Below are 57,671 nucleotides of genomic sequence, written 5' to 3'. Positions count from 1 at the left end.
AAGACTTTAATCCATTAAGCAGTCTGGCTAATCTAGCGGATGTTATGTTTGTTTTTAGCGTAGGTTTAATAGTTGCGTTAATTAATGTTTATAACGTCAGTCCTAGTAGTAGTAGTAGTAGTGCCGGTAAACCAAAACAAGCGATTGTTGATGTAAAACAAGGAAAAGAAATGGAAAGCTTACCGCAAGTTGACTCAAAAACAGGCAGCGGCTTTGAAGAAATGGGGACTGTGTTTAAAGACCCTAAAACAGGTAAATTAATTATGGTGCAACCGGTAGAAGAAGGTAAATAAGAACACGGGGGAGAGGGGAAAAAGAGCATGCTAAGAAAGAACATATTAAGTAGGTCTCGAAAGCCTTTTGCAATCTTGATGTTGTTTTTGATGGTCTTAAGTCTATTACCATCTATTGTTAGAGCTGATGACAATAGTGTAGATAGGATAGAGTTAAACCAGAACACGCTCAAAATGGCAGTAGGTTCAACTAAAACCTTGCAGGCAACAGTATATGATCAATTTGACGGAGTAATGAACGACCAAGAAATCACCTGGAGCAGTGAAGAAGATAAGAATGTGGCAACAGTAAAAGACGGGCTGGTAACGGCAGTTGGTGTGGGAACTGCGGATATAACAGCAACTAGTAATGGTAAAGCTGCAAGCTGTGAAGTAACAGTCGAGGAGATAAGAGTAGACAAGATAGAGTTAGACAACTCCTCAGTCAAGATTACAATCGGTTCACAGAAAACGTTGCAGGCAACGGTATATGACCAATTCAGCGGAGTAATGAACGACCAAGAAATTACCTGGACTAGTGATAATGAGGCTGTGGCAACAGTAGATGACGGACTGATAACGGCAGTAGCAGAAGGGGAAGCAACAGTTACTGCAGCCTGTGGAGAGTTGCTGGCAGAGTGTAAGATCAAAGTAATTAATGGTTATCCTGTTAACCTGGTTGTAATCACCGGTACCACAGGTTTCACAGCTCCGATGGTGGAAGCCTATCATAACCTTATTGAGAAAAGAAATCCACCCTACGAATTTGGGCTGAAAATTTTCGCTCCATCAGATTTAGAATCTCCTGAAAAAGTTGCCAAAGTTCAAGAGGCGATACTAAACTCGGATGCTATTTTATTAGAAATGATTGGTGCGAATAGAGATGCCATACTTCGCGATATTTTCAGTAATTGTTATTCTGCAAAATGGGAAAATGAGGGGAAGCAACCACAAATATATGTGCAGAGATCTGGAGAAAAAACAAAAGAAGGTCAATGGAGTACAACAGGATTTATTGTAGAGATCGTAAAAGAATTACAAGTACAAGTTAATAAGGACGATAATGACTGGAATCGCCTAAATGCCTATATTATAAACAGTGGTGTTAGTAACTGGGAACGTTTATTGTTATATTTAGCTTATAAAGATACTACTTCTGAAGATTTAGAGCCTATCAGTTTTGGAGGGGCTTTTGTTTACCATCCGGATGCAGAGGGACTTGGAATCTTTTTTCAACCCGAGGATTATTATAAATGGTACATGGAAAGACCGGAATATAATGCTAATGCTCCCTGGGTAGGTATTATCGGCTATGATTCATTTTATAAAAATGCAGATCAAGACTTATATACTTCTACAGTAAAAGCTCTGGAGAAAAGAGGATTAAATACTATTCTGCTTTATTCTCCAAGTGATAAAAGAATAGATTCGGTCCGAACTTTCTTCTATAGAGATCTTAATGCTGATGGAACCAAGGAACCGGCTATAGATACAATGATTTGTGGTGGTATCGGTTTTCAATTCTATAGTAAAAGCCAGGAACAAACTATAGCTTTATTTAAAGAAATGAACATACCAATTCTAACCCCAATCTATTCGTCGGATTTAGAAAAGTGGAAAATCGACCCGGCAGGAGCTTACAGTGAATCTTATTGGCAGATAGCACAGCCTGAACTGGAAGGTCGGATTGAGCCTGTGATGATGGGCGGTACCATTACCTTAGATACGGATCAAGAAACCGGAGCGGTAATAACCAAGAAAATTGCTCTTCCGGATCGGATGGAGCGTTTAGCCGGTAGGACAGAAGCTTGGGCAAAACTGCATAGAAGTAATAATCAGGCTAAAAAAGTTGCGATTATTTATTACAACCTTGATGGTGGTAAGGATGGAATAGGAGCTTCTTATTTAAATGTACCAAAGAGCTTAACGGAAATATTAAAAAATCTGAAAGCTAACAATTATTCGCTGGATCAGGATGGGGCACTAAGCACTGAAGGTAAAATAACAGAAGAGCAAGTATTTAGAGCTATGTTTGATAAAGGTCGCAATATTGGCGGTTGGGCACCTGGCGAATTAGAAAAATTTGTTTCGCAAGACGGAATTATCAAGTTAAGTGCAGAACAGTATTTAAGCTGGTATAATCAGCTTCCGGCCAATTTGCGTGAAGCTGTAGAAAAAGAATGGGGTCCTGCTCCGGGAAGTGTTATGGTAGATAATGGTGAGATAGTATTGCCGGGTATTATTAGCGACAATGTCTTTTTTGGACCGCAGCCTATGCGTGGCTGGGGCGAAGATGTTGCGAAAATAACTCATTCACCAACGCTGCCACCGACTCATCAGTACCTGGCATTTTACTTTTGGCTGCAGTATGATTTTAAGGCCGATGCGGTAGTCCATCTAGGTACTCATGGTACGGCTGAATGGCTGCCGGGTAAAGCAGTTGGTCTATCCGGCGAAGATTGGCCCGATATTGTACAGGGGAACATGCCGAATATTTATCCTTATATAGTAAATAACCCGGGAGAAGGAACACAGGCTAAAAGAAGGGGATACGCAGTACTGATTGATCATTTAACAGCTGCCTTGGCAAATGTAGAACTATACGGTAATCTACGCGAACTTCATGATTTGGCAAATGAGTATGAAGCTGCAGTAGCTGCAAATCTAGGAGAGGACCAAATTACTAATATCAAAACTAAGGTTAACAGGCTTTTAGTTGATGAGGGTATGGCTGAAAAAATCGGGATAAAGTTAGATGAACCATTTGAACAGCAGTTGGAAAAATGTAAAGATTATTTAGATGATCTGGAGGCTGAAGTTACACCCTTAGGTCTTCACACTTTCGGGTTGGCACCCGAAGGAGAAGCTTTTGAAGACATGATAAAAGCAATTGTGAATTATGATCTGGAAACACGCAGTGCTATCGAAGACGAAATACGGGCTAATCTCCAGAAGACCACAGAAGAAATGGATATGCTTCTTTTGGCCCTGAATGCCGGGTATATTCCACCGGGTCTTGGTAATGATCCGGTACGTAATCCGGATGTTATGCCAACAGGGAAGAATATTAAGTCCTTTGATCCCAGGATTGTTCCGGATAAAGCAGCTTGGCAAATAGGAAAAAAATGTGCCGATGATTTACTGGCAACGTATTATGCTGAACACGGATCTTATCCGGAATCTATAGGTGCCATATTATGGGCTATTGAAACCATGCGGACAGAGGGTCAAAGTATAGCTATGGTTATGAGATTAATGGGAATTGAACCTGTTTGGGATGCAGCAGGCAGGGTAAAATCCTATAAAATTACTCCTGTTGCAGAACTAGGTCGGCCAAGAATTGACGTTGTCATTACTACCTCAGGTCTTTTCCGGGATACTTTCAATATCGTTAGCGAGTTGCTGGATAAAGCTGTTCGGGAGTTGGCAGGTTTAAATGAAGATATATCACAAAACTATATTAAGAAACATTATGAAGAGATAAAGGCAGAACTTCTGAGTCAAGGCTACAGTGAGAAAGATGCAGAATTCCTGGCAGCTTCCAGAGTATTCGGCGAAAAGCCCGGTACTTACGGAACGGGTTTAGCAGAAAGGATCGAGGCTACGGAAAGCTGGGATGTTAGCGGTGATCTGGTAGATACCTATTTAACCCGTATGGGCTATATTTATGGTATGGCCAAAGATGGAACACCAGTCTATGGACAGCCGGCTAAGGATACTTTTACCAGGGTTTTAAAAGACGTTCAAGCAACGGTTCTGGTCAGAGATTCAGTTTATGGAGCACTGGATAATGATGATGTGGCTTCATATTTGGGAGGGCTGACCTTAGCAGCAAAGTGGGTTTCTGGCAAAGATGTTTGGGCTTATATTGCCAATACTCGCTTAGGCGCAGACAGAACCCAAATTCAAACTTTAGAGCAGTTCGTTTCTCAAGAAATAGATGGCCGTCTCTTGAATCCTAAATTTGTTGAAGCAATGTTGAAAGAAGGCTATGCAGGTTCTCAAACACTGGCAAAGTGGTTTGGCAATACTTTTTTAGTTGATGCTACATTGGGTGCAATTAGTGACAAAACATGGTCAGCGCTTGCCAATACCTATTTTTTCGATCAAACAGTTGTATCAAAACTTGATCCGTATGCTTTACAGTCGATGATTGGTTACTCTCTGGAAGTTGCCCGAAAAGGTTTGTGGCAGGCCTCTGAGGAAGAACTGACAAAGTTAAGCAATGTTTATATGCAGACTATGGTTGATTACGGGGTATGTTGCTGTCACCATACTTGTAAAAATATTGTAATGAATGAGTGGTTGGCGCAATTTTCTACCTTGGATGACAGTATACGTAAACAGTTTCAAGAAACACTAGCAGAAGCAACACAAAAAAATGTTAATATCCAAATGCAAAATGTTCATGAAAGTCATTCGTCCGATAAAGTTCAGGCAGAAACTCTACCTATGGATAAAGCGGTAAGTGTCCAACCTGAACCGATAAATCTTGAACAGCCACAGGAGATGGCTAAGCAGGAAGAAACAGTCTCGAAAGAAAATACACAAAATGAGGCGACAGCTCAAGCACAAGCCCAAGGAGCTGGGGCAGAAGATCCAATACCACAGGCAGCGCCAACAGTTGTTGCAGCAGCAGGCAATTTACCTGTTGCTCCCCAAGAGCAGGCTGATGCCGAGGAACAAAATAGTGCTGGTGAACAAGGAGGAAAAACCCAAGAGTATAAAGCTTATGAGCTTAGCGAAGAAGGAAAACAGAATAAAGCCAGCGGTGTCAGTATGCTGGCTATAGTTGGAGTTGGTGGGGTAATGGCGGCGGTTGCTTTTGGGATTATGAAAGGTAAAATGCTGTCACGTTAAGTAAAATTATTTTGCTTTTTGGACAGATTAATAATTAGAAAAAGGGCTAATTGAGAAAGGGGCTGACTCAAATAGAAAATTAAATTTCTATTTTGATATGCTCCCTTTTCTTTACTAAGGATCAAGGACCTCAAATCCAATCGACCCCATACTTTCCAAATTAGAGTTAGGATTTAATGAATTTATCTGGATATAAGATTATTGTAACTAGGTATTGCGGAGTTTCGACAGTCAGGGTATGCATGAAGGGCTCTCCTAGAGGTTATCTAAGGGTAACTTTTCTAAAATAATACGGTGATTGAGAAGGGTCATGTCTTTGATTCTGGCTTGAATGCAGATCTGTTTACCGAAAATATCCATAAGTCTAAGGCCATTTTCATAGGGTTCGATAGTATCGACGGACTCCATGATCATTACTTCGTTTTTTCCATCTTTGAGATAGACATTAGATTCACACATTACTGATCGCCCCTTCTTTGTCTTTATATATTTGAAGAGCTCAGAGCAAGTCTGATAGATTGGGATAAGCTCATTATTATTTTTTAAGACCCAAAGATATCGTTGACGGTCAGATCACGATATCTTTGGGTAAGAGATATCAAGGCGTTTTGGAGTGTCGAATTCACATAGCAAGTTTTGGAGAGTCATTCGATTTTGGTTAGTATGCCATCAATCACCTCCTTGTAGAATAAAAAAAGACCTTGGAAGAAATAACCAGACTTAAAGTCTAGTCAAGACCTCCATGGTCTTTTTTTATAATCATTTGTGTCTATGTGCATTGTATTCTACATAAATACTATTATTCCTTCTTGCAGTTACTAATTTATTTGCAATTTCATTAAAACATTGAGAGTGGTCTCATCTCTTGGCGCTGAGCCAATATAGGAAACTTACTTCAGGTGGAGTTTCTACTCCACCTGAAGTATTAGTTGAACTTATCCAGGGGCCTAGCGCCACTAATCTCCGCTTAAGAAGCGGAGATTAGTGGCGATTAGCCATCGGATAAAACTATTGACTAACAAGGATGAAATATGGTATAAATGTCCTTAAGGAAAGTCATGAAGGCTTTTGTGGGGATTTTTACCTAAGTATTTTATTTTTGGGATGGACTCAAAAAAGTTGCTATAGCAGCGCTTTTTTGGGTTTTATTTTATCTAGGGGGTAATATTTTGAGTATACTAGACTCCATAATTTAATCTGTAGTGCGCATGAGGATGGCAACAGCGGGTGTTGCAGTTATGGATTTAAAAGTTTATATAATTTCATAAAGGTGTGTGGCCATGGAGGTCTTGACTTGACAGTTGTCTGGTCAGACTTTACATGGCTTTTTTTAGTGGGCCTCGTATGTTGGATTTCCTAGGCAGAGTTCAACATACTCTCATACTCATACTCTTCTCACTTATTGTCACCAATGTCGTCATTGGGTGCCATTGGTGACGCTTTTTCAAATCATCAACATCACAAATTGAGCCTACATAGGCATGATTTTCGACAGAGGGGTGATATCTAGAGAGTTAAAGATAAAGCATTAGTCCACAAATTGTCAGTCAATGTTCATTCAAGAGCACAAATAGCTAGGGAGGAGATGAAAAGTTGAGCGTGCAAGCGAACGACGTTAAAGAGAAAATCCGAGAGAGGTGGAACGACACAGCTGAGGAGTTTGACCAATGCCCGGGGCATGGAATCCACTCCGAACGAGAAAAAAAAGCCTGGCAGGCCATTTTGATCAAGACTGTGGGGAGAAAACAACTTAAGATATTGGATGTAGGCTCTGGGACAGGGTTTATTGCTCTATTGCTGGCCGAATATGGGCACAGTGTGACCGGAGTAGATGTTGCTGAGGAGATGCTCGCGCATGCTAGAGAGAAAGCGGACCGTCAAAAGCTAAATGTAACATTCCAATATGGCGATGCTGACGAACTTCCCTTTGAGGATAACGTCTTTGATGCGGTGATAAACCGTCATGTGTTTTGGACAATGCCGGACCCTGAAAAAGCTGCTGCCGAATGGGTAAGGGTACTAAAGCCCGGCGGAAAGTTGGTGATCATTGATGGCGACTGGAACCATTTCAGTCCATGGAAAATGATCTGGAAAGCAGCGGCAACTATTACCGTGCGCTTAACCGAAGGTGCATATTCCTCAAGTAAATCCCACGGTCTGCGTGATTTTGAGAAGAAGCTTCCCCTGCGCAGTCAAAAACGCCCAGAGGCAGACTTAAGGATTCTAAGAGCACTAGGAATGAAAGAAGCAGAAACGGTGAGTTTTAAAGACCCTCGTGCTCATGGCCTGCTGGATAATCTGAAATATGGCTACTATCAGAGATTTGTTGTCACAACTGTTAAATGAACGAGGAGGAAAGAGAAAGTATGAAAAGAAGAAGTCTATCCATTATACTTTATATTCTATTGGCGTCATTGACACTGAGTACATCCGGCTGTGGGGTTAAGGCGGTTAGTTCTGGAAATCAGACATTGGTAGTTGGCGAAATGTGGAAGATTAACAACCTTGATCCGGCTACTAATGGCACATTAACCATGGAAAAAGCGTTGATTACCGAATCACTGGTGGGAACAAAACCAAATTTTGAGTTGCAACCTAGTCTTGCTACAGAATGGAAAAGAATTGACCCTAATACATGGAAGTTTACTTTGCGTAAAGATGTTAAGTTTCATGATGGCACTCCTCTGAATGCGGAAGCAGTAAAGTGGTCGCTCATGAGAGCGATCACCATAAATCCACAGATTCTAAGTTTCACCAAGATTAAAACAGTTGAAGCAGAGAATGATACGACTGTTTTAATTAAAACGACAACCCCTAACAGTGACTTACCCGCTTCACTGCATTATTCAAACACTTCTATTATTGGTTTAAGCTCGGTTGATAAAGATGGGAAGCTGATAAAACCCATTGGTACAGGATCGTTCAAGTTGGATCACTTTGACCCATCCACCGGGGACATGAAGATGTCTAAGAATACACAATATTGGGGGACTGTTTCTAAGCTGGATAAGCTTGAAATTCGTGCGTTACCCGATCCTAATACGCGGGCGCTTGCTTTGGAGAAGGGTGAAATCGATTTTACCTGTGATCCGCCCTATAATGAACTGGAGAGGCTGGGAAAGGTGAATGGGCTCAAGGTGGAGCTCAATAAAACAGCCAGGACGTATATTATTGAAATGAATTTAAAGGAAGCGCCTTTTAACGATGTCAAAGTAAGGCAAGCAATGAGTTATGCGATCGATAGGGAAAGTATTGTGAAAAATGTACTTTTTGGATGCGGTGCTGCTGCCAAGGGGCCCTATATGCCTGGAATGGCTTGGACAAATGAGAATCTAAAAGGGTATCCTTATGATCCGGAAAAAGCCAAACAGCTTCTTACTGAAGCAGGTTGGAAAGATTCGGATGGAGACGGGGTTGTCGATAAAAACGGAAAGCCGATGAAAATTACACTTATGACTTATCCTCAAAGGCCGGGACTTCCTCCGATGGCCGAAGCGGTGCAGGCCCAGTTTAAAAAAGTTGGTATTGATCTGAAAACTGAGATTATGGAATATACAGCGATGTCTGAAATTGCCTCCAAGGGAAGATGGGATATGAAAATGAGTGCCTTTGCAACAGCGATGATTCCTTCTCCTTCTTATCATCTGAATATTTTATATCATTCAAAAAATAATAAAGTTATCGGTTATAACAATGCAGAGATTGATAAACTGATTGATCAATGTATGGCAGTGGATGATCAAAAAGTAAAGTATGATCTATCCAAGCAGGTACAGCAAATTCTGGAAGATGAAGAGCCGGTACTACCGATTGCCTATTATGGTGTCGCTGTGGCAATGAAGAGCAAAGTTAATAGTTTTGTCTTTAATCCCACAGCTCACGATTATATGCTGACCAATGAAGTTAATATCAAGGAGTAGAATAGAATGTGGAGATTCATTCTCAAACGTTTGGCGGCAACAATCCTGGTGGTTGTTGCTGCCTCCATTCTTACCTTTGGCATCTTACATTTGACCCCTGGCTCTACACCTGTAACTATCTTGAAGTATGCTTTTATTGGTCTGGAAGAAATTCCAACTGAGGCGGAAATAACTGAGATCACAGCACGGTATAAGCTGAGTGATCCCATGTTTAAACAGTATTATCGCTGGATAAAGCAAGCAGTTCAAGGGAATTTGGGAGATTCCTACGTTTACAGAGTTCCGGTAGCGGAGCTTATCAAGCAGAGGTTCCCGGCGACAGTGTTGCTGGCAGCATTGAGCGTTGTACTCTCTCTCTTGATTGCTATTCCTCTCGGAATTCTGTGCGCAGTTAAGAGAAACTCTTTTCTTGACCACCTAGGCCGAATCAGTGCTCTTTTTGCCGTGTCTATGCCCAGTTTCTGGCTGGCCTATTTGCTGATTATTATTTTTTCCCTCGGTTTTGACCTGTTCCCGGTGGCTGGATTTAGGGGTGTATCCTCTCTGGTATTGCCCTGTGTGACACTTGCGGCAGGTATGGGGGCTGTGACCATGCGGATTATGCGCTCGAGCATGCTAGAAGTGATGAGTCAGGATTATATCCTGACGGCTAGGGCCAAAGGCTTGTATGAAACGGGCGTAGTTTCGAAGCATGCCTTAAAAAATGCCTTTCTGCCGGTGGTCACTGTGGTGGGGCTTCAATTTGGCCACATGCTAGGAGGATCGGTAATTGTGGAAACAGTCTTTGCCTGGCCGGGGATAGGAAAGCTGTTGATAGATTCAATCTTTGCCAAGGATATCCCTATGGTTCAAGGATGTATCCTGCTGATAGCCACGACCTACGCTCTAGTAAATTTAGTAGTAGATCTATCCTATGCGTTGATGGACCCGAGGATACGCTATGGGAGGGAGAGTTAAATGAACACTACAACCACTATTGCGGTAAAAAAACGTTATAACAGGGTTGTTATAAGATTTATGAAGCAAGACAAACTGTTGGTTTTTAGTGCTGCAGTTGTCCTCATCATCATTTTGGTTGGGTTAATGGCACCGCTGATCATGCCTCATGATCCTACCGCTGTAAGCTTGAATGAGAAGGTGAAACCACTTTCCTTCCAGTACCCTTTTGGTACAGATCCCTTGGGAAGGTGTGTGTTGAGCAGAGTCATTCAAGGAACAAGAACCTCCTTGGTTGCTGCGGCGCTCATTGTTGCCATCAGTGGAACAGGAGGAGTGCTACTCGGACTTATATCCGGCTATAAAGGCGGCAATGTTGATAGCTTAATTATGCGCCTTGTGGATGTTATGCTAGCCTTTCCCAGTATTATTCTGGCCATGGCCCTGATCGTATCTATGGGTCCGGGATTGGGGAGCGTCATAATTGCGCTGACATTTGTACACTGGACGGGATATGCAAGACTAGTTAGGGCGGAGGTATTAACCTTAAAACAGTCAGAGTTTGTCGAAGCTGCCAGGGCGATGGGCAACAGTTCGATTAGAATACTCTTTAAATACATTCTACCAAACGTCATAGCCCCTGTGATGGTCATGGCCTCGTTGGATATTGCCCAGATCGTGTTGTCTATGGCAGGCTTAAGTTTTCTCGGTCTGGGTGCCCAACCGCCGGATGCAGAATGGGGAGCAATGATTAACCAAGGTAGAGAGTTTATCAGGACTGCGCCGCATGTTACTCTGTTTCCGGGTCTAGCACTCATGGTTACCATTTTAGCCTTCAGTTTACTAGGGGACAGCTTGAGGGATTATTTTGATCCTCGGCTGCGGGAAAGGTACATTGAATAGGTTAAAGCAGAGAAGGGAGGGTTTCCATGGTAACTATGCAGGCGTCATCCCCGTTACTTTCCATTCGCGCCCTTAGTACCTATTTTCAAGTGAAAGAGACGGTAGTTAAAGCGGTTGACGATGTCTCCCTTGATATCTATCCTCATGAGGTTCTGGCGTTGGTAGGAGAAACTGGCTGTGGAAAATCTGTCCTGGCTCTTTCCATTCTTCGCCTGTTACCCAAGAATTCACAGATCGAAGGAAGTATCCGCTACAAAGGGTTAGAAATCCTGGAAGCAAGTGAAGAGGAACTGCGAAAACTACGAGGGAAGGAAATCGGCATGATTCCCCAAAGTCAGGCGACCTCTCTTAATCCGCTGCTCAAAGTTGGTTGGCAAGTCATGGAGGTCATACAGCTTCACAAAAAGGTTGGAAAATTGGAAGCCCAAGAGAAGGTAGTAAACCTGTTTACCCGTTTGCTGCTTCCTGATCCGGCCAAAAGGATGAACTACTATCCTCATCAACTGAGTGGCGGGATGCGGCAGAGGGTGTTGGTGTCTATGGGGGTAGCTTGCAAGCCAAAGCTTATCCTGGTGGACGAGCCTACCAAAGGCCTTGATGCGGTGCTAAGGAAGGAAGTTGTGACTATGCTGGGAGAACAAGCCGCTGAGAATAGCTCCTCAATGCTGTTGATCACCCATGATTTTTCGGTTGCCGCTGTACTGGCAGATCGGATAGCCGTTATGTATGCCGGAGAAATCGTGGAAATGGGTTCAGCTTGCGGTATATTGGGAAAGCCCAGACACCCTTACACTCAATCCCTCCTCGATTCTTTGCCGGGGAGAGGCTTTAAGCCTATTCCTGGTTTCAGTCCCAGCCTTTCCTTGCTGCCCCCAGGCTGCAGGTTTCAACCCAGATGCCGAGTGGCCTGTCCCAACTGTGCTGCGCTTCATCCGGAAATAGCAGAAACCGGAGCAAACCATTATGTGAGGTGTTTTTATGCTGATCGAAGTTAAAAATCTTGTCAAAGAGTATAGCGTCGGAATCTTTAATAAAAGCGGAGTCAAGGCAGTCGATAAGGTCAACTTCTGTCTGCGCCAGGGAGAAACGCTGGGGCTGGTGGGAGAAAGCGGGTGTGGAAAATCCACGGTAGCTAGGCTTCTGCTGATGCTTATCCAGCCGACCTCCGGAAGTGTGCGCTTTGAAGGCCAGGAATTAACGGGCAGGTCACAAGCAGCGCTCTTGAAATTCAGGAGAGAGATGCAGATTGTATTCCAGCAGCCTCAGCAGTCTTTACATCCCCGCCTGAAAATAGCGGAATCTTTGGCAGAACCGCTGCAGCTCTATAGACTGGTAAAAAGCAAGGCGGAGGAAAGGGAAAGGGTAAGAGGATTACTGGACGAGGTGGGTCTTGCCGAGGAACACCTGGAGCGTTACCCGCACGAACTCAGCGGAGGACAGGCTCAGCGTGTGGCCATAGCCAGAGCGCTGGCCCTTAAACCGAAATTTATTGTCGCGGATGAACCCACTTCTATGCTGGATGTTTCCGTGCAAGCCCAGATCTTGAGTTTGATAAAAAAACTCCAGCAGAAGCATACCATAGGCCTGCTTTTTATCTCCCATGATTTAGAGGTAGTCCAAGCAGTAAGTGACCGAGTTGCAGTGATGCATCAGGGTAAATTGGTAGAAACAGGGAGTAAGCAGCAGATTTTCCTAGAGCCGCGGCATTGGTATACAAAATACCTGACCGGTACCATCTTAGAAATGCCAAGCTCTTTAATAAGGGAGGATGCTCGTCTTGTTAATCAGTAAAGTCATTGCAAAATTCAGTTGAGGCGGTTGTGACAGGATTGCTGGCCTTAGGGAACTAGAAACGTTCTCGACCCCAACACCACCCGTTGGTCGGGACTTGACTGGGTATTGCCTTTGTGGTACATTTAATCTGCCAATTTAATAGCTGAGCAAGCGATTTTTCATAGCCGAGAAATCATAACAGGGAAGCCGGTGTAAATCCGGCGCGGTCCCGCCACTGTAACGGGGAGTTTGTGCCACAGCCACTGAGGAGACTTGGGAAGGAGGCACTAAACGAGGAACCTGAGCCAGGAGACCTGATTGCTCATAGGCTTTACTCACGATGGATGGGTGGAGGGACTTGTTAATTCAGCCCTTCTATTTTGAAGGGCTTTTATATATTGTAAGTGTTCAGAAAAGGTTTCCCGAGGGAAAATGACCTGCAGGGTCAAAGTCTTGTTCAAGCGGGATCCGCTTTCCAAAATGCGAATGCGACTTGAAAGCGGAAGAGAACGCGCCGTCCGAGACAACCGATACATTGCTGTCGTTATGATTAGTGATGTGGGGTTGTTTTTTTATTTTTTTAATTAGGAGACTTGCCTAAATGCTACACGCCAATAACTCTACGAGCGATAGAGGAGGTATTATTAGTGCTGAACAAATGTTGATCAGTATTTTTTGCCTCTTGACCAATCGGTTGAGACTCCCTGATGATTGCAAAATGGAGGAATAATATGAAAAGTGGGTTGCATAATGACTATGGTGAACAGTGGAGACAGGCGATGCGCCTGCCAAATGGAGGATACAGCGAGCGAGCTATCAGTGATGAGGCGGAAAAGGATTTCTGGAAACGATATTTGGCTCAAAAATCCGTCTATCAGCCGGATGAGTACTCAGTTAAGATTGCTGATGAGGTATGCGGGCTGATTCAAAATGTGGATGCTAAATCTATCCTGGAAATCGGACCGGGTTGGGGCAATTATTCGCTGCGTCTTGCGGCAATTTGCCAGCAGTATACGTGTATTGATATTTCCAAAGATGTACTGGAATACGTACAAAGGATAGCGTCGGAGAATAATGTGCAAAACATCACCCCCCTTTATGGCAAATGGGAGGATTGTACCCCTACGCAATGTGACGTGGTTTTTGCTTATAACTGTTTTTATCGGATGGTCGAAATTGAGCATTGCCTTGGCAAGATTAATGAAACTGCTGACAGGCTTTGCATCATCGGCGTGAACGAAAGTCCGGAACAGCCGTATCTCTCCGATTTTGAACAGGAACTGCGGCTTCCCGTGCGCTACACACGGATGGATTGCCGAGACTTAGAAAAGGTACTTCACGGACTTGGAATTTGTGCTGAATGCATAAGTATTTCCAATGAGCGCGAATATGCTTATGACACATTTGATGAGATGCTGAACCGTGCGGTTTCTTACATTGCTGCGCGCTATGATGAAAAGGCGGTACTGGAGATCTTGCAACGCTATTACCACTTTGAAAATGGAAAATACCGTTGTCGTCACAAATTTCGCTCGGAGTTGCTTTACTGGTACAAATAACTGCTTTCAAAGTTTTCAGTACACGTAGTGAAGACTTAAAAAATATTAAGAGGAGGATATCCATGAACTTTTTTTTCAAAACCAAACTGAAACAGGTGTTGGTACTTTGCTTGTCCGTCCTAATAGTGTTGTCTATTGCAGGTTGCAGCAAATCCAACCCGACGGGCAGCGCGGCCGATTCCTCCAAGTCTCCTGCAGTTGTGAACAGGAACACTGAAATTGTCCTTGGAGGTTACCGTAACCTTGCCCCCGGTGAAAAAGATGGTTATTATTGCAGCAGCATTCTCTATGTCTGGGAACCGCTTGTCAAACAGGACGACAAGGCATCCCCTGTGCCCGGTCTTGCCGAAAGCTGGGAAATATCCGAGGACGGTAAGGAATGGACGTTTCAGCTGCGCAAGGGTGTCCAGTTCCACGACGGCGAAGGCTTCAATGCGGATGCGGTCGTCGCAAACTTTGACCGTATGAAGTTGGGCGTTAAGAAATCCTCTTTCTACCCGCTGGATATCAATTCCAACTATCCTGGGCTGAAAGAGTACTCCAAGGTGGACGATTATACCTTTAAACTCATCTTTAAGAATCCCTCACCCACTCAGATCTACAATATGGTGAACTTCGGAAGTGCCATGTACAGCCCTAAATGCTTCGATAAGGAAGGAAATTTCAACGGTATTGCCCAAGGTACCGGTCCTTTTAAAGTTGTTGAGAACGTGAAGGACCAATATGTTCTGTTGGAGCGTAATGATCATTACTATGGCGAAAAGGCCAAAGCAAAATCCATTCGGGTTAAAGTAATTCCTGATGCGGATACTCGCTTTTCTGCCTTAAAATCCGCTGAGATTATGGGCGTATTGGATCTAAAAGCAATTCCTGCTTCGCTAGCCGTAGAGCTTAAAAAAGATCCTGACTTTGCGTTGACTACCAATAAATCCACGATGATTCGTTTTCTGGGGGTCAATGGAACCAAGTTTCCGTTCAATGATCTGCGTATGCGTCAGGCTGTCAGCCTTGCCCTCAACCGCCAGTCTATAGTGACTGACCTATACTGCGGGTTTGGTTCTCCTACTACCAATATCCTTAATTACAGCACTCCATTTTATAAGGAAATTCCCGTGAAAGAGAATCTGGAAAAAGCCAAAGCGCTGGTCAAAGCGGTACTGGGGGATAAACGTTGTGAAATTGTCTATCTGATAAACGGCAGCGAGTCCACCCAGAAACCGGAGGCGGAGCTGATTGCAGCCTGGCTTTCGGAAATAGGGCTGGATGTTAAAATTCAACCCTTGGAGTATGCTACTATGAAAGAGGAAATGAAATCAGGCAACCACAATCTTGTCCGTCTACAGCAGGGACTCTCCAACAGCGAACCCTTCACCATCTTCAACCGCTTTATGCTCACCAGCGGTGACCATAATAAGAATTACAGTCTCGGCTACAACAACTCTGAGGTGGAAAAACTGATGAAAGAGGCGGCAGCCACTCTCGATATGGAAAAGCGCAAAGAAATCTATAATCAGATCCAGCAGATTTCCAGCGAGGATTTTCCAGTCATTCCTCTGTTTAACGATGTGACCTTGATGGCTTACAGTACTAAACTGACTGGTTATGAGGCAAAACTTTACGGTTTGGAACTGCCGAATGTTGCTTGGGCTGAATAGGCAATGAGCAGGTATATCTTGCAGAAAATTGCCTCGCTGGTTCCGGTTCTGCTGGGTATTTCCCTGATTGCTTTTACGCTGGGGGTTATTTCCCCCGGCGACCCGGCGGAAATTGCGCTTAGTCAGGGCGGCATGTCTGAGGCGAGACCGGAACAGATTGCCGCGTTGCGGGAAGAGATGGGACTTAACGATCCGCTGCCCGTACAGTATATTCGCTGGGTAAAAAACGCCCTGCACGGTGACCTCGGCTACTCATATGCCACCAGCGAACCAGTGAGTGAAGAGCTTGCTCGGCGCTTGCCGGTAACCCTAAAGCTGGCAGGATATGCTATGCTGCTAACCTGTGCAGGCGGAATCCTAATAGGCACCTTGTCTGCGGCCTATAAAGACAGCCTGCTTGACCATGGCATCCAAGGACTAACCAATATAATGCTTTCCATTCCGGGTTTTTGGCTTGCCATTTTGATGGTGCTGCTGTTCGCTGAGGTCCTTGGGTGGCTGCCCACCAGCGGTACAGGCGGAGCTAAATATATGTTAATGCCGGCAATAGTGCTGTCTTGCGCCACTACCGCAACAGCTGCGCGTTTGATGCGTTCCGCGCTTCTGGGGGAATTGGGAAAACAATATTTTCTTGCCGCTAACGCCAAAGGAATCAGTAAATATCGCCTTATTGTGCGAAACGCCCTGCCCAACGCCATTGTGCCCGTCATTACGCTGTTGGGCAATTATTTTGGCGGAATACTGGGTGGCTCGGTTGTTGTAGAAACTATCTTTGCACTCCCGGGCGTGGGAAGCTATGCCATCGAGGCCATTTACATGCGTAATTATCCGGCCCTTCAAGGCTATGTTTTGCTTACCGGATTTCTTTTTGTCGCTGTCACACTGGCGGTAGATTTAATCAGCTTGGTGCTGAATCCGAAAATAAGGCTGGGAGGGAGCAGTATTTGAAGAACAAGGGAAAAGCGCAAGGCATCATTGCCGTGCTGCTTCTGTCCGTGATTATCCTTTCCAGCGTCTTAGCACCGCTGATCGCGCCCTATCCGCCTAATACCACCGAGATGTCGGTGCGTCTGGAGGGACCATCTTTAGGACATCCTCTGGGAACTGATTCGCTGGGGCGGGATATGCTCAGCCGCGTCCTGTACGGGGGTCGAATCTCTATGCTGCTGGCGCTGATGGCGACGGTTCTGTCCATGCTGCTCGGTATGCTCTTGGGAATGATTGCGGGTTACTATGGAGGCGCGGCGGACTGGTGCCTCACCGTACTTGCCAATATTTTCCAGGGTCTGCCCGGAACCTGTCTGATGATCGCTATTGCAGGGGTGATGGGCCCGAGCATCCAGAGTCTGCTGCTGGCTTTGATACTAACCTCATGGGCAGGATTTTCCCGAATTGTGCGCACCGAGGTACTGCGCTTGCGAGAGGAGCCCTATATAGAGGCAATGCGCTGTCTAGGAAGTAGTAATAGGCGTTTGATCTTTCGTCACATCCTTCCTAATATGATCAATAATATGATTATCCTTTTTACAATCCGGGTGGGACGCAGTGTGTTGTCTATCGCCTCGCTGAGCTTTTTAGGGTTAGGAGTTCAACCGCCCACACCTGACTGGAGTGTTATGATTAATGATGCACGCCTTCATTACCGCAGTTCCCCGCATCTAATTCTTGTGCCGGGGCTGTGTATTTTTTTATTACTGCTGGCTATCAATATGCTGGGCGACGTTCTGCGCGATCATTTTGACATAAAAAATGAGGAGGTGCGCGAATGCTAGAAGCCACTTCCAATCACATTGTTATTCAGGATGCCACCGTACATTTTGCGGTTTCCTCCGGTTCGGTTAAAGCAGTTGACCATGTTTTCGCTACCTTTCGCAGTGGACAAATTACCGGACTCATCGGAGAGAGCGGCTGCGGAAAATCCGTACTCGGACTGGCGATCCTCGGCTTGCTGCCTTCCTATGCACAGGTGGGCGGCGACATCCTTTATTGCGGGCTTAACATTGCCAAAGCTTCGCTCCGACAGCTGCGTACCCTGCGTGGAAAGGAAATCAGTCTGATCCCGCAGAATCCAAGCGATTCGCTCAACCCGGTGAGGCGGATCGGCGTTCAACTTGACGAAGCACTGATGATAGTAGATAAGAACGCCAAAAGCCGCAGGCGAAAGGCGGAAAGTCTGCTGCACAGCTTCGGCTTTGATGATCCGGGGCGTATTTTGCGCTCCTATCCGTTTGAGCTGAGCGGTGGTATGCAGCAACGCGTACTGTGTGCCATCGGTATTTCTTGTTCACCACGCTGGGTATTGGCGGATGAACCGACCAAGGGGCTTGACAGGGATCTACGCGAGCAGGTTTACGAAACGCTTGTTTCGATGAAACTGCAGGGCGTGGACGGGATGATTGTCATTACCCATGACCTTGGGTTGGCTGAAAAGCTGTGCGACTGTGTGGCAGTGATGTACAGCGGAGAGATTTTGGAAATGGGGCAGGATGTTCTGAAAACTCCGCTGCATCCCTATTCGCAGGGATTTCTGGCCTCACTTCCTCAAAATGGGATGGAGCCCATGTCCGGTATGCCTCCGGCACCCGGAGAAAGCTTTACTGGCTGCAAATTTGCGCCCCGCTGTATACACTGCACTGTGCGTTGCACGGCGGAAAAACCGAATTCTTATGAACACGGCGGCAGGCTTGTGAGGTGCTTTTTATATGCTTGAAGCCCGCGAAGTTTGTAAGACTTTTCGCAGGGGTGGGGGACGAAAGTCCTTTTTGGCTCTCGACAATGTCAGCTTGCAAATTGATAGGGGGGAAACCCTTGGTCTGATGGGACCCAGCGGTTGCGGCAAAAGCACTTTAGCTCGTATTCTGCTGCGCTTGATTCCAAGCGATGGCGGCGGAGTGTTCTATAAGGGTGAGAATATAACGCTGCTAAAAGGTAAAGCGTTGCTTCCCTTCCGCGGCGAGGTTCAACTTATTTCCCAGCGCCCGGAATCCTTTTTTAATCCAGTCATAAAACTAAAAGACAGCGTACTGGAACCGCTTAAAATTTTTCGCCTTTATGAAAAAGTATCCGCCCACGAAATGCTTTACCGGGTGCTTGAGCAGGTAAAGCTGAATGATTCTTTGTTAGAACGCTATCCGCATCAGGTGAGCGGCGGCGAAATCCAGCGTCTTTCCATCTGTCGCGCTCTGATGTTGCAACCGCGGGTACTTGTTCTGGATGAAGCTACCTCTATGTTGGATGTTTCGGTGCAGGCACAAATTTTGCACATTTTGAAAGATCTGCAAAAAACGCGGCAACTTTCCTATCTTTTCATTTCCCACGATAGAGAGGTTGTGGGCTGGATGTCCGACCGGGTGGTAGAGATGAGGCAGGGAAGAATTTGAAGGTATTTGAGAAACAAGGGGACAGGTTCCTTGTTTTAATTTCCATTATCTGTCCCTGTCCCGCTGTTTGCCTTTGGGTTCGGCTTCGCATCTTTTCATCTTTCCGGGGTTATATAAAAATGATACGCGTGCCCGATAGAGGTATAACGAACCATAATAAACACAAGCTTCCTGGACCGTTCGGACATGTTCTCGAGCCGTATCGACATAGGCAATACTGGGATAATATCCAATTAGCCAAAGGATGTTTAAAATGCTGTAAACTGTATTGTTATAAAATATTACCTCTTTAAGCTTAAGAATGTCCGTGCGAATAATGTCCTGAACAGAGTCGGTACGATCCACAAAATTTGACAAAAAGCAGTAGCCCTTGCTGGCCTCGATCATCTTCTCTAGCGTGATTAGATCATGGATCCCTGGGCTGTTGATCGCGGTCACCAAGTCAAATCTTTTTCTCCAGCCGTAGTCTTCAAGGTTGACTTCATCCCAGTTTAAGTTTCTAAACAAGATATTGGTGAGGTTGGCAGCTTCGGCATTCTTCACCGCATAGTCTAACATTTTGTCGGATATGTCTAGGCCTGTAACGTCTGCTGACTTCTTGGCAAATTCAACGGCAAAGCGTCCTGGACCGCAGCCTATGTCTAAGACGCTACTATTCTCGGTGAGAAGGCTCTTATGTGACAAAAAATTAACGATTTTCTTAATGCGCTCATCAGGACCCCCTTGAGAAACTATCTTGTTAAACTCATCCGCCCTGTTGTCCCAAAACGACTTACCGGATGCTTTAGCAGCCTTTCCCTCGTCCCAAAGGTGGGTAAAATATTGAAGATCAAGTTAGCATTCAACATTTACAAAACCATATTTCAGAGGGGAACCAATTGTTATCAGAGTTCGAGACCATGACGCTTTACTAGATAATAGTAAACTGCAAAAGCAGTACATAACTATTTACTCAAACCAACACCCTAGGCTACATAAAGTTGCCTAGGGTGTTGGTTAAATCTTTTCTAAGATAATACGGTGGTTGAGAAGGGTCATGTTTTTAATTTTGGCTTGGATAAATAGTTGTTTTCCGAAGATATCCATTAGTTTTAAGTCATTTTCACAGGGCTCGATGGTATCAACTGACTTCATGAGCATCACTTCGTTTTCTCCATCTTTGAGAAAAGCATTCGATTCACACATCACAGTTCGCTCCTTCTTTTATGAATTATAAAAGCCTATACCAGAACAAGTTCATAAGCAGTTGCCTAGGACAGGATCATTTTCTGTTAGGGTCAGACCCAATGATATCTTGACGGTCAGATCAGAATATCTTTAGGTCTGAAGTTGATAGTTTCTGACATTTTCGAACATAAGATGCAGGAAGATTTTGAAGGCGTTTTGGAACGTGGAATTCATTACTTTACAAACTATGGGAAGACAGCTGGCATGGGCTCATATGCCAATAATCACCTCCTTTGAAAAATGAAAAAGACCATGGAGGTCTTGACCAGACTTAATGTCAGGTCAAGACCTCCATGGTCTCTTTTTTACATAATGAATAGTTGCCTATGTTAATAGTATTCTACATAAAAGTGTTAATTCCTGCTGCGTTTTTATTTTTTTTACAGCAGCAATACTCCGGCAATCACTTATAAATATCTGCAATGGCTTTGGCCACCGGGATAAGGAGCAATTGCCCCAATATGGTTCCTATTAGCTTGGCGCTCATCAAAATAACGACAAGGGCTTTGACATCTTCATATATTATGTGAATTATAAAAGTTAAAAAAACAATTAATATATATTAAAACTGCACTTGCCCACCCCCATCCTTAATATGGCTATGCCGGATAGGGGATAGAAATACTCAGTAGCTCTAAGGGAGTGTTCATCAATATAAAAAAATAAACTTCATGGTTGACACATTAGGTTAATATACGATAACATGATAGCAATTGAATATTGGAAAATAAAGGTGCAAGTACTAAGAGTACAGCTTAAAAGGGAAGCAGGTAAAAGTCCTGCACGGTCCCGCCACTGTAATGGGGAGATGTTTCATACTATAGGCCACTGGTAGATACCGGGAAGGCGTGAAGCATTAATGAACCAAAGTCAGAAGACCTGCCTTTGTTTAATGAACCAATAACTCTACGAGCGATAGGGGGGTTCCATAAGTAAGTGTTGTATTCAGGGAGATACACAGCCTCTTGGCGCTCAGCGTCAAGGGGCTTTTTGAATTGGAAAAATTGGAGGTTATTTAACCGATGATAACAGAAATTATTAAAAGAGATGGAAGAATTGAGTCTTTCAATCAAGAGAAAATAGTTCATGCAATTTTTAAAGCTGCCACAGCTTGTGGAGGATCGGACTATGAGCGTGCTGAGGAAATAGGCAGACAGGTAGTAGATGTATTACAAAGAAATTTTAGGGACAAGCAACCGGATGTAGAATCGATACAAGATATCGTCGAAAAAGTCCTCATAGAAAACGGACATGCCAAAACAGCCAAAGCATATATACTTTATCGTCAGAAAAGGAAAAGCACCCGTGAAATGGATGCGCTGATTGGGGCGACCATTGGTATGTTTTCCGACTACCTAGGAGATAAGGACTGGCAAATTAGTGAGAATGCGAACACCCAAAAAAGTATCAATGGTTTAAACAATTATATACGAGAAGTCTTTACCAAAAAGTATTGGCTTTATGAAATCTATCCTCAGGAAGTTCGAGAGGCGCATGAAAGTGGAGAGTGCCACATCCATGACCTGGGCTTTTTTGGACCCTATTGTGCAGGATGGGATTTGAGACAGCTCCTGCTGGATGGATTCGGAGGAGTACCTGGCAAGGTGGAAAGCGGTCCAGCCAAACATTTACGATCTTTCCTCGGGCAAATCGTAAATTCTACCTTTACTACACAAGGGGAAACTGCCGGAGCCCAGGCTTGGTCAAGTTTTGACACCTTTTGTGCGCCTTTTATTCGGAATGACCAATTGACATTTACTCAAGTCAAACAGTGTTTGCAAGAATTTGTTTTTAACCTCAATGTTCCCACACGGGTTGGATTTCAGTGCCCCTTTTCCAACCTTACGTTTGACATCAGGGTGCCTTCTACATTGAGAGATGAGCAGGTGATTATTGGCGGAACATACGCTGAGGATAAATATGGAGATTTTCAGGAAGAGTTGGATATGTTCAACTTGGCGTTCTGTGAAGTGATGCTGGAAGGAGATTCAAAGGGAAGAGTGTTTACTTTCCCAATTCCCACCCTTAATATTACCAAAGACTTTGATTGGGAGAGTCCTGTAGCGGATGCCTTTATGAGAATTACTTGTAAGTATGGAATTCCTTATTTCGCTAATTATGTAAACTCAGATCTGTCTCCCGAAGATGCTGTATCCATGTGCTGCCGGTTAAGGCTAGATACCGGTGAACTCAGGAAACGAGGTGGGGGTTTGTTCGGAAGCAATCCTCTCACAGGATCAATCGGTGTAGTTACCATTAACCTGCCTAGATTAGCGTATCTATCCAATTCAAAACAGGAATTTATGGAACGTCTGAACCAAATGGCGGAAGTCGGGCGCACGGCCTTGGAAATCAAGCGGAAAATTATTGAGCAGCAGTCAGAACGGGGGATGTATCCCTATTCATGCCATTATTTGAGACATTCAAAGGCGCGGACCGGGCATTATTGGCACAATCATTTCAGTACGATCGGTATCATAGGAATGAATGAGGCATTACTGAATTTCATGGGCCAAGGAATTGAAACTGAAGAAGGTCGGGAGTTTTCGGTGAGTGTCATGAACTATTTGAGAGAGCTGCTGGTTAAATTTCAACACGAGACCGGAAACGTCTACAATTTAGAGGCGACGCCAGCAGAGGGAACATCATACCGTCTGGCTATGTTGGATATTAAAAAGTATGACTCAATTATTACGGCTGGTGATGAAGTTCCTTATTACTCAAACTCAACCCAACTTCCGGTAGGTTATACGGATGATATATTTGAGGTTTTGGAGCTACAGGACGAACTGCAGTCTCTTTACACAGGGGGAACGGTTCAGCACCTCTATCTTGGAGAAGCAGTTGAGGATATTAAGGTTTGTAAGCGGCTTATTCAAAAAATATTTAACAAACATAAAATCCCATACATCTCCATTACGCCAACCTTCAGTATCTGCGACTCTCACGGATACATCAGCGGAGAACATTTCAGATGCCCTGAATGTGGTGCCGAAGCCGAGGTATGGTCCAGAGTGACAGGATACCTCAGACCGGTCAAGAACTATAATCTTGGGAAGAAAGAAGAGTATAACCAGAGGAAAAAATTCAGGATTCAGGAGGTGTTATCATGAATATAGCAGAATTTATAAAGGCCTCATTTGTGGATTATCCGGGTAAGATAGCGTCTGTGGTTTTTACCCAGGGCTGTAACTTAAGATGTGGTTATTGTCACAACGTCAGTCTACTAGATACTAAGGACACTTCAAACGGTATTCTGCCTGAAGAAATTTTCGAATGGCTTTCCAAAAGAAAAGGAATGATCGACGCAGTGGTTGTAAGCGGAGGAGAACCGACGTTGCAAAAGAATCTTCACGTTTTTATCGAAGAATTGAAAGCAATGAGGATGCTCGTAAAGCTTGACACAAACGGAACAAATCCGGATATCTTGAGAACGCTGATAGAAGAAGAGCTTCTAGATTTTATCGCCATGGACTTAAAGGCTCCGCTCAGCAAATATGAAAGCATTACAGGGACAAGCCAGTTGGAGTTATCGTCAATTCGGGAAAGTGTGGAAGTCATTAAAAATAGCGGACTTGCCCATGAGTTCAGGACAACACTATGTCCAGAACTCGAAGCAGATGATATACCCAGCATCATTTTAGATTTTGAAATTGCTTCAAATTATGTGGTGCAGAGCTGCAGAAGCACGGAACTTAAAAAAGCAGCTAGGAACATGCAAGATTTGAAGAGATTGACTCAGTGGTCTAAAAAGAATTTGTCCTTCTCTTTTCGAGGATTTGAAGTCGGCTAAGGTGACGTGCTGGGTGATGTAGTTACCCTTGTCCCAACCGCCTCGGAGAGTGCCGTGAGGTTAGAAGTTAATGAGGGAGGAGAAATAAGCATGCAACAAGGTCTCATCCATATTTATACAGGTGCAGGGAAGGGGAAGACGACAGCAGCAATCGGGTTGGGGCTCAGGGCGTATGGGCAAGGACTTAGGGTCCTCATGGTTCAATTTTTAAAAGGATGGACTACGGGAGAAAGGAAAGTCATCGCCAGTTTAGGACCGTGCTTTCAGCTCTTTAGTAAGAAAGAAAATGACAAATTCACTTGGGGAATGACAGAGGAAGAAATGGCAGGAATAAAAGGAGAAATGCGGATTGGTCTGAACTATACTATTGAGGCCGTCAAGAGCGGGGAATGGGATTTGATCATCATGGACGAGATTATGGCAGCGGTGAATTGCGGGTACCTGCCTCTGAAGGAAGTAGTCGAGATTGTTAAGATCAAGCCACTAAAATTGGAACTCGTTCTGACAGGGAGGGATGCCCCTTCAAAGCTGATCGAGTTAGCTGATTATGTCTCGGAAATAACTGCCCGCAAACATCCCATGGAAAAGGGCATAATGGAGCGAGAGGGAATAGAGTATTAAGACTAGCTGAGAAATCACAACAGGGAAAGAACAGGCAGGTGAAAAAATGACACTTCAACAGCTTAAATATGCAATTGTAATCGCAACCTGGGGCTCCATTAATGTCGCTGCAAAGCGTTTATTCATATCTCAGCCCAGCCTTTCCAACGCAATAAAAGAATTGGAAGCAGAGCTTAATATCACGATTTTTGAGCGCTCCAACAAGGGAATTAGTATTTCAGTTGAGGGGGCAGAATTTCTTGGCTATGCACGGCAGGTATTGGAGCAAACAGAACTGTTGAAAAACCGTTACCTAGATGCAAAGCCATCTCCCCAGCACTTTTCTGTTTCAACCCAGCACTATGCTTTTTCTGTAAATGCCTTTGTAAATCTCATAAAAAAATACGCCTTGGAGGAATATGAGTTTACCTTGCGAGAAACAAAAACCTATGAAATTTTGGAGGATGTAAAAAACCTCCGCAGCGAAATCGGTATTTTGTATCTCAATGAATTTAATTCAAAGGTAATCAATAAGCTTATGAAAGAAAACAATTTGGAGTTTACAGTATTATTTAAAGCTGCACCTCATGTTTTCATCAGTACTCAAAATCCGCTGGCAAAGCAAGAGAGAGTCACGTTGGAGGATTTGGATTCGTATCCCTGCCTGTCCTTTGAACAAGGAGAGTACAATTCTTTCCATTTTTCAGAGGAAATATTGAGTACCTTATCTCATAAAAAGAGTATCCGTGTGAGCGACAGGGCAACTCTGTTTAATCTTCTGATCGGATTAAATGGATACACCATTTCAACAGGCGTTTTAAGTGCTGACCTTAACGGCAATAACATCATCCCAATACCCTTGAATATTAATGAAACTATTACTGTAGGATGGATTTCACATAAAAGTGTAACGCTTAGCAGGCTTGCGACAGCTTATGTGCAAGAATTGGACAAAGTAACTAAAAATCTATAGATGATTCCACTGTAGAAACCTATTACACGTCTAAAATCATAATTATATACCTTATTTATAAGATGCCCTAAAATGGCTTGTTATAGTTTTATGCTATAACAAGCCATAGCTTTTTAGAGTTACCCTATATCTCTTTTATCATGCTATAGTGAATGTATTAGGTTCAAATACATCAAAAGTATTTACTCAAAATTAAGGGGGCTAACTAATGAGATATAATATCGAGGATTATTTAAAGGAAAGAATTCTTGTCCTGGATGGCGCAATGGGGACTTGTATCCAAGGATATAACTTAAATGAGCAAGAGTTTACCGGAAGTTGTAATTGTCATAGAAGCCAAAAGGGGAATAATGACCTTTTAAATATTACTCATCCAGAGATTATTAAAGCTATTCATAAAAGTTATCTAGAAGCTGGGGCGGACATTATTGAAACAAATACCTTTAATGCAACCAGAATATCTCAAAAGGATTATGGTATGGAGGATAAGGTCTATGAGCTTAACTTCCAAGGAGCAAAGCTAGCAAGAGAAGAGGCAGATCTTTTTACTAACGTTGATCCAAGTAAACCGCGTTTTGTAGCAGGTTCAGTTGGGCCTACCAATAGAACAGCATCCCTTTCACCAGATGTTGAAAACCCAGGAATAAGAAATATTAGCTTTGAGGAACTCGTACTTGCTTATGGGGAGCAGGTACAGGGGCTTGTAGATGGTGGAGTAGATATTATATTTATTGAAACAATATTTGATGCCTTAAATGCTAGGGCAGCTATATTTGCAGCTGAAAATGTCTTTGAGGAAAAAGGTATAACACTGCCTATAATTATCTCAGGTACTATTGCGGATAAAAGTGGTCGTATCTTATCCGGTCAAACGCTTGAAGCTTTTGCACACACTATGAAGGGTGATGAAATTCTTGGCATAGGATTAAACTGTTCCTTTGGCGCTAAGGATTTAATTCCTTTCATTAAAGATCTTTCCAAAACACAAGATCGGTATGTAACCTTCCATCCAAATGCAGGTCTGCCAAACTCCCTAGGGGAGTATGAGGAACGTCCGGAAGAAACTGCGGCTTTGGTAAAGGAATTAGCAGAGGAAGGTCATTTAAATATTGTCGGGGCATGTTGCGGTTCAACACCGGCGCATATTAAAGCGATCAGTGAAGCGGTTAAGGGTATCAAACCAAGAAAAATTCCTCTGATCGAGAAAGAGACTGTTTACTGTGGTCTTGAAGCCATTGTCATAAAGAAAGAAAATAATTTTGTCAATATTGGGGAAAGAACGAATGTTTCTGGATCAGCTAAGTTTGCAAGACTAATTAGAGAGAAAAAATATGAAGAAGCATTATTTGTGGCCAAGGAACAGGTGGAAAACGGAGCACAAATTATAGATATAAACTTTGATGATGGGCTACTTGATGCCTTAAGTGAAATGGATATATTTCTTAAGCTTCTCGCTAGCGAGCCAGATATTTCCAGAGTTCCAGTGATGATTGATTCATCAAAATTTGAGGTTTTAGAAGTAGGCTTAAAGGCAATTCAAGGTAAAGCAGTTGTAAATTCTATAAGCCTAAAAGAAGGGGAAGAGGAGTTTATTCGGCAAGCGACGTTAATTAAAAGATATGGTGCGGGCGTTGTGGTAATGGCTTTTGATGAACAAGGCCAGGCAGATACTTTTGAGAAGAGAATTGCAGTTTGCAAAAGAGCTTATGATTTATTAGTGAATAAGGTGAAGTTTCCACCAACTGATATTATTTTTGACCCTAATATTTTAGCAATTGCCACAGGGATTGAAGAGCACAACAATTACGCGGTCGATTTTATTAACACCGTAAAATGGATCAAGGAAAATCTTCCTTATGCCAAGGTAAGTGGTGGGGTAAGTAATTTATCCTTCTCCTTTAGAGGAAACAATGCCATAAGGGAAGCTATGCACTCTGCGTTTTTGTATCACGCTATTGCTGCAGGAATTGATATGGCTATTGTAAACCCAAGTATGATTCAAATTTATGATGAAATAGATAAGGAGCTCCTGGAAAAGGTTGAAGATGTGATCTTGAATAAAACACCGGATTCTGCCGAAAAACTTTTAGAGTTTGCGGAAAAATACAAAGCGTCTGGTGGGGATCAAGTTGAGAATAAACTTGCCTGGAGAGAGAAAGATTGCAAGGAACGATTAATACATGCTTTAGTAAAAGGCATAGCGGAATTCATAGAAGAAGACGTTGAAGAAGTCAGAAGACAATATGACAGAGCAGAAAAGGTTATTGAAGGACCGCTGATGGATGGAATGAAGGTGGTTGGAGAATTATTTGGAGAAGGCAAAATGTTTCTCCCGCAGGTTGTAAAAAGCGCAAGAGTTATGAAAAAGGCTGTAGGCTTTTTATTACCATACATTGAGGCAGAGAAGAAGAGTAGTGAAAGTAGCAGTGCAGGAAAAGTGGTCGTTGCAACGGTTAAGGGTGATGTCCATGATATAGGCAAAAACATCGTTTCAGTCATTCTGTCTTGCAATAATTTTGAAGTTATTGATCTTGGAGTAATGGCATCTTGCGAAGTAATCCTCCAAACAGCAAAAAAAGAAAATGCAGATATCATAGCCCTGAGTGGACTTATTACTCCCTCATTAGATGAGATGTCTAATGTGGCGGAGGAAATGGAACGGCAAGGGTTTAATATTCCCCTGATGATTGGTGGAGCAACAACTTCTAAGACTCACACATCCTTAAAGATTGCACCTAAATATTCAAAGGGAGTCGTGTATAGCGTTGACGCTTCAAAAGCCGTAGAAGCTGCTAAAAAGCTGGTCGATAAGAATGAAAGAGATAGGTATTTAGCCCAAATTGAGGAGGAATACCAAAATCTAAGAGAAAGCTACGGGAAAATTGAAAGAAAGCTTGTGCCACTGGAAGAAGCTAGAGAAAAGAAATTTAAAATAGATTGGAATAAGGAAAGTATAAGCGTTCCAAACTTAATTGGAACTAAACATTTGAAAAATTTCCCCATCAGCGAGATTAGAAACTATATTGATTGGTCTTATTTCTTTGTAGCTTGGGGTATGGGCATGGTGTATCCCAAAATTATGGAAGATCCTAAATATAGTGAAGAAGCTAAAAAGCTTTTTGATGATGCCAATGAAATGTTAGATTTACTAGAGAGGGAAGACATACTTACAGCAAATGCTGTTTTGGGTATTTTTCCTGCTAACTCTTTAGGAGATGACCTTGAAATGTACCATAATGGAAGTGTTACAACCTTCAATATGTTAAGGCAACAAACGATTTCCAAGGATAATGTCTATAGATGCCTTGCGGATTATATAGTCCCTAAGGATAGTGGAAAAACTGATTATTTAGGCGGATTTATTGTAACGGCAGGCGTTGGTGCTAAGGAATATGCCGAGAACCTTAAAGAACAAGGCAATGACTACGGAGCAATTATGGTAAAACTTCTTGCTGATAGGTTAGCAGAAGCCTTCGCGGGGTTATTACATCTTCAGGTAAGAAAGGATTATTGGGGATACGCTCCAGATGAAAATCTAGAGCTTAAATCTTTATTAAAAGGGTCATTTAGGGGAATAAGACCTGCCTTTGGATACCCTTGTCTTAGGGATCATGCTGAAAAAACAAAACTTTTTCAGCTTTTAGAGGGAGAAAGTAATACGGGTATAACTTTAACAGAACATTATATGATGGATCCTGTTGCTAGTGTGTGCGGTCTGTACTTCAGCTCTCAAGATGCAAAATATTTTGATATCCACAGAAGTGATAAGGTTCAAGTGGATGATTACGCAAAGCGAAACAATAAAGAGCTTAAAGAGATTGAGAAGATGTTAATTACAATCTTGGCGTATAAATAAAAAATGCTTGGTGTGATTTTTTGAGCTGACAGGGCTTACAAAAATTTAAAGTTAAGGTTATAATGAAAACAATTCAATATTAGGTAATGAGTGATTCTTTTCTAAGGGAAAGAATTTAAAAGGGAAGTCAGTAAAATCTGACGCGGTCTCGCCACTGTAATAGGGAGTTGCCTCACAAAATGTCACTGGATTTTATCTGGGAAGACGTGGGGCTATGATGAACTAAAGCCAGGAAACCTGCTCATTACGGATCAACACAGGAGCCTACGGAAGATAGGGGAGGTGTCGTTTATGTCGGGAAGTCAGCGTATTTTATCCGGCTAGCGGAGTCACTATATCCCTTTACAGGTATTCTGTAGAGGTTTTTTTGTTTTTCTTGAAGGAGGCCTGACTGGTGAGACATCGAGAGCAAAATCAGGAGATGGAAAAGCACAGGCAAGCGTTGCTTGATGCGCGAGGAGAAATCTTGGGGAAGTATAATTCGGAAAAGGAGCAGAGGATTCAGTGGCTAGTGAAGTTTATAGATATTGAAGACGAACTCGAAGAATTATCCCGTCGGCAAAACCAATGGGCTATAAAAGTAAAATTGAACTAATATAGAAAATTCAGGTATCGGAGCATGTGTGCTTCGGTTTAAAAAGGAAGCAGGTGCAATTCCTGCACGGTCCCGCCGCTGTGATGGGGAGATGTTTCGTTAAGGTCACTGGTTTAGTCTGGGAAGGTGCGAAACATTGATGATCCAGAGTCAGAAGACCTGCCTGTATTTTATACACCAACTACTCTACGAGCGATAGGGGGAGGTGTTAAAAGTGCTGGCATCAATATATGATTATCAGTATTTTTAGCCTTTTGACCAATCGGTTGAGAGGCTTTTTAATGTTCAAAGTAACCGAGGGGATATTTTAGTTAGAGGTATGGAGAAGGGGAAGAATAGAAATGAAAAGAAAATTTCGAAAGTTTTATTTAGGGCTGTTGATAGCTGTAATGATGCTTTCCATACTGGTTATGCAAATTCCTTTGGCTAAACCGGCTTATGCGGCAACAGATTCGAACAGTACTATAGCGCCTGTAACGGCTGTTTTTGACAAGAACCCGTCTAAGCAGGCCGATATATCTGTAACAATGGCTGTTTACGGAAACGACATCTTAAACAGTATAGCCAATGGAGAGACTACGCTGACGGCAGGGAGCGACTTGTAGTAGCGGGAAATAAAATTCAAAATATTCTTTTACTGGCGTTTACTTAAGCCTTGGTTATGTAGCTACATATACTAGATTACTTCGAACAAATGTTATTGAAATAATGAACCTTAATTATATGAAAGCAGCCAAAGCAAAAGGGTTGAGTGATAATGAGCCATCAAGGAAAGAGATATCCTCACAATGCATCAACTGTTTTATAAGAGTATAGAAAGCGGGTATGCCGGAAAATACCGTGACATAGATGTGCTCATCAGCGGTTCATATATACTGGTGCTGGCTCACCGACTGTCTACCATCATGGTGGCCGATAGGCTGGTTGGGATGGATCACGGAAAAATCATGCAAATTGGCAGACACGAACAACTGATTACGCAGGAAGGCTTCTACAGGGAACTGGTTTCTTCACAGTTTGAGCAGAAAAAGATATGAGCTGCGATTTATCTGCAGCGTAAGTATGGGAGGGAGCATTGTACCTTGCTGAGATTTATTATAAAACGAGCGTTCAGTCTTATTCTGATTCTACTCGCAATTTCTATTATTACATTTACGCTGACCCATCTTTCGGCAGGAGATGCGGCTTCGATCATTGCGCGAGACAACGGGGGACAGCAGACAGAAGAAGCAGTAAAAATTATTCGGACGGAACTGGGGCTGGATCAACCGCTCACCGTACAATATGGAAATTGGCTCAAAAGCGTGCTCAAAGGGGATCTTGGAACTTCGTATAAATCCAAACGGCCGATTCTTGATGAACTTATAGTGCGGTTTCCCGCTACGCTGAAACTTGCCCTTTGTGCCATGGCACTGCTATTGCTAATCGCGTTGCCGCTGGGCATCTTGTCTGCGATGTATCCCGAATCTTGGTTGGATCGACTGGGAAGGAATTTTTCGTTTTTAAGCGTATCGATGCCATCTTTTTGGCTGGGGTTGCTGCTTCTGTATATATTTGGCGCTCGTCTCAAATGGATACCGGTAGTGGGCAACAGTTCTTCGAATACAATCATACTGCCGGCAGTTACGCTGGCATTGGGCCATGTAGGACCGTATATCCGCCTGCTTCGAACCAGTATGCTCGATGTTCTGGGAAAGGAATATATCAAAGCACTTCGGGCGAAAGGCTTGCTTGAGCGCTACGTCATCGGCAAGCATGCGCTGAAAAATGCCATACTGCCCATCATCACACAGATGGGTATGGCATTTGGGGGGCTGCTGGGAGGATCATTCATTGTGGAATCCATATTTTCATGGCAGGGATTAGGTAAATATGCGCTCGATTCCATTGGATATAAGGATTTACCGGCGATTCAGGGATATGTGCTGATGATGGCGGTCGTAATAGTGGGCATTAATTTGCTAGTCGACATTCTTTATGTGTATATTGATCCGCGTATTAAATTGAATTGACTATATGTCGAAAGGAGAGTGATGCCGTGAAGAAGGAATTCTGTTGCTCTATGCAAAGAATGCCGCCTCGTTTTTTAAAAAAGCTGTTGCATGACAAAAGGGCGATTGTGGGAATCTGTCTGGTGGCAATGATCTGTACGATTGCTCTTCTCGCCCCCTTCATTGCTCCGACCGATCCGGTTGAGATACACATGAAAAACAAGTTGCAATCGCCGAGCAAAACCAACTGGCTGGGAACGGACAATCTTGGCCGCTGCATCGCATCAAGGATTATTTGGGGAACGCGATCATCGTTGCTGTATGCTGTGATTGTGCTGGGCATGATGTTGCTCATCAGCATCCCCCTGGGATTATTGGCTGGATACGCAGGAGGGATAATTGATACGGCCATTATGCGGTTTACCGACATTTGCATGGCCTTTCCCAGTTCGATTCTCGCATTGGCGGTAACGGGAATACTCGGTGCGAGCGTCAAAAACCTCATTATTGCCATGGCGTGTGTCTGGTGGAGCGGGTATGCAAGACTAATTCGCGGCATTGTTTTGCAAATCAAGGAACAGGATTTTGTGCTGGCGGCGCAAGCGGCAGGATGTTCAAAGCGGCGCATTGTGTTTCATCATGTTTTAAGAAACGCACTATCGCCAATTATCGTATTGGCAACGCTGGAGGTTGGTACGATTATTCTTGCCATAGCGGGATTCTCGTTCATTGGGCTTGGGGCACAGCCACCGGCACCGGAGTGGGGCGTCATGCTCAGCGACAGCAGGCAATATATTCAAACGCAGCCACAACTGATGATTTATCCGGGTGCGGCAATTATGGTGACGGTTATGGCGTTCAATCTATTGGGAGAGGGACTGAAAGATGCGCTGGAGAGATGAAGCTGAGAAAATGCTTTTAAATAGTAGGCAACAAGATGTCGTCCTAAGCGTAAAGAACCTTAAGGTGGAATTTAGGCTGCCTGGGAATGTCATTCAGGCGGTGAATGGAATTAGTTTTGAGGTGCGCCGTGGCAGAATTACAGCGCTGGTGGGAGAAAGCGGTTGCGGTAAATCCGTTACGGCCATGTCCATTATGGGCTTGCTGGAGTGCAAGGGAAGCATTATCGATGGTGAGATATTGGTAAGTGGACAGGACGTCCGCGGGTTATCCGCAAAACAACGGCACAGCTATTGCGGTGTTCAGGTGGGCGTTGTTTTTCAAGATCCCGTAAACTCGTTGGATCCCCTTTTCTCAATCGGTGATCTTGTCTCAGAAACAATACGCGCGCACCGCAACATAACCAGACGTGAAGCAAGGGCACAGTCTGTGGAACTGCTTAGACGTATGCACTTGCCCGATCCCGAGGGGATAATGAATAAATATCCTTTTCAATTGAGTGGTGGCATGTGCCAAAGGGTCATGATTGCGATTGCCATGGCAATGCACCCCCCGTTGTTAATCGCGGATGAACCGACAACGGCACTCGATGTGACTATCCAGGCGCAGATTTTAGACCAGATTTGCACCATGAGCAGAGAGACTCAGACAGGCGTTTTATTCATAACACACGATCTGGGTGTAGTAGCGGAAATTGCAGATGACATCTATATCATGAAAGAGGGTATGATTGTGGAGGCGGGTACTGTGTTGGATGTGTTCCATTGCGCGCAGCACGATTATACCAAACAGCTTTTGAATGCAATTTTGTAGAGTGTGAAGGTGTACCGTGACGATTTTATTAGAAACTACCGGATTAAGCAAATGCTTTTATACCTCGAAAGCATTTTGGGGCAAAAAAACACCGCTCTATGCCGTGGATGGTGTGGATTTGAGCCTTGAAAAGGGACAATCACTAGGGTTGATTGGAGAGAGCGGTTGTGGCAAAAGCACACTGGGTAAGCTGGTAACGGGCTTGGAAACACCGACCAGCGGAAGCATCTGCTTTGATGGGCAGGAGATATCCAATTTGAGATTTAATCAAATGCAGCCGATTCGGCGGAATATTCAAATGATTTTTCAAAACAGCTCGTCGATTTTCGACCCTCATTACACCATCGGTGCGACAATCTGCGAGACCATCCGAAATTATCAAAAGTTACCCGCCAAACAGTATTTGCAGCAAGCTGAGGAGATTCTGACGAAGGTGGGCTTGGATGGTTCATACATTCATCGCTATCCCTATGAACTGAGCGGAGGGCAACGGCAGCGTGCCAACATCGCACGGGCGTTGGTGCTGCACCCAAGCTTTGTGGTGTGTGATGAACCAGTTTCCAGCCTAGATTTTTCAATTCGAAGACAAATTTTAGATCTGCTCAATGAGTTGAGGGAAAGCTTTGGATTGACATATTTGTTTATCTCTCATGATCTTTCTACGGTCAAGTATGTGTGCAGTCAGATTGCGATTATGTATCTTGGCAAAGTGGTGGAATGGATTCAAACCACTGACCATTTCGAACAACGGATTTGCCATCCTTATACGAGTGCCTTGTTCGATTCTATTCCAGTAACAGACCCGAGCAAGCGGAAAAGCCGGAGAAACAGTCTCAATGGAGAGGCGTCGCTGCAGACGGCATACAGCCGGGGATGCCGGTTTTTTGAACGCTGTATGCATAGCAAGGAACGCTGCCGGGCTAAAGAACCGAAGCTTATACAAGTGGAAGAAGGGCATTGGGTGGCTTGCCACAGAATGCTTGGAATACATTGATAACCAGTTTAATTTCGGGTAAAGACCTGATTAAATTATATTCTTTAAGGAGGGGAAATCTGGCAAAGAAAACCGTGGGTAAGCAATTAAAGTATGAGCAAAGATGGAAAGGAATGGTTATAACAATGAAAAACACGAAGCAGGCAACAAAATTCTGCGCAATAATCATGGTCATGATGATGATTATGATGACTGGATGCACAGCTCAAAGCACCGCATCGAAGGCGAAATCTACAACCACGTCAAAACAGGCCACGAGTGAAAAAAATGTTACGGTTGCAATTTCCGGCGGCAGCACTCTCTTGAATCTAGACACTACTATTGCAAAAGGAGATATGTTGCCGTATGAGCTGATGTATGAGCCACTGGTCAAGTACGGCAAAGATGGGGCGTTCGAACCAGCGTTGGCAGAAAAATGGGAAATTAGCGAATCCGGCAAGGAATATACATTCCATCTTCGCAAGGACGTGAAGTTCTCCGATGGAACGAATTTCAATGCGGATTCCGTTTTGTTTAACGTGGGTCGCTGGGTAGGAAAGTCTGCAACAGCTTCGCTCAGCGTAGTCAACGAAATGGCCAATATTGAGAAAATCGATGACCACACCGTAAAAATGAGCTTTAAAAAGAGCTATTATCCCTTCTTGACCGAGCTGAGCTATCCGCGTCCCTGCCGAATGTTGGGTGCAAATTCAGTAGCAACGAGCGGCGATGTTAAAGCGGATTTTGTCAAGCCGATTGGTACGGGTCCTTGGATGCTTGAAAGATGCGTTGACGATGTAGAGATGGTCTTCGTTCCAAACCCCCATTACTATGGTGAAAAGCCAAAGATAGGCAAGCTTGTTTTAAAGCTTATATCGGATCCTCAGTCCCGAGTAATGGCACTTCAAAGCGGCGAGGTTGATTTTTCGATGGCTGACCTGCCTATGGAAAGCTTATCGGTTCTCAAAACAGATTCTAAATTGAAGACACTTGAGCGGGAAGGGACAAAGAGCTACCATTTGATGTTTAATTATGACAATCCCTTGTTGATGGATTTGAACGTGCGTCAGGCTGTGAACTATGCTATTGATAAACAGAGTATTGTCAATAATCTGTTCGATGGCTTAGTTAAACCTGCCAAAGGAATCCTGCCTAGCACAGTGCCCTACGTAAACGATGAAAACAACAAAAGCTATGATTACAACCTTGACAAAGCCAAGAAACTGCTTGCAGTGTCCGGTTATTCCGATTCTGATGGCGACGGTATTGTGGAAAAGGATGGAAAGCCTTTGCGCTTAAGCCTTGTTTTCCAAAACAGCGAATATCCTGAATGGAAGGTTCTTTGTGAAATGATTCAGTCTGAACTAAAGAAAGCGGGCATTGACATTGATCTTCAGCTTCGCGAAAAAAATGCGTATTATGATGCGATTTGGAAGAATCGGAACTATGACTTGGTTATCTATCGTACCTATGAAGACTCTTGGAATCCGCATGGTTTTTTGATGAGCCTTTATTACAAGCCTAAAAATGGGGCCACTGTAGGTTGGTACGATAAAACGCTCAATGGCTACCTCGATGAGGTTCTTGCAACAACCGATGAAACACAGCGTCAGCAGAAGTATAACCAGATTTTCAACCGGATGTATGAGCAGGCCGTCTGCGTACCGCTTTATTATCCGACGAAATTCTACGTCTTTAACGCCCGTTTGACCAATATTGAAAAGGCACCTACAGCTTATGAGGGGATCGAGTGGGATCGCCTGGACGTCACGAAATAAACCATTAAAATCTACTGAAAACTGGGCACGTTGGGGCTTGAACTAAACTCCGACGTGCCCAAATTAAAAGAATTTAAAGGAGAAAAGCAATGTGTATGAGCAAATAGAACAGCTCTGGACGGAGGATGCAATGGGCTACGATAATCTTGTAAAACGTCAGCTGGCCAATGTTAAAGACGTGAGACATTGGCAAACCGAGCTTAAAGCAGTGTTGGGCGACAAGTCGAGCTTAAATGTACTGGACGTAGGGTGTGGGCCGGGGTTTTTTACCATTATGCTTTCACGCTTAGGTCATCATGTAATATCCATCGATGGCGCAGAAGGAATGGTGAAATGCGCCGGACGTAATTTTGCAGCAGAGGGAATCGATGTCAACCTGTACTGTGGCGATGCCGTTGCTCTGAACAAAGAAAAGCAGAACTCTCTCGATGCGATTGTCTCCCGCGATGTTGTCTGGACACTGTACGATCCGCGCAAGGCCTATGAACGCTGGATGGAAGTGCTCAAACCCGGTGGCCTAGTGGTTGTTTATGATGGAAACTATAGAAGAGATGTGCATTCTTATAAAACTTCTATTTGGAAAGCAATGTCTAATATAGTGATATTTTTTACCGAATGGCGAATTCCAAAAAAAGCGGAGCATCATGATAAGGACATTTTTACAGAGCTTCCGTCGGTGACAGTGGAACGTCCTGCAATGGATCGCGACATTCTCGAACAACTTGGGTATGAGATCGTTACGATCGAGGATGATTCCTATCGCAACAGCTTCAAGAAAATGGAGTACTGGAAATATGGATATCAAGGCAAAAAGTTTAAAATCGTAGCGCGAAAGCCAAAATTGTAAGGACGCACGATCATAGGTATTATTTACCTATGATCGTGCGTCCTATTTAAATGGATGTTATTTATGGATTAAATTTTGTCAATAATAATTGACAAAATTCGCTCTTCTACACTTGGGATTTCACTCTAAACGTTATACTGCGAGGCAACAAGTTCTATATAGATTCCTTCTTTACCTATCAATTCATCATGACTCCCTGACTGAACGACATGCCCCTTACTAAGGACCACTAGCTTGTCCGCAGAGAGAATGGTGGACAGACGGTGGGCGATGATTATAGTTGTGCGGTTTTTCATAAGACGTTCCAAGGCTACTTGAATAGCGCTTTCGCTTGCTGCATCGACACTGGAGGTTGCTTCATCAAGAACAGAGGAAGACCCCCTTGTAGGGTCAGACCTCCATGGCCTTGTTTTTCAGTATTTACTCAAGTAGGCAAGCTCCAATATGCTGTCTTGAGTTATCTGAAAAGTACCATTCTCCAATACTTTGATATTTTCCTGTATTTAAACCTGATTTTATTGTAAAACGTTCAGTTTTACTTAAACAGCTTTGAATATTCTCTTGAACCGTGGACAATGTGATAAACATAAACGGTATTGCCTATCAGTCTGTAAAAGCAAACATACTTGCCGCATACAAGCATTCTGTACTCTTGCAGTCTCAGTTCCTCGTCAGGAATGTAGGGACAGGATAACGGATACTGTTCAAGACGTTCAAGAGAGGAAAAAATCTTATCGGTTATATTTCTTGCTGAATTTACGCCGACTGCATGAAGATGATATTCTGCAATTTCATCAAGCTCCGCCCAGGCAGGCGACAAAATCTCTATTTTAATCTTTTGCATTGTACTTTTCCTCAAGCCGTTTCTTTGCATCGCTCAAAGAAACGGAAGGCTCTCCGGACAGCCTTGATTGCTCCGCAATCATTAATTTGGAACGTAACCTTAGAATTTGTTCTCTTTTTTCGAAAGCCTCAATGCTCATGACAACAAGATCTCCCTCTCCGTTTTTTGTGATGTAAATCGGCTCATCCACCTCATGGGCGAGTGAAGAAATTACGCCGTAATCATTTCTAAGTGTTGTAGAAGATTTAATAATCATAAATGACACCTCTCAAAGTATATTATTCTGCTATTATTATACGATAATTCTTGTTAATTATCACCCTATGCAGATAATATATTTGCCAGTTCTGGTGATAGCAATCAAGGTTGTGTGGTAATTAAGTAAAACGAATATTATTTTGAAATAACAAACTAAGCAGGTATTTAGGAATGGTTTGTAGAATTAAGTGAAAAATAATATTGTAAAGCAGAACCATGAAGGTGTTTGCAAAGACCATGGAGGTTTGACTCATTAGAGTCGACTTTATGGTCTTTATTTATTTTTAGGGGGCAGTAATTTATGATGTAAAAACGCATTGAGGCTTGTCCGACATCTGAAAAAAAAATTAGAGAAATGGAGAGAAAAGCGATGCAAATGCAAAATCGGATTAAAAGCTACTGGGAGGGAGAAGCTTCCCGCTACAGTGAAGGAATATGGAAGGAGATGAATAGCTTCAAGAAACAAGCATGGGTAAATTTGATTGATGAGTATAGACCTGCAGGAAGTTCGTTGAAGGTGCTGGATATTGGCACTGGCCCAGGATTTTTTGCCATGCTTACAGCTGAGATGGGACATAAAGTGACTGCCACCGATTGCACACAAAACATGCTGAATGAAGCGCAAAACAACCTCCGGCAAATAGGTGTGGCGGCCGAATTATTTTTAATGGATTCGCATGCTCTTTCTTTTGCAGATAATTCTTTCGATCTGATTCTATGCAGAAATCTGACTTGGACTCTTTGCGACCCGCAAGCGGCCTATCGGGAATGGTATCGGGTTCTAAAGCGGGGTGGACGATTGTTGGTTTTCGATGCTAATTGGAACTTACGATTAAACGACCCTGAAAGACAGGCGAAATATCTGGAAGACATGGCAGAGGCTGAACGGAGGGGTATTCATCGTAAAGGACATGTAGATCCTGAGGAAGGAGACAGGATAGCGAAAGAGCTCTATCTGAGTACCCGCCTTCGTCCTCATTGGGATGTCGGAGCACTGATCGACGTTGGGTTCAAGGAAATATTTATCAATACGGATATTACTGACCGCATTTGGGATGAAGAAGACAAGGTTGTTTATAAGTCGACCCCGATGTTCCTAGTAGGTGGAGAAAAATTACAAAAATTAACATATTGTGAGCATGCTTGAAGGCGAACACCTTCCCCGTATATATTGAGAAGGAATGAGGAGGGTATGATGCGGATAGCAGTTATTGATGGACAGGGCGGAGGCATTGGCAAACATATTGTAGAGCAGTTACGCAAACGAATCCCCGAACTGGATATCCTTGCGCTGGGAACGAATGCACTTGCTACCGGAGCAATGTTGCGCGCCGGGGCCACAGAAGGAGCTTCAGGGGAGTCCGCGATTTGTTATAATGTAGACCGGGTAGACATTATTGTAGGATCGATTGCGGTTATGATGGTCTATGGTTTGTTGGGGGAAATAACTTCTACAATGGCTACGGCTATTTCTGCTAGTAAAGCAGCCAAATTATTTCTTCCGATACAACGTGGAAACATTCTACTCGTGGGAGTCCCCCGTAGCCCTCTGCCCCACCAGATTGAAGCCCTGGTGAACGAAGTGGAGGAACGACTTAAGGTTAACCCTTCATGATTTATTAAACGTATGGTCATTCCTATGATTGCGGTCATGCACGATCTTAATTTGGCATTGCGCTTTTCAGATAAATATATTTTACAAGAGGAACTGTTTAACAGGAATTTGCGAACAATTGTCGAATACTATAAAAAATAATATTGCAGAGCAAGACCATGAAGGTGTTTGCAAAGACCATGGAGGTTTGACTCGTTAGAGTCAACTTCGTGGTTTTTTTTATTTGTTAGGGGGGAGCGCCTACCCGGCAATCAAATTAGGGTATGATTTTTTTAGCATACCGTCAAATGACAGCTATTCCAAATTGTTATTTGCTGGATATCGTTTTTTACTTGCTGGCCTAATTTTAATGATGATACAGAAGGTTATGGGAAAAAAAGTAATGCCTAAATTGTTATCAGATTTTAAGGGCTTTACTCTTTTAGGATTTGTGCATACGCTTCTGCAATATGTTTTTCTTTATATCGGTATGGCCAATACTACCGGGGTGAAGAGCTCTATACTCGGTTCGGTAGGGGTTTTTATAAGCGTTATCCTTGCCCACGTTATTTATAAGAATGATAAGCTGTCCTTAAATAGAATGGTAGGCTGCATTGCATGTGTAGGCATCTGGATTGTTAACCGTAAATGAACACGATTATTTACATGAATGGAGGATAATGAATTATGGAAGAGCTTTTAGAAAAGGTAGAACAGTATTGGGATAAGAGGTCAGACGGTTATTGCCAAATAAACTTAGAAGAGCTAGACAGCTATAAAAGAGACGCCTGGACAGATCTAATCAATGAGTATGCTCCAAAAGTATCAGGAAGAAAGTTAAAGGTCTTAGATATCGGTACAGGTCCCGGTTTTTTTGCGATACTAATGGCCAGTTGCGGATATGAGGTTTCCGCTGTTGATTATACAGAGGCGATGCTCAAAAAAGCGAAAAATAATGCTAGCAACTATAAAAATAGTATTACTTTTAGAAGGATGGATGCCCATAAGCTGGATTTTGAAGATAACACATTTGACTTAATAGTGACTCGCAATCTTACCTGGAATCTTGAAAAGCCTGATCAAGCTTATAGAGAATGGTATAGAGTATTGGCACGTGGTGGCAAATTACTAAATTTTGATGCTAACTGGTATTTGTATTTACATGATGCTCAAAAGAGAAAAGAATATGAGCAGGACAGATTGAATTCAAAGGTAAGAGGTATGAAAGATCATTATACCAGCACAAATACGAAAGTGATGGAAGAAATAGCAAGAAATCTGCCCTTGAGTAAGGAGCATAGGCCTGAATGGGACACAAAAGAACTGCTTACAATTGGTTTTAAAAAGATAATGCTGGAAGTGGAAATCGGAAATAGGGTGTGGGATGAAGAAGAAAAAGTAAATTATGGATCGACACCTATGTTTATGATTGGAGCAGAGAAATAATTTCACCTACCACTACCATCTGCTATGAAAATGTTCAGGCTTTAAGGAGCTCGTTGAGGGGAGCAAGAAACAAGTTGCGGAAGTACATCATGAAAAGGTTACTGCAGTTGATTCCAGTTTTATTGGGAATTACATTCTTAACATTTACATTGACCTATCTTTCCCCGGGTGACCCAGCAGAGCTTATGCTTAATGCCACAGGGGTGACGCCAACTCCGCAACTTGTAGAACAGGTGAGAGAGGGAATGGGGCTGAATAAGCCGTTTCTAACTCGCTATTGTGAGTGGTTAACGGGTGTAATACAAGGCGACTTTGGCGTCTCGTATCAATATGGCAGACCTGTATCCGATGTAATAATATCAAGGTTGCCAGCTACTCTTAAGCTTGCCGGGACATCACTGTTACTGATGATGATCATCGTACTGCCGCTGGGCATTATATCAGCGCTGTACATGAATAAGGCCTTAGATTACATCATTAGAATACTGTCCTTTGTAGGAATATCAATGCCGAGCTTTTGGCTGGGCCTGTTGTTAATGTATATATTTTCGGTTAAGCTCAAAATTTTACCGATCATGGGAAACTCAGACTGGACAAGCATCCTATTACCAACGGTCACTCTGGCGATGGCAATGGCCTCAAAATATACCAGACAGCTGAGGGCCGCTATCCTGGAAGAAATAGGTCAGGATTATGTCATTGGTGCTAAAGCCAGAGGCCTTAAAGATAGATCCATATTATTAAAGCATATCCTACAGAAATCATTAATACCAATTGTCACTTTATTAGGCTTATCTGTAGGTTCATTATTGGGAGGGGCTGCCATAGTTGAAACAATTTTTGTTTGGCCAGGCGTGGGTAAATTGGCGGTTGAGGCTATATTTAGCAGGGATTATCCCCTGATCCAGGGCTATGTCGTTTGGATGGCGGTCATCTATGTAGTAGTTAATATGCTGGTGGATATTTCCTATCAACTGTTAGATCCCCGTATCCATTGGGAAAAGGGGGGGTGATGTGGAAGAGCTTATTGCAGTTCTAAGAAAAAATAAATCATTTGTTTTTTTCTCGGCCTTAGCACTGTTACTGGTGGTCATCAGTGTGTTTGCGCCATACCTAGCGCCTAAAGACCCTCTTAAAAGCAATCTGGCCCATGCGCTGCAAGGTCGAAGTGCTGAGTTTCCACTCGGAACGGATCAGCTGGGCAGATGCCTACTGTCAAGACTATTATATGGTGCACGAACTTCTTTAAAAATGACCTTTTGTTTGGTTGGCATTGTACTCGTAGTTGGTACGGCAATCGGTACAGTGGCAGGATATTTGGGCAGAAGAGTCGATACCATCATTATGAGAATTTCTGATATTTTTCTGGCATTTCCTGGCCTGGTTTTTGCGATTGCCATTGCCGGAGTGCTGGGAGCCAGCTTGATGAATGTTGTGATAGCACTGGCTGCAGTGAGCTGGACTAAATACACTCGGGTAAGTCGGAGCTTAGTCATGGCTGTCCGAGAAAAAGATTATATCCAGGCGGCTAAAATGGGAGGCGCTAAACAGTATCAAATCATTCTTAAGTATATCTTGCCCAATATAATACCAGCGCTTATTGTAATGGCGGCGATGGACATAGGCGTTATGATGCTTGAAATATCAGCTCTTTCATTTTTGGGTCTGGGAGCTCAGCCACCGAAGCAGTAGAGGGCCTTGTCACAGCAGCTGTGGTAACGTATATTTGGAACTCACGGCCGGAAATTATTGCGAGAGCCGCCTCGGGAGAAGCTATAGGCAATGTATCCATAAAAAGGGTTGTTGCAGGACTCGTCATAGTTGCGGTGATGACAGGAGTCGGGTTATCCTGGTTTGCTTCTTCCAATCCTGATGGCTTGGAATGGGCCATGATCAAGACTGCTGGTACAGCCGAACTGGAGGCACCTGATGGCCTACATCAGCAACTGTCTGACCTACAGGCGAAAACATCCTTTTTGCCGGATTATTCCTTTAAGGCACCAAAAAATGAAATGGAACAAAGTGCTGGAGAAGCCGAAGAAGCGTGGCCTGCCGTAAGTGGTGGAACGAGTACAGCGGGATTAGTCGGTGGCGGGATGACGCTTGCCTTAGCCGGCCTTGTAGGTGCAGGCATCAGTTTGCTGAAGCGAAGAAAAATTAGAGCAAATTCGTAAATTCTTCGTTTAGTTAGGCAGCCAGCCTTGTTCTAAGAGATATTTTTAAGTTATATTTTATACTTATAGATTTGGATTGTTGATATGGCAAACATCATGAATTCATTGTACAATATGCGGCTGCTTGATGATCTGGCCCGGCAGGAAACCGTGATACGCAAGCTACACCCTCTCATAAAATTTTTAACCACAGTTAGTTTTTTAACTGTGGTTGTATCCTTTGGAAGATATGAGATCTGCGGATTGCTGCCGTTGTTCTTATACCCGGTGATGGTCTTTACTTTGGCTGAACTTCCAATTAAACCGATTCTTTTAAGGATTTTACTTGTTTCACCGTTTATTATTGGAATAGGTATCCTAAACCCATTCTTCGACCATCAAATCTATTTGCTGGGTGGAAGAGAAATCTCAAGAGGCTGGATTACCTTCCTTTCTATTTTGATCAAGAGCGGATTAACAGTCACCGCCGCCCTGCTTCTTATTGCTACTACGGGAATGGACCGGCTGGCAGGGGCCTTGAGGATGTTGAAAATCCCGCGTATATTTGTGCTTCAACTGCTCTTGACCTATCGATATATCTCTGTGCTGATGGAGGAGGTAGCTCGGACTTTAAGAGCATATTCACTAAGAGCTCCGGAACAGAAAGGGGTTCATCGAAGTGCTTGGGGATCATTGGCAGGGCAACTAATCCTTCGCACGTTTGACAGAGCCCAGCGTATTTACGAAGCCATGTGTTTAAGAGGGTTTGCAGGGGAGTACCATACAGGGGACTCTAGAGAAATTAGAGTCTGGGATTTGGCTTATTTGGCAGGATGGGTGTTTTTCTTTGCGGTAGCGAGGATTTACAATATTCCGATGTTAATAGGTTCAGTGATAACGGGAGTGATAGGATGAGTCATCATAAACTTGAGGCTAAGGATTTGCATTATAGTTATCCGGATGGGCATAAAGCGGTCAATGGAATGTCCTTTTGTATCTATCATGGGGAGTCAGTGGGAATCATAGGGGCGAACGGGGCAGGAAAATCGACGCTGCTGATGTTGCTCATGGGAGTTTTTGTCTATGATGATGTAGCCTTTGGGCCGCGTAATTATAAGCTTGACGAAAAGGAAGTCGAAAAGCGAGTCCTTCAGGCTTTGGAGTTGGTTGGAATCCTTCATTTAAAAGATCGCGCACCTTTCAAGTTATCAGGCGGAGAAAAGCGAGCAGCGGCTATTGCTTCGGTGCTTTCAATGCAACCAGACATTTTGGTGATGGATGAACCCACAGCTGCTCTGGACCCGAAATCAAGGCGGAGGGTCATGGAACTGCTGACGAGCTTTAAACACACAAAAATTATTACAAGTCACGATTTAGATATGATCTTCGAGATGTGTGATCGGACCATCGTGATCAAAAACGGAGAGATTGCAGCAGATGGGGTAACCTCTGAAATTCTAGTCAATGCAGACTTGATGGATAAGTGTGGGCTTGAGGTACCATTGGCCATGCAGAACTGTCCTGTCTGCAGGACTAAGAAGATTTAGACGTGTCGTGGCGGGGTGTCGTGGGGACGGTCCTTTTGACACAAAAGGACCGCCCCACACGACATTTGTTCGTTGGATTGCACTACATATACTACAGATTCTGCATTTACATTTAGAGAGGGTATTTCTGCTAAATTAGGTAAAAACAAAAAGGACTAAAGAAGACAAAATAATTTACATGTTTTGTGGCTTTAATGGGGATTTTATATGAGAGTTAAGAAATGAATTAGCGGAGGTGCTTTTGTAAATGCCAATGATTAGTTTTGATGGACCTGCCCTGACCATTGATCAAAAGAGGAGCTTAATTCATGGAATGAGCCAAGCAGCTTCTCAAGCTTTAGGTATTCCGATGGCAGCGTTTACTGTCACCCTGGATGAGCACGAATATAGTAACATGGGTATTGGCGGCGAAGTGTTGACGGAAACTGTTTATTGGGATAAGTATAAAGCACTTAAGGATTAACATTATTAAATTATATCAATGAATGGAGCGGCCCCGTTGGGGTCGCTTTTTAATATGCCATAATATGCCATAATATGCGAACATGTAAGAGGTTTAATATTTAAAAGCGTGTAAAGGCAATGTAAGGGCACGTGTAAGATCAAGAGTGACGGCCCTTCAAAATTGTATCAAAAGGACCGTCCCCGTTACACGAAGACTAAGTAAATTAAGTTAAATTATATGATATACATAATACCACAATATATCCAAATAATAGAGGTAGAATGTTTCTTAAAAGGTGAATTATGTCTATTAAAAAATTATTAACAAAAATTAAAGCATTGAGTTCTGAGACCAGCAAGGAACAGAAAGAAGCTTCCTCCGGAAACCCTCAGTTATCAAAGAACATTGATGTAAACCTGAAATCCATTCAAGATCTTTTTGCTGGAACCAGCGATCTTATCACTAGGGAGTTCAAGCTAGGCAGTGAGCAGCAAGTAAAAGCCTTTGTGGTCATGATCTCAGGCCTTGTCAATGAGGCATCAGTTAATGAAAACTTCATGAAGCCTCTGATGTTCATTCGTAAAGATTTTAATAAAGATAATGCATTTACGCTTATTAAGGAATCGGTACTCTCGGTAGCTAATCTAAAAGAATCCCGCACTTTGGAGGAGACCATCGATAGCATTTTGTCTGGGGATAGTGTGCTATTCATTGAGGGGTCGGATATAGCGCTTATTGCCTCTATTCGTGGTTGGGAAGCCCGGGGAGTGGATGAGCCGAAAACCGATGCAGTTGTAAGGGGGCCACGGGAAGGCTTTGTTGAAAGCTTGGGCACAAATATGGCTCTCTTGCGCAGAAAAATCAAAAATCCAAATTTTAAATTTGAACCAATGAAAATTGGGAAACAAACCAAAACAGATATCTGTGTTGCTTATATTAAAGGTATTGCCAATGAAAAAATAGTCCAGGAAGTAAAAACCCGCCTTAATAGAATTGAGACAGACTCTATCTTGGAATCGGGCTATATCGAAGCATTTATCGAAGACCCCCCATTTTCTATCTTCCCAACAGTAGGAAACAGTGAAAAGCCCGATATCGTAAGTGCCAAATTATTAGAGGGAAGAGTGGCAATTCTAGTTGATGGAACACCTTTTGCTTTAACTGTTCCCTACTTATTCATCGAGGCCTTTCAAGCCAGCGAGGACTATTATTCTCGGCCATATTACGCAAGTTTAATTAGAATCTTTCGTTGGCTGGCCTTTTTCCTATCTACTTTCACACCTGGGCTATTTGTTGCAATTACAACCTTTCACCAGGAATTATTGCCTCCGGCCTTGCTGATAAGTATCGCCGCCGCCCAGGAAGGTACTCCTTTTCCAGCCATGGTAGAAGCTTTATTGATGCAAGTTATCTATGAAATAATGAGGGAAGCCGGAGTACGTTTGCCCAGGCCGATCGGGCCGGCAATAAGTATCGTAGGGGCCCTTGTCATTGGGGAAGCTGCAGTTAATGCTGGGCTGGTTGGTGCTCCTATGGTCGTTATAGTTGGCCTTACTGCGATCTCTTCTTTTGTAACTCCAGCTCTAGCCGATATAAATGCCCTGTCCAGATTCATCCTGATCTTTCTGGGAGGATTTGCCGGCTTATATGGCATTATGTTAGGTTTTATCGGTTTCATCACTCACCAATGCGCTCTTCGCTCTTTGGGAGTCCCCTACATGTCCCCTCTTGCACCGACAACCTTTTCTGACCTGAAAGATGTGTTTATCAGAGCTCCCTGGTGGGCCATGTTTACAAGGCCCCGCGTTCTAGGAGGGAACAACCCCACGAGACAAAAACCTTCCCTCATGCCAAAACCGCCTGAAGAAGGTTCCAAAAACTAGAGTCTATTTAACCATAGACAAATAGAAAGGTAGACCACCTGAATGTTAGAAGAAGGTAAAATCTCTTATAAACAATTGATTCTGCTTATTGTCATAAGCAGAATCTCTATTAACCTTACTTATAATCCGCACTTTACAGCTCCGCCGGAAAACCAGGATGTATGGCTGTCAGAACTCTTAAGCTTTCCTATTACATTATTCCTTTCTGTTCCTATTTATCTGCTCTGGAAGAAATTCCCGGACCAGACAATTATCCAGTACACCCAGACCGTGGCCGGCAAAGCCGGTAAATTGATAGGAATCCTTTATGTCTGGTTTTTTATTCATTTCTCAGCATTATCTTTAACTCAGTTTGGCAGCTTCCTTTCAACAGCTGTCATGCCCGAAACTCCTATCCTTTTTTTCGCGGTTTCTCTAATACTTTTATGTACCTACGCCGCCCGAAGTGGGATTGAAGTTATCAGCCGTGTGTCTGAATTTTGTGTACCCATTTTCTTAATTGGAATTATGACAATTGTTTTGTTTCTAACTAAAGATATGAACCTTAAAGCCCTAACCCCCATCTTGGAAAAGGGTACCCTGCCCGTACTTCAAGGTGGATTTACCATAGCAGCTAGATCGGTCGAAACGTTAGGGCTAGCTATGCTTTTGCCCTATTTAAACGACCGGAAAAAAGTAAAAACAATATTTCTGTTAAGTTTCGCCTTAATATCCTTGTTTTTTGTAATAATAACTATCTCAATAATAACTGCTTACGGATTTGAAGAAGCTAAAACCCGCACATTTCCCTTTTTTTCTGCAATTAAAATTATAAGTGTTGGTGATTTCTTAGAACGTATAGAATCAGTCCATATGGCGATTTGGACAATGGGTGTGTTTATCAAAGTATCATTATATTTTTATTTGGCTGTTCTGGGCCTAGGCCAGCTGTTTAATTTAAAAGACTATAAACCACTTGTTTTTCCAATAGGCACGGTAATTATCCCGTTAAGTATCTTGATAACACCCAGCATTGTCGAATTAAGGGAGTTTACTTCCTATAAGATCTATACCTGGTACGCCTTATTTTTTACCTTGTTCATTCCATCCCTTCTTCTTCTAACAGCTGTCATCAGGAAAAAAGGAGAAATGCAGAAATGAAGAGGCGGATTCTCATCCTTATAACTTCAATCTTACTCCTAGCTATGCTTACAGGCTGTTGGAACAGAAGAGAATTAACTGCTTTGTCTATTGTTCAAGCAATGGGTATTGACAGGACAGAAAATAATGAAATCAGCCTTACCTTTCAGCTTCTTTTACCTGGTGAGCTTAAAGTGAAGGGAGGGGGAGGAAAAGGGGTGTCGATAGTTACAAGTACAGGGGAAACCTTATTTGACGCTCTTAGAAATGCGGCCTTGGAATCGGATAGAAAGTTATATGGTGGTCACATCAAGGTTGTTGTGATTGGAGAAGAAGCTGCTAAAGCGGGAATTATCCCTCTACTTGACTTTGCAAGGCGGGATCATGAGTGGCGAGAACTTCCCTACTTTTTTATAGCCAGAGGAGGCACAGCCAAAGATATCATCAAGGGTGAACATGAACAGGAAAAGATTCCGGCAAAAGCAATGGAGAGCTTAGCCAAAGCGACTAAAGCCACATCCAAGCTGCCGAAAGTAAACTTACATGAAGTTCTTAAAACCCTGTCCAGTAAAACTACGGATATGATTGCTCCAGGTATTCAAGTTATAGAAAAGAAAATTGATAATAAAACAAAAAAAATAATTGAACTAGATGAAACAGCCATATTTAAAAAGGATAAGCTTGTCGGGTGGTTTGATTGGACAGAAACACGCGGACTTCTTTGGATTTTAGGGGAAGTCAAAAGCGGTATTATCGTAGTGGAATCACCTAAGGATGAGAAAAAGAAGGTTAGCCTGGAGATTCTCCGGGCGTCCAGTAAGGTTAAGCCTGAGATAACTGATGGCAAGCTGATGATTACTGTTGAAGTAAAAGAAGAAGGAAATCTTGGCGAACAAATGTCTCAAGTATACTTAACTAAGCCCGATACCTTTAAGGAACTAGAAGAAAAACAGGCTGCCGCTATCGAGGATGAAATCAATTCCGCCCTGCGTAAAGCCCAAGCATGGGGAGTTGATATATTCCAGTTTGGTGAGGCATTCCACCGTAAATTCCCTAAGGAATGGCCGGAACTTAAAGAGAACTGGGATGAGGAATTTAAAAAGTTAGAGGTTACAGTAGAAGTAGACGCAAACCTTCGCGGGGTCGGCATCAGTACTGCCCCTGCCATAGCAGCAGAAGAAGAGTAAAGGAGAAACGAAGGATGAAGGTTTTAGTTTTGATTCTTGTCTTTACCGGTATAGCACTTCTGGAAATCCCAGGGCTTCTTAAGAAAAAGCAATGGGCGGAACTCATCACTTCCTCTGTACTATTAGGTATTGGCTTCCTGCTAAGCTTGCTCCAAACAGTTGGAGTGAAAGTTCCAAATCCGAATAAAGGCATAGAGTTTTTAATCAAGCTAGTGTTTCAATAGGCTCTTTTTTGTTACTTGTTATCACTTTAAGTTTCTGATAATTGTGAGGTTTACACTATGATAGAAGGCGGCCGTATCTCTCCTAAACAGCTTATTCTCCTTGTCTTTATCAATAGGATAATCATTGCCATTACCTACCTCCCGGTCTTGATGGCTCCGCCGGCGAATCAGGATGCTTGGCTGTCAGTCGTGCTGATGGTTCCTATCGAATTGTTACTCTCCGGGCCAGTTTATCTATTAGCGAAGAGGTTTCCAGACCAAACCATTATCCAGTACAGCCAGACTATAGTGGGGAAAGCAGGAAAATTGATAGGGATCCTATATATCTGGCTTTTCATCCATTTTACTGCCATAACTTTATCTTACTTCTGCGAATTTTTTAACACTGCCTCGATGCCGGAAACACCTTTCCTTTTTTTTGCTATTTCTTTAATCATATTTGCTGCTTATGCAGCCCATAGTGGTATTGAAGTAGTGGGACGCATTTCTGAGATTGTTGCACCAATTTTTATGATTGCGATAATGATATTTGCCATATTACTTGTTAAAGAGATGGATCTTAAAGCCCTAACCCCTGTAATGGAAAAAGGATTATTTCCTTCACTTCATGGTGGATTATATGCCTCTACTCTAACGATAGAAATTGTAGGGATTGCCATGCTTCTCCCTTACCTCAATGACCAGCAAAAAGCGAAAGGCGTTTTTATATACAGTTTTCTGTTGATCAGCATCTTTTTTTTATTGATAACAATCACAGTCCTCTCTGTTTATGGAGCACAATTAGCTAAGAATCATACCTTTCCTTTCTTTAGTACAGTCCGGCAAATCAATGTTGCTGATTTTTTAGAACGTCTGGATTCTATTAACATAGCAATTTGGTCAATAGGCATGTATGTAAAGATAGCCTTTTATTACTATTTAACAGCATTTGGGACAGCCCAACTTCTTAACCTCAAAGATTATAAACCGCTTGTTCTTCCGGTCGGCAGTATTATTGTCCCGTTAACTGTATTAATATCACCCAACTATCTCGAAGTGAGGGAGTTTACCTCATACAGAATATTTACATGGTATTCTGTATTTTTCCTTTTAGTTATTCCATCGATCCTCCTTCTAACAGCTATAATTAGAAAAAAAGGAGAAAGACAGGGATGAAAAAGCGACTTCTTATTTGCATGACGATTATTTTACTCCTTTCTATGTTAACAGGCTGTTGGAATAGAAGGGAACTGGGTACTTTGTCTGTCGTTCAAGCTGTAGGTATTGACAGGACAGAAGATGACCAGATCAGCCTTACCCTCCAGATTCTTAAACCTGGTGAGGTTAAGAAGGAGGCAAAAGGCGGGAAATCGGTCTTTATAGTCACAACTAAAGGAAAAACGATTTTTGACGCCATCAGGAATGCTGCAATACAATTAGGCAGAAAGGGATTTTGGGGTCAAACTAAAGTTGTTATAATTGGTGAGGAAGAAGCTAAAGTGGGAATTGCACCCCTGCTGGATATGTATTTCCGTGATCATGAGGTTCGAGAGCAAATGTATATGTTTGTTGCCAGGGGCAAAGCTGCAGATGTTATTGAAGCAGAGCATGAACAGGAGAGGATTCCTTCCAAAGCAATCGAAAACTTAGCCAAAGCGACTTTTGCTACATCTAAGGTTCCAAAAATAAATCTATTAGATCTTATGAAAACCCTGGTAAGCAAAACTAGCGACCCCATTATTCCAGGCATAAAAACAATAGAACAGAAAGAAGATGGTGAAGTAAAAAAACTCCTTAAACTCGATGAGACTGCAATTTTTCAAGAGGATAAGCTTAAAGGATGGTTTGATCATAAAGAAACACGCGGACTTCTCTGGATTTTAGGTAAGGTAAAAAGCGGTATTGTTGTAGTCCAATCACCCCAAGACGAAACAAAGAAAGTAGGTTTGGAGATTATTCGGGCATCCAGCAAGCTTAAGCCTGAGATAACAGACGGCAAGCTGATGGTTACGGTTGAGGTGAAAGAAGAAGGGAATCTTGGCGAGCAAATGTCTCAAGTTGACTTAACCAAGCCTGATACTTTTAAAGAACTGGAAGAAAAACAGGCTGCTGTAATCGAGGAGGAAATCAATACCGCGCTGAGCAAAGCCCAAGCATGGGGAGTTGATATCTTCAAATTTGGTGAGGCATTCCACCGTAAATTCCCTAAGGAATGGCCAGAACTTGAAGAAAACTGGGATGAGGAATTTAAGAAAATAGAGGTTAATGTAATAGTAGATGCCAAACTTCGCAGACTCGGAATTAGTACTAAGCCTGTGAAAGCAGAAGAATAAACTTAATTGGTTCCCACCTCTCTGCAACATATATAATTACAGAAGACAAAATCCAGCAACATTTACCATAGTAAATGTTGTTTTTTATTATCTAATACTTGTTTAACAGCAATGATCACGTACACGGTAAAAATAAAGGCACTTAATGATAGGATTGTACCAAAATAGGAAAATGGCTGTGCCCCACACGTTACACCGTATAACCACAAGTCCAATAGAGACATATCCAAAATCCCTCCTGTCCATGACCTTAGTTAACTGAATATAGAGTAGACATTCATGCCAAGTTTAAACCTAATACTTCTGCTTCAACTGATTAAGACTTTCCGGACTTCCTTGATAACTTCCTCACGTGCCCCTTGTTCAACCATTAAAGAAAAGGCCTACAGCAGAAAACATAGTTAATAAAGCAAGCGGAAAAGGTACCTGAACCTCGAGAATTCTGAATAATAAAAATATATTAGAAAAAGTCGGATCCATTGCCTGCCTAATGTTAATACTTATTTACCTCCGGTAAGGGGAAAGTCCTTGTTGGGCAAGGTCTAACCAACCATCCATATCGAGTGTTGCGCCGAAACTGGTAACGGCTAGGTGAAGCTGGGCTTGGAGCATTTCCTGGCATGGATTCCTGTGTTCAGTTCGTAAACACCCACCTTATCGAATATTCAGAGGGAATGGCCGGCAAGCCGAGTGATTGATTTTTTTAGGAAGGGTTCGGAGGAGAAAATTGGATAACTTGTAAGAGATGGGTGCTGCTAAGGTAATGCAACGAAGAAGCCAATCCCATATCATCGTCGCATGATATGGGATTGGCTTCTTTATACGTATCAGATGTTATAGGGAGTATAAAGCTTTTATCGGCGGATAGTATAAGGCAATTGAAGCTCTTGCCTTCGCTTTTGCTGAGGTAACAAGCGCGAAAGCAGTGTTTTTGTGGAAGCCAAGTTTTCCATAATTTAATTAAACAATTAGAAAGTACAAGTTTTTAGTGGTCTCCCTTTACTTGGCTGAATATTGGATTGAAAAGCTCCGCTTAAGACACCCGATCTCGGCTTAGCTTACTCCAGTTGCACAGGAGTGCTGCCCGGGACATACTTGAATTCCATATCCTTTACGCCTCTCCCCACAAAGAGATGAAGCGTCTCGTCAGGGCACAGATCCCGAATCAGAGGGAATATAGCTCTCTTCCGGGGTAAAGCGGATATCGTCAAACCAGGTAGTATCGAAGAAAGACTTAGCAATGCTCAGGTTACGCTCGGAGTCAGGGATAAAGCTTTGCCGGTAAGCAATAGCATCGGGCAGGTCAAGATTGTACCAGCGGATTGTGCCGTATCCACCCTGGAGAAGGTGGTGTCCAGCCTGGCTCCGATGTTGACGATGGCAGCCAGGGATGAGCTTGGATGTAAGCGCGGATGGCATCACCGATTTTGCAGGCCCGCACCACATAGCAGATTGCCGCTGAACTCCCCAAAAACTTTAGCGATGCTGTCAAAATCATAAGCACAGTTTTAATGATATTGATAGCCTGCCGGTCGCAGAGAATGTCGGGATTTTTTCTCACTGGCGGTAACCCTTCCCCAAAGGGGTAGGAGCATGGTACTCTGAATGCTGTGGGCGTCCAGGGTGGGTTGGGTTTTTATGGTAGAGTCCTTTTTTCTTTTCTAATTAGGGGAGATGTCTCGCTTAAGAGATCCTTTGAGAGCATTTTTTCAGTTGGGGCGTCTTATAGTTTAATCCGCTTCCCTATTGAACATTTTTTTTCACTTGTTTTTGGCTTTTTCATTTTTACCACCCTTTCGGTAACCTTAGGAGAAATATAATTACTTCTAAGGTAATTATATCATTAAATAACTCCTATAGTATATTAATTTACTTCAGGAGTTATACTAATCTGGAAATGTATTTTTTTAGTATTCTTATTGATACAATCAAGCCAAAAGCCAGTGGAGTGTGCAGAGATATGGTTAGAATTAAACTGTCAGAGTTACTTGGAAAACACAAAATGAATCAGAAAACCTTATCCAGTCTAACCGGAATCAGACCTGCAACTCTGTCCAAAATGTATTATGAAGAGACCAAAAGGATCGAAGTCGACCAAATTGATAAAATCTGCGCTGTGTTTCAGTGCAAGATTGAGGATTTAATAGAATATATTCCTGAGGATAAATAAAACCGCTGTTTAGCGGTTTTATTTATCCTATGATTTGTATATTTTGCAACTAAGCAGGAATTTTAAAAAATATATCTAAATTTATAATTAAAATGTAAAGATAAGAAAAGAGATTTGTAATTTTGGTTCTACGATTGAGATGGTCGATTTGAGCAAGATACGTAATGTATCTGAAGATAAATATTTATAATAAGGATCTCAACTTTCGCACCCCGGTTGTGCGAATAAAACGTTGATATAACTGGGTAATTCACTGATTCAATGGTGCAATTGACAAAGTAAACTTTTCCTTATCCCTTGGTTTATTGGCGAGGAGGTCTCCTTTTGTCTTAGGTTTTCTTAAGCCTAATATCTATTTGCCGCCGGATTTTTCTGAAGGGGAAAAAAGCTATATCCTTAAGCATGAGGAAATACATATCCGGCGTTATGATATCTAATTAAACCCTTGGCCTATTTTTTGCTCTGCCTTCACTGGTTCAATCCCCTGGTCTGGCTGAGTTTTATCCTGATGACAAAAGATATGGAAATGTCCTGTGACGAGCAGGTTCTTAAGGAAATGGGCCAGGAAATCAAGCAGGATTACAGCCGCTCTCTTTTATCCCTGGCTCTCAGTCACAGGATGATCGGCGGCAGCCCCCTGGCCTTTGGAGAAAGCAGCGCCAAAAGCCGGATGAAAAATGCCCTGAATTATAAGCAGCCTACTTTTTGGGGAATGCTCGACGGGGCGGCAGGGATCTTGATCCTTTCCTTGGGCTTAATTTCCAATCCCGAAAGCTCTCAATCCGCTTCGGCAAATTTAAATCTTAATTATGCTGCCAAGATTTCGGCGGCCCAGGACCAGCTCATCATCAGAGTTCACGGCCAGGGAGCCTCCTTTATAACGGGGGAAGATTGGAGAAGTAGGATAATAATGGAATTATCGGATGCGATGTGTGTAAGTAATTGATGTGGCAGATATTGGTTATAGCGGTTATAATAGAGTAGAGAGCACAGAAAGGAGATTGATAATATGGCTAACGCATACGTTATTGATAGAAACTCAATTAAGCTTCCAAAGGAGGTTTCAGAAAAGCTGAAATTGAAGGAAGGAATGGAACTAAAGGTTATATCTGACGAAGTGGACGGGGTATTAATATTGAAGGTTGTTGAAGGGAAAAGCAAGGATTTTTCCGGTATTAAAGGGATCGGCAAAGAGATATGGAAAGATGTTGACGCACAGAAATATGTTACTCAGGAGAGAAACGAATGGAATTGAAGAAAGGCTTAAAGCTTTTTATAGATACGGCACCGATAATATATTTTATTGAGGAGCATCCGGTTTACATCGATGAAGTTTCCGATATATTTAACAGAACAGCTGAAGGAACTGTACAGGTGGTTACGTCAGTTATCACCTTGATAGAGGTTCTTGCAAAGCCATATATGCTTGGACAAAATGATATAGTGGACGTTTACAAGGATTTCTTTTCCAATTCAAAGGGATTCTCTGTTATGAGTATTGATACCAGTATCGCAGAATTGACTGCAAAGATAAGGGCAGAATTTGGGTTCAAGGTGCCAGATGCACTTCAATTGGCTATCTTTGAACATAATGATTGTGAGTATTTTGTAACCAATGATAAACAACTTAAGAGTTATGACAAAAATAGGATTTATATATTAGGTGAAAATAGTTGATATTGAAGGTATTATGAATGTTCCTTTAGGCAGCGCCGTCCATGGCGCTGTCCGTGTCTGAGTATGGGGCACGATACGTCGTAGAACAACGTATTCCCAAAATCTGAGAGAACATGAAAGTAGTAACCAGACTTCGGGAGTACGCGGGACGTTATATAAAATCGCGCGCGGGATCATCGCCACATCGTGTGGCGAATTTTAGAAAACATTATTTTTTAGCTTGGAAATTCTGGTGTTTAAGTTAGTTCCCCGGTATTGACAATCGCAGGTTTGCAAACGGTGTCCCTTCCAGAAGAATCGGGAAACTAACTTTGACCGGGTCGCTATTCGTATCTATATGCAGCGGGGAAATGTCTTTAAGTTGGTTATATGATAAAGCTAAATATTCCATTTCAAGATTAGAAAGCGCACTTATATGGAGAAATAAACTCTTGTTATCAAAAGCTGAAAGAAATAAAGGGTTATTTAAAAGATAAAAGTGATAAGGAAAATCAAAATAGAGAGAAATCTAAGTATTGTGAGGAATTGGTTGGGCAAAAAAGGATCAGTTGTAAGTGTTATGTGCAGAACTAGATGACGATTTTGCGAGAAAAACATCTCAGATGCAGGAGCTCAAAAATACTCTGACCTTTTTCAGATTAAGATGCTTAATTCAACCTAAAAACGAAATGATTCAGCAATATAAAATCATTGAAAAATATCTAAAACTGAATATTGACGGCTCCCGCGTTGGCTTGGAGCGTGGCGAGAGCAAAAGCAACTACTTCTGCACGCCCAAGGGTGCGAAAGTGATCGGCTGGGCCGGTGTGGATGGTATCCACTATTGCTTCGTGCGTGGCTTTGGCGAGATGGTGTTTGCCGTCAGCCCGATGAATACACCGGGAAACTATGTGCATCCGGTGGCAAGAGATTTTATGGACTTCCTGCAGCTCCTGCTGGCTTGCGGCGATGCTGCGGTACTGGAGCAGGTATACTGTTGGGATCAGGCGCAGTTTGACGCCTTCCTGCAGGACAATCCTCTCACCGGTGAACAGCAGGCTGTGCTGGATGCCATTCGGGAGAAGCTGTTGCTCGCGCCTATGGAGCAGCCCTTTGCTTATATCAAAGAGCTGCAGGCCGAGTTTGATTACAGTCGCATCAAATATACGGAAGATTACTATGAGTGGGTTCCTGTCGAGCCGAAGATACCCGAATGGAAGGTTTACTTT

At 42.9% G+C, this 57,671-nt stretch carries 56 protein-coding genes, 3 pseudogenes and 4 riboswitches (2 of these 63 only partly in view); of the genes and pseudogenes, 52 read left to right on the top strand and 7 right to left on the bottom strand.

All coding sequences use genetic code 11. The annotated features are described in order from the left end of the window. Window positions 1-10, top strand: the 3' portion of a protein-coding gene (locus JL57_RS26605; RefSeq protein ID WP_034144904.1) for a MotA/TolQ/ExbB proton channel family protein. The gene continues 662 nt to the left of window position 1, outside the view; only the last 10 of its 672 coding nucleotides appear in the window; its start codon lies off the left edge, out of view; the stop codon is at window positions 8-10. After that, window positions 1-293 carry the 3' portion of a DUF2149 domain-containing protein gene (locus tag JL57_RS26600; RefSeq protein WP_291300612.1) on the top strand. Its footprint begins 13 nt before the window's first position, so the window shows 293 of its 306 coding nt (coding positions 14-306); the start codon falls outside the window, past its left edge; its stop codon occupies window positions 291-293. Before JL57_RS26605 ends, JL57_RS26600 begins: the two co-directional genes overlap by 23 nt. A 27-nt stretch (window positions 294-320) precedes the next feature. Further along, window positions 321-5,132 (top strand): cobaltochelatase subunit CobN, encoded by a 4,812-nt coding sequence (locus JL57_RS26590; RefSeq protein WP_291300611.1) that lies wholly within the window; start codon window positions 321-323, stop codon window positions 5,130-5,132. A 255-nt stretch (window positions 5,133-5,387) separates the two neighbouring features. On the opposite strand, the gene JL57_RS26585 is transcribed toward JL57_RS26590, so the two are convergent. After that, complete coding sequence (locus JL57_RS26585; RefSeq protein ID WP_034144902.1) at window positions 5,388-5,591, bottom strand: CooT family nickel-binding protein; 204 nt, start codon at window positions 5,589-5,591, stop codon at window positions 5,388-5,390. 1,140 nt (window positions 5,592-6,731) lie between these two features. Here JL57_RS26585 and JL57_RS35645 point away from each other — a divergent pair. From JL57_RS35645 to JL57_RS26525, 12 genes are all read left to right on the top strand, one after another. Then, window positions 6,732-7,478, top strand: coding sequence for a class I SAM-dependent methyltransferase (locus tag JL57_RS35645; protein ID WP_291300615.1), 747 nt, complete (start codon window positions 6,732-6,734; stop codon window positions 7,476-7,478). Between the two features lie 20 nt (window positions 7,479-7,498). Next, window positions 7,499-9,052, top strand: coding sequence for an ABC transporter substrate-binding protein (locus tag JL57_RS26575; RefSeq protein ID WP_034144901.1), 1,554 nt, complete (start codon window positions 7,499-7,501; stop codon window positions 9,050-9,052). Window positions 9,053-9,058: 6 nt separating this feature from the next. After that, complete coding sequence (locus tag JL57_RS26570; RefSeq protein WP_034144900.1) at window positions 9,059-10,009, top strand: ABC transporter permease; 951 nt, start codon at window positions 9,059-9,061, stop codon at window positions 10,007-10,009. Beyond that, complete coding sequence (nikC, locus tag JL57_RS26565) at window positions 10,010-10,891, top strand: nickel transporter permease (protein ID WP_045691161.1); 882 nt, start codon at window positions 10,010-10,012, stop codon at window positions 10,889-10,891. It begins immediately after the preceding gene. A gap of 26 nt (window positions 10,892-10,917) precedes the next feature. Further along, a complete protein-coding gene (locus JL57_RS26560) occupies window positions 10,918-11,886 on the top strand; it encodes an ABC transporter ATP-binding protein (RefSeq protein WP_291300610.1) in 969 nt (322 codons plus the stop codon). Beyond that, complete coding sequence (locus tag JL57_RS26555; protein ID WP_045691160.1) at window positions 11,870-12,682, top strand: dipeptide/oligopeptide/nickel ABC transporter ATP-binding protein; 813 nt, start codon at window positions 11,870-11,872, stop codon at window positions 12,680-12,682. The genes JL57_RS26560 and JL57_RS26555 overlap by 17 nt, the downstream gene beginning before the upstream one ends. 138 nt (window positions 12,683-12,820) lie before the next feature. Beyond that, window positions 12,821-13,001: riboswitch (cobalamin riboswitch) on the top strand. 394 nt (window positions 13,002-13,395) lie between these two features. Next, window positions 13,396-14,223 (top strand): class I SAM-dependent methyltransferase, encoded by an 828-nt coding sequence (locus JL57_RS26550; protein ID WP_034144899.1) that lies wholly within the window; start codon window positions 13,396-13,398, stop codon window positions 14,221-14,223. A gap of 62 nt (window positions 14,224-14,285) precedes the next feature. After that, window positions 14,286-15,878: an ABC transporter substrate-binding protein gene (locus tag JL57_RS26545; protein ID WP_045691158.1), complete on the top strand. Its 1,593-nt coding sequence runs from the start codon at window positions 14,286-14,288 to the stop codon at window positions 15,876-15,878. A 3-nt stretch (window positions 15,879-15,881) separates the two neighbouring features. Beyond that, window positions 15,882-16,826, top strand: a complete 945-nt coding sequence (locus JL57_RS26540; RefSeq protein WP_034144898.1) for an ABC transporter permease — start codon at window positions 15,882-15,884, stop codon at window positions 16,824-16,826. Beyond that, window positions 16,823-17,650, top strand: coding sequence for an ABC transporter permease (locus JL57_RS26535; RefSeq protein ID WP_045691157.1), 828 nt, complete (start codon window positions 16,823-16,825; stop codon window positions 17,648-17,650). The genes JL57_RS26540 and JL57_RS26535 overlap by 4 nt, the downstream gene beginning before the upstream one ends. Continuing rightward, entirely contained in the window at window positions 17,644-18,588 is a 945-nt protein-coding gene (locus JL57_RS26530; RefSeq protein WP_034144897.1) for an ABC transporter ATP-binding protein, read from the top strand. The genes JL57_RS26535 and JL57_RS26530 overlap by 7 nt, the downstream gene beginning before the upstream one ends. Further along, complete coding sequence (locus JL57_RS26525; RefSeq protein ID WP_034144896.1) at window positions 18,581-19,258, top strand: ABC transporter ATP-binding protein; 678 nt, start codon at window positions 18,581-18,583, stop codon at window positions 19,256-19,258. Before JL57_RS26530 ends, JL57_RS26525 begins: the two co-directional genes overlap by 8 nt. A 45-nt stretch (window positions 19,259-19,303) precedes the next feature. On the opposite strand, the pseudogene JL57_RS26520 reads toward JL57_RS26525, so the two are convergent. Continuing rightward, window positions 19,304-20,002, bottom strand: a pseudogene (locus tag JL57_RS26520) (class I SAM-dependent methyltransferase); the annotation flags it as partial. Between the two features lie 252 nt (window positions 20,003-20,254). Then, window positions 20,255-20,443 (bottom strand): CooT family nickel-binding protein, encoded by a 189-nt coding sequence (locus tag JL57_RS26515; RefSeq protein ID WP_034144895.1) that lies wholly within the window; start codon window positions 20,441-20,443, stop codon window positions 20,255-20,257. A 144-nt stretch (window positions 20,444-20,587) separates the two neighbouring features. On the opposite strand from JL57_RS26515, the gene JL57_RS36700 reads away from it, so the two are divergent. Continuing rightward, complete coding sequence (locus tag JL57_RS36700; RefSeq protein ID WP_366557113.1) at window positions 20,588-20,722, top strand: hypothetical protein; 135 nt, start codon at window positions 20,588-20,590, stop codon at window positions 20,720-20,722. Between the two features lie 166 nt (window positions 20,723-20,888). Here the strand turns inward: JL57_RS36700 and JL57_RS35640 are convergent. Beyond that, window positions 20,889-21,005, bottom strand: a pseudogene (locus JL57_RS35640) (DUF2837 family protein); the annotation flags it as partial. Between the two features lie 194 nt (window positions 21,006-21,199). After that, window positions 21,200-21,387: riboswitch (cobalamin riboswitch) on the top strand. Between the two features lie 120 nt (window positions 21,388-21,507). Between JL57_RS35640 and JL57_RS26510 the strand changes: the two are divergent. From JL57_RS26510 to JL57_RS26445, 14 genes are all read left to right on the top strand, one after another. Then, the gene (locus tag JL57_RS26510; protein ID WP_034144894.1) at window positions 21,508-23,598 is read left to right on the top strand and encodes a ribonucleoside triphosphate reductase; all 2,091 of its coding nucleotides are present in this window, start codon (window positions 21,508-21,510) and stop codon (window positions 23,596-23,598) included. Continuing rightward, entirely contained in the window at window positions 23,595-24,278 is a 684-nt protein-coding gene (locus JL57_RS26505; RefSeq protein ID WP_034144893.1) for an anaerobic ribonucleoside-triphosphate reductase activating protein, read from the top strand. Before JL57_RS26510 ends, JL57_RS26505 begins: the two co-directional genes overlap by 4 nt. Window positions 24,279-24,368: 90 nt before the next feature. Further along, window positions 24,369-24,899, top strand: a complete 531-nt coding sequence (locus JL57_RS26500; RefSeq protein WP_034144892.1) for a cob(I)yrinic acid a,c-diamide adenosyltransferase — start codon at window positions 24,369-24,371, stop codon at window positions 24,897-24,899. A gap of 46 nt (window positions 24,900-24,945) precedes the next feature. After that, window positions 24,946-25,851 carry a LysR family transcriptional regulator gene (locus JL57_RS26495; RefSeq protein ID WP_034144891.1) on the top strand — a complete coding sequence of 302 codons (906 nt, stop codon included), beginning with the start codon at window positions 24,946-24,948 and terminating at the stop codon, window positions 25,849-25,851. Window positions 25,852-26,059: 208 nt separating this feature from the next. Further along, window positions 26,060-29,707 (top strand): methionine synthase, encoded by a 3,648-nt coding sequence (gene metH, locus JL57_RS26490; protein WP_034144890.1) that lies wholly within the window; start codon window positions 26,060-26,062, stop codon window positions 29,705-29,707. 71 nt (window positions 29,708-29,778) lie between these two features. Beyond that, a riboswitch (cobalamin riboswitch) is annotated at window positions 29,779-29,967 on the top strand. A 134-nt stretch (window positions 29,968-30,101) separates the two neighbouring features. After that, entirely contained in the window at window positions 30,102-30,302 is a 201-nt protein-coding gene (locus JL57_RS26485; RefSeq protein ID WP_034144889.1) for a hypothetical protein, read from the top strand. Beyond that, a riboswitch (cobalamin riboswitch) is annotated at window positions 30,298-30,484 on the top strand. Its footprint overlaps the gene before it by 5 nt. 159 nt (window positions 30,485-30,643) lie before the next feature. Continuing rightward, window positions 30,644-30,907 (top strand): X2-like carbohydrate binding domain-containing protein, encoded by a 264-nt coding sequence (locus JL57_RS26480; RefSeq protein ID WP_034144888.1) that lies wholly within the window; start codon window positions 30,644-30,646, stop codon window positions 30,905-30,907. 183 nt (window positions 30,908-31,090) lie between these two features. After that, window positions 31,091-31,339: a hypothetical protein gene (locus JL57_RS26475; RefSeq protein WP_034144887.1), complete on the top strand. Its 249-nt coding sequence runs from the start codon at window positions 31,091-31,093 to the stop codon at window positions 31,337-31,339. Window positions 31,340-31,384: 45 nt separating this feature from the next. Continuing rightward, the gene (nikB, locus tag JL57_RS26470; protein WP_034144886.1) at window positions 31,385-32,314 is read left to right on the top strand and encodes a nickel ABC transporter permease; all 930 of its coding nucleotides are present in this window, start codon (window positions 31,385-31,387) and stop codon (window positions 32,312-32,314) included. A gap of 26 nt (window positions 32,315-32,340) precedes the next feature. Next, window positions 32,341-33,195 carry a nickel ABC transporter permease subunit NikC gene (gene nikC, locus JL57_RS26465; RefSeq protein WP_291300609.1) on the top strand — a complete coding sequence of 285 codons (855 nt, stop codon included), beginning with the start codon at window positions 32,341-32,343 and terminating at the stop codon, window positions 33,193-33,195. After that, window positions 33,179-34,006: an ABC transporter ATP-binding protein gene (locus JL57_RS26460; protein WP_291300608.1), complete on the top strand. Its 828-nt coding sequence runs from the start codon at window positions 33,179-33,181 to the stop codon at window positions 34,004-34,006. Before nikC (JL57_RS26465) ends, JL57_RS26460 begins: the two co-directional genes overlap by 17 nt. A gap of 118 nt (window positions 34,007-34,124) precedes the next feature. Next, entirely contained in the window at window positions 34,125-35,000 is an 876-nt protein-coding gene (locus tag JL57_RS26455) for an ABC transporter ATP-binding protein (RefSeq protein WP_291300607.1), read from the top strand. Then, window positions 34,964-36,757, top strand: a complete 1,794-nt coding sequence (locus tag JL57_RS26450) for a nickel ABC transporter substrate-binding protein (protein WP_291300606.1) — start codon at window positions 34,964-34,966, stop codon at window positions 36,755-36,757. Before JL57_RS26455 ends, JL57_RS26450 begins: the two co-directional genes overlap by 37 nt. Window positions 36,758-36,848: 91 nt before the next feature. Next, window positions 36,849-37,604: a class I SAM-dependent methyltransferase gene (locus tag JL57_RS26445; RefSeq protein ID WP_034144884.1), complete on the top strand. Its 756-nt coding sequence runs from the start codon at window positions 36,849-36,851 to the stop codon at window positions 37,602-37,604. A 125-nt stretch (window positions 37,605-37,729) separates the two neighbouring features. Here the strand turns inward: JL57_RS26445 and JL57_RS35635 are convergent, their stop codons facing one another. From JL57_RS35635 to JL57_RS26435, 3 genes are all read right to left on the bottom strand, one after another. Further along, window positions 37,730-37,900 (bottom strand): hypothetical protein, encoded by a 171-nt coding sequence (locus tag JL57_RS35635; protein WP_291300605.1) that lies wholly within the window; start codon window positions 37,898-37,900, stop codon window positions 37,730-37,732. A gap of 239 nt (window positions 37,901-38,139) precedes the next feature. Then, window positions 38,140-38,448 (bottom strand): type II toxin-antitoxin system RelE/ParE family toxin, encoded by a 309-nt coding sequence (locus tag JL57_RS26440; RefSeq protein WP_034144883.1) that lies wholly within the window; start codon window positions 38,446-38,448, stop codon window positions 38,140-38,142. Beyond that, window positions 38,435-38,704 carry a type II toxin-antitoxin system prevent-host-death family antitoxin gene (locus tag JL57_RS26435; RefSeq protein WP_034144882.1) on the bottom strand — a complete coding sequence of 90 codons (270 nt, stop codon included), beginning with the start codon at window positions 38,702-38,704 and terminating at the stop codon, window positions 38,435-38,437. Before JL57_RS26435 ends, JL57_RS26440 begins: the two co-directional genes overlap by 14 nt. Before the next feature lie 372 nt (window positions 38,705-39,076). On the opposite strand from JL57_RS26435, the gene JL57_RS26430 reads away from it, so the two are divergent. From JL57_RS26430 to JL57_RS26325, 22 genes and pseudogenes are all read left to right on the top strand, one after another. Continuing rightward, the gene (locus JL57_RS26430) at window positions 39,077-39,853 is read left to right on the top strand and encodes a class I SAM-dependent methyltransferase (RefSeq protein ID WP_034144881.1); all 777 of its coding nucleotides are present in this window, start codon (window positions 39,077-39,079) and stop codon (window positions 39,851-39,853) included. Window positions 39,854-39,901: 48 nt separating this feature from the next. After that, window positions 39,902-40,321 carry a DUF3842 family protein gene (locus JL57_RS26425; protein WP_034144880.1) on the top strand — a complete coding sequence of 140 codons (420 nt, stop codon included), beginning with the start codon at window positions 39,902-39,904 and terminating at the stop codon, window positions 40,319-40,321. A 223-nt stretch (window positions 40,322-40,544) separates the two neighbouring features. Then, window positions 40,545-40,952 carry a DMT family transporter gene (locus JL57_RS26420; protein WP_366557112.1) on the top strand — a complete coding sequence of 136 codons (408 nt, stop codon included), beginning with the start codon at window positions 40,545-40,547 and terminating at the stop codon, window positions 40,950-40,952. A 35-nt stretch (window positions 40,953-40,987) separates the two neighbouring features. Continuing rightward, entirely contained in the window at window positions 40,988-41,746 is a 759-nt protein-coding gene (locus JL57_RS26415) for a class I SAM-dependent methyltransferase (RefSeq protein WP_034144879.1), read from the top strand. A 74-nt stretch (window positions 41,747-41,820) separates the two neighbouring features. Then, the gene (gene nikB / locus JL57_RS26410) at window positions 41,821-42,759 is read left to right on the top strand and encodes a nickel ABC transporter permease (RefSeq protein WP_034144878.1); all 939 of its coding nucleotides are present in this window, start codon (window positions 41,821-41,823) and stop codon (window positions 42,757-42,759) included. A gap of 1 nt (window position 42,760) precedes the next feature. Continuing rightward, window positions 42,761-43,438, top strand: a complete 678-nt coding sequence (locus JL57_RS26405; RefSeq protein WP_291300603.1) for an ABC transporter permease — start codon at window positions 42,761-42,763, stop codon at window positions 43,436-43,438. A 20-nt stretch (window positions 43,439-43,458) separates the two neighbouring features. After that, window positions 43,459-43,920: a PDGLE domain-containing protein gene (locus JL57_RS26400; RefSeq protein WP_291300602.1), complete on the top strand. Its 462-nt coding sequence runs from the start codon at window positions 43,459-43,461 to the stop codon at window positions 43,918-43,920. Window positions 43,921-44,004: 84 nt separating this feature from the next. Next, window positions 44,005-44,814: a cobalt ECF transporter T component CbiQ gene (cbiQ, locus tag JL57_RS26395; protein WP_034144877.1), complete on the top strand. Its 810-nt coding sequence runs from the start codon at window positions 44,005-44,007 to the stop codon at window positions 44,812-44,814. Further along, window positions 44,811-45,446 (top strand): energy-coupling factor ABC transporter ATP-binding protein, encoded by a 636-nt coding sequence (locus JL57_RS26390; protein ID WP_034144876.1) that lies wholly within the window; start codon window positions 44,811-44,813, stop codon window positions 45,444-45,446. The genes cbiQ and JL57_RS26390 overlap by 4 nt, the downstream gene beginning before the upstream one ends. Window positions 45,447-45,693: 247 nt before the next feature. Then, the gene (locus JL57_RS26385; RefSeq protein ID WP_034144875.1) at window positions 45,694-45,909 is read left to right on the top strand and encodes a tautomerase family protein; all 216 of its coding nucleotides are present in this window, start codon (window positions 45,694-45,696) and stop codon (window positions 45,907-45,909) included. 284 nt (window positions 45,910-46,193) lie between these two features. Continuing rightward, entirely contained in the window at window positions 46,194-47,774 is a 1,581-nt protein-coding gene (locus JL57_RS26380) for a spore germination protein (RefSeq protein ID WP_034144874.1), read from the top strand. 42 nt (window positions 47,775-47,816) lie between these two features. Continuing rightward, window positions 47,817-48,914, top strand: a complete 1,098-nt coding sequence (locus JL57_RS26375) for an endospore germination permease (protein WP_034144873.1) — start codon at window positions 47,817-47,819, stop codon at window positions 48,912-48,914. Next, entirely contained in the window at window positions 48,911-50,080 is a 1,170-nt protein-coding gene (locus JL57_RS26370) for a Ger(x)C family spore germination protein (protein WP_034144872.1), read from the top strand. The genes JL57_RS26375 and JL57_RS26370 overlap by 4 nt, the downstream gene beginning before the upstream one ends. 14 nt (window positions 50,081-50,094) lie before the next feature. Next, the gene (locus tag JL57_RS26365; protein ID WP_034144871.1) at window positions 50,095-50,304 is read left to right on the top strand and encodes a hypothetical protein; all 210 of its coding nucleotides are present in this window, start codon (window positions 50,095-50,097) and stop codon (window positions 50,302-50,304) included. A 57-nt stretch (window positions 50,305-50,361) separates the two neighbouring features. Further along, entirely contained in the window at window positions 50,362-51,459 is a 1,098-nt protein-coding gene (locus JL57_RS26360) for an endospore germination permease (protein WP_034144870.1), read from the top strand. Next, window positions 51,456-52,616, top strand: coding sequence for a Ger(x)C family spore germination protein (locus tag JL57_RS26355; RefSeq protein WP_034144869.1), 1,161 nt, complete (start codon window positions 51,456-51,458; stop codon window positions 52,614-52,616). The genes JL57_RS26360 and JL57_RS26355 overlap by 4 nt, the downstream gene beginning before the upstream one ends. A gap of 1,960 nt (window positions 52,617-54,576) precedes the next feature. After that, entirely contained in the window at window positions 54,577-54,786 is a 210-nt protein-coding gene (locus JL57_RS26345; RefSeq protein WP_034144909.1) for a helix-turn-helix transcriptional regulator, read from the top strand. 305 nt (window positions 54,787-55,091) lie between these two features. Beyond that, window positions 55,092-55,223, top strand: a complete 132-nt coding sequence (locus JL57_RS36695) for a M56 family metallopeptidase (RefSeq protein WP_366557111.1) — start codon at window positions 55,092-55,094, stop codon at window positions 55,221-55,223. 8 nt (window positions 55,224-55,231) lie between these two features. Next, entirely contained in the window at window positions 55,232-55,732 is a 501-nt protein-coding gene (locus tag JL57_RS35625) for a M56 family metallopeptidase (RefSeq protein WP_366557110.1), read from the top strand. Between the two features lie 63 nt (window positions 55,733-55,795). After that, window positions 55,796-56,041, top strand: a complete 246-nt coding sequence (locus tag JL57_RS26335; protein ID WP_034144867.1) for a hypothetical protein — start codon at window positions 55,796-55,798, stop codon at window positions 56,039-56,041. After that, entirely contained in the window at window positions 56,032-56,463 is a 432-nt protein-coding gene (locus JL57_RS26330) for a PIN domain-containing protein (protein WP_291300601.1), read from the top strand. The genes JL57_RS26335 and JL57_RS26330 overlap by 10 nt, the downstream gene beginning before the upstream one ends. A 668-nt stretch (window positions 56,464-57,131) precedes the next feature. Beyond that, window positions 57,132-57,671: pseudogene (locus JL57_RS26325) on the top strand (hypothetical protein); the annotation flags it as partial.

Source organism: Desulfosporosinus sp. BICA1-9 (genome assembly GCF_000802135.1).
This window is presented reverse-complemented; position numbering and strand designations above follow the sequence as displayed.

What these genes read in the sequence shown, in the direction of transcription:
- JL57_RS26590 (WP_291300611.1), top strand. Translation starts at nt 321, where the DNA reads ATGCTAAGAAAGAACATATTAAGTAGGTCTCGAAAGCCTTTTGCAATC.
- JL57_RS26585 (WP_034144902.1), bottom strand. Translation starts at nt 5,591, where the DNA reads ATGTGTGAATCTAATGTCTATCTCAAAGATGGAAAAAACGAAGTAATG.
- JL57_RS26575 (WP_034144901.1), top strand. Translation starts at nt 7,499, where the DNA reads ATGAAAAGAAGAAGTCTATCCATTATACTTTATATTCTATTGGCGTCA.
- JL57_RS26570 (WP_034144900.1), top strand. Translation starts at nt 9,059, where the DNA reads ATGTGGAGATTCATTCTCAAACGTTTGGCGGCAACAATCCTGGTGGTT.
- nikC (WP_045691161.1), top strand. Translation starts at nt 10,010, where the DNA reads ATGAACACTACAACCACTATTGCGGTAAAAAAACGTTATAACAGGGTT.
- JL57_RS26560 (WP_291300610.1), top strand. Translation starts at nt 10,918, where the DNA reads ATGGTAACTATGCAGGCGTCATCCCCGTTACTTTCCATTCGCGCCCTT.
- JL57_RS26555 (WP_045691160.1), top strand. Translation starts at nt 11,870, where the DNA reads ATGCTGATCGAAGTTAAAAATCTTGTCAAAGAGTATAGCGTCGGAATC.
- JL57_RS26550 (WP_034144899.1), top strand. Translation starts at nt 13,396, where the DNA reads ATGAAAAGTGGGTTGCATAATGACTATGGTGAACAGTGGAGACAGGCG.
- JL57_RS26545 (WP_045691158.1), top strand. Translation starts at nt 14,286, where the DNA reads ATGAACTTTTTTTTCAAAACCAAACTGAAACAGGTGTTGGTACTTTGC.
- JL57_RS26540 (WP_034144898.1), top strand. Translation starts at nt 15,882, where the DNA reads ATGAGCAGGTATATCTTGCAGAAAATTGCCTCGCTGGTTCCGGTTCTG.
- JL57_RS26530 (WP_034144897.1), top strand. Translation starts at nt 17,644, where the DNA reads ATGCTAGAAGCCACTTCCAATCACATTGTTATTCAGGATGCCACCGTA.
- JL57_RS26525 (WP_034144896.1), top strand. Translation starts at nt 18,581, where the DNA reads ATGCTTGAAGCCCGCGAAGTTTGTAAGACTTTTCGCAGGGGTGGGGGA.
- JL57_RS26515 (WP_034144895.1), bottom strand. Translation starts at nt 20,443, where the DNA reads ATGTGTGAATCGAATGCTTTTCTCAAAGATGGAGAAAACGAAGTGATG.
- JL57_RS26510 (WP_034144894.1), top strand. Translation starts at nt 21,508, where the DNA reads ATGATAACAGAAATTATTAAAAGAGATGGAAGAATTGAGTCTTTCAAT.
- JL57_RS26505 (WP_034144893.1), top strand. Translation starts at nt 23,595, where the DNA reads ATGAATATAGCAGAATTTATAAAGGCCTCATTTGTGGATTATCCGGGT.
- JL57_RS26500 (WP_034144892.1), top strand. Translation starts at nt 24,369, where the DNA reads ATGCAACAAGGTCTCATCCATATTTATACAGGTGCAGGGAAGGGGAAG.
- JL57_RS26495 (WP_034144891.1), top strand. Translation starts at nt 24,946, where the DNA reads ATGACACTTCAACAGCTTAAATATGCAATTGTAATCGCAACCTGGGGC.
- metH (WP_034144890.1), top strand. Translation starts at nt 26,060, where the DNA reads ATGAGATATAATATCGAGGATTATTTAAAGGAAAGAATTCTTGTCCTG.
- JL57_RS26480 (WP_034144888.1), top strand. Translation starts at nt 30,644, where the DNA reads ATGAAAAGAAAATTTCGAAAGTTTTATTTAGGGCTGTTGATAGCTGTA.
- JL57_RS26475 (WP_034144887.1), top strand. Translation starts at nt 31,091, where the DNA reads ATGCATCAACTGTTTTATAAGAGTATAGAAAGCGGGTATGCCGGAAAA.
- JL57_RS26460 (WP_291300608.1), top strand. Translation starts at nt 33,179, where the DNA reads ATGCGCTGGAGAGATGAAGCTGAGAAAATGCTTTTAAATAGTAGGCAA.
- JL57_RS35635 (WP_291300605.1), bottom strand. Translation starts at nt 37,900, where the DNA reads ATGAAAAACCGCACAACTATAATCATCGCCCACCGTCTGTCCACCATT.
- JL57_RS26440 (WP_034144883.1), bottom strand. Translation starts at nt 38,448, where the DNA reads ATGCAAAAGATTAAAATAGAGATTTTGTCGCCTGCCTGGGCGGAGCTT.
- JL57_RS26435 (WP_034144882.1), bottom strand. Translation starts at nt 38,704, where the DNA reads ATGATTATTAAATCTTCTACAACACTTAGAAATGATTACGGCGTAATT.
- JL57_RS26430 (WP_034144881.1), top strand. Translation starts at nt 39,077, where the DNA reads ATGCAAATGCAAAATCGGATTAAAAGCTACTGGGAGGGAGAAGCTTCC.
- JL57_RS26425 (WP_034144880.1), top strand. Translation starts at nt 39,902, where the DNA reads ATGCGGATAGCAGTTATTGATGGACAGGGCGGAGGCATTGGCAAACAT.
- JL57_RS26415 (WP_034144879.1), top strand. Translation starts at nt 40,988, where the DNA reads ATGGAAGAGCTTTTAGAAAAGGTAGAACAGTATTGGGATAAGAGGTCA.
- cbiQ (WP_034144877.1), top strand. Translation starts at nt 44,005, where the DNA reads ATGGCAAACATCATGAATTCATTGTACAATATGCGGCTGCTTGATGAT.
- JL57_RS26390 (WP_034144876.1), top strand. Translation starts at nt 44,811, where the DNA reads ATGAGTCATCATAAACTTGAGGCTAAGGATTTGCATTATAGTTATCCG.
- JL57_RS26385 (WP_034144875.1), top strand. Translation starts at nt 45,694, where the DNA reads ATGCCAATGATTAGTTTTGATGGACCTGCCCTGACCATTGATCAAAAG.
- JL57_RS26380 (WP_034144874.1), top strand. Translation starts at nt 46,194, where the DNA reads ATGTCTATTAAAAAATTATTAACAAAAATTAAAGCATTGAGTTCTGAG.
- JL57_RS26375 (WP_034144873.1), top strand. Translation starts at nt 47,817, where the DNA reads ATGTTAGAAGAAGGTAAAATCTCTTATAAACAATTGATTCTGCTTATT.
- JL57_RS26370 (WP_034144872.1), top strand. Translation starts at nt 48,911, where the DNA reads ATGAAGAGGCGGATTCTCATCCTTATAACTTCAATCTTACTCCTAGCT.
- JL57_RS26365 (WP_034144871.1), top strand. Translation starts at nt 50,095, where the DNA reads ATGAAGGTTTTAGTTTTGATTCTTGTCTTTACCGGTATAGCACTTCTG.
- JL57_RS26360 (WP_034144870.1), top strand. Translation starts at nt 50,362, where the DNA reads ATGATAGAAGGCGGCCGTATCTCTCCTAAACAGCTTATTCTCCTTGTC.
- JL57_RS26355 (WP_034144869.1), top strand. Translation starts at nt 51,456, where the DNA reads ATGAAAAAGCGACTTCTTATTTGCATGACGATTATTTTACTCCTTTCT.
- JL57_RS26345 (WP_034144909.1), top strand. Translation starts at nt 54,577, where the DNA reads ATGGTTAGAATTAAACTGTCAGAGTTACTTGGAAAACACAAAATGAAT.
- JL57_RS26335 (WP_034144867.1), top strand. Translation starts at nt 55,796, where the DNA reads ATGGCTAACGCATACGTTATTGATAGAAACTCAATTAAGCTTCCAAAG.
- JL57_RS26330 (WP_291300601.1), top strand. Translation starts at nt 56,032, where the DNA reads ATGGAATTGAAGAAAGGCTTAAAGCTTTTTATAGATACGGCACCGATA.